The sequence below is a fragment of the Pseudomonas sp. NY15181 genome, from assembly GCF_048068055.1.
Taxonomy (GTDB): Bacteria; Pseudomonadota; Gammaproteobacteria; order Pseudomonadales; family Pseudomonadaceae; genus Pseudomonas.
This window is the reverse complement of the sequence record NZ_JBLUPT010000013.1, coordinates 56,197-112,385: the sequence shown is the minus strand read 5'-3', so window position 1 is coordinate 112,385 and position 56,189 is coordinate 56,197. Positions and strand designations below refer to the sequence as shown.

The window sequence follows — 56,189 nt, the reverse complement described above, 5'->3', positions numbered from 1 at the left end:
ACGAAGCTGGGGAACACCGCCGGCAGGTATACGCGCTTCCACTTCAGCCAGCCGCGCAGGCCGAGGTTGTCAGCGGCCAGGCGCAGTTCGTAGGGAATGCTGGCGGCGCCGGCGACCACGTTGAACAGGATGTACCACTGGGTGCCGAAGACCATCAGCGGGCTCAGCCAGATGTTCGGGTTGAGCTGGAAGTGCGCCAGCGCCATGACCACCAGCGGGAACAGCAGGTTGACCGGGAAGGCGGCGAGGAACTGGGCGAGCGCCTGGACCTTCTGCGAGTAGCGCGGGCGCAGGCCGATCCAGATCGACAGGGGCACCCACACCAGCGAAGCAAGGGCGATCAGCAGCATCACCCGGCACAGGGTGATCAGGCCCAGGCCGACCACGTGCAGCGCCTCGCCCCAGCCCACGTCCTGGTGCACGAACAGGCCCAGGCGGAAGAAGGCGAAGGCGCAGGCCAGCAGCAGGATGGCGTCCCAGGCGCGCGGCCACCAGGCGGGCAGGCGCAGCCAGGTGCGCGGGGCGTGGATGCCGTCGTGGCGCTGGGCGAACCAGCCCATAGCGCGCTGGAAGGCGTCTGCCAGGTGCTGCCCGAATGTGCTCAGCCAGCGACTGCGACGGGCCCGGTCGAGCAGCCAGGAGCGCTGCGCGGTGTCGCCCTGGGATTCCTCGAAGCGGAAGCGGTCGGCCCAGGCCAGCAGCGGGCGGAAGAACAGCTGGTCGTAGAGCAGGATGCCGGCGAGCATGGCGCCGATGGCCCAGGCGATGGCGCCGAGGTTGCGCTGGTCGATGGCCACCGCGATGTAGGACCCGATGCCGGGCAGCTTGATGTCCTGTCCGGCCACCGAGATGGCTTCGGCGGCGACCAGAAAGAACCAGCCGCCGGACATCGACATCATCATGTTCCACAGCAGCCCGGGCATGGCGAAGGGCAGCTCCAGGCGCCAGAAGCGCTGCCAGGCGGAGAGGCGGAAGATCCGCGCCGCCTCGTTGAGCTCCGGCGGTACGCTGCGGAACGACTGGTACAGGCTCAGCGCCATGTTCCACGCCTGGGAGGTGAAGATGGCGAACACCGCCGCGCACTCCACGCCCAGCAGGTTGCCGGGAAAAAGCGCGATGAAGGGCGCGATGGCGATGGCCTGGAAGCCGAGGATGGGCACCGACTGCAGCACGTCCAGCAACGGGATCATGGCCTTCTCGGCGGCGCGGTACTTGGCCGCCAGCGCGGCGAAGAGGAAGGCGAACAGCAGCGAGAAACCCAGCGCGGTGAACATCCGCAGGATGGTGCGCAGCAGGTAGTAGGGCAGGTACAGCGGGTCGAGGCTGATCGGCAGCGTCTGCCCGACCACGAACGGCCGGCTCATCTGCATGGCGCCATAGGCAGCGAGCACCAGCAGGACGAGCACCAGCGGCAGGAGTATCCAGTCCCAGCGGTTGGGCGCGGCATTGCGCAAGCCTGGCGACGGGGTGAAGAGGAGGGCCATGCTCAGGTCTCTATCGTCAGGACGGGGAAGGGGCGGGTACCGCGATTGAGCCAGTATGGTTCAGGTGGCTGGCGGGGCGATGACGCGGCCGGCCGGAAGCCTCTGGCATGGGGGCACCAGATGCCTTACGAGGATTAAGATTTCCTTAGCTGGCCCTTGGCCGAGGGGAAAATCGGAGGTTTGCGCTGCGGGGGCGGGGGATGGCTGTCGAAGGTTGGAGGGGCACCGGCGGCCGGGAGAGGCGCCGGTGCCACGACTCATTGCGGCTCGACGCTGACCGCGACGGCGGAGGTGATGCGCAGCACCACCTGGCGGCCGATGTACTCGTGCTTCATCTCCACGTCGGGGCGAACCTTGACGGTATGCAGGCCGCCATCGGCGAGTTGCAGGGTGGCGGTGCGCTGGGTGGTGTCGATGGACTTGACCAGGGCCGTGACCTCGATGGTGTCGGCCGAGACCATGGCCGGCTTCTCGCCCAGCTGCGAGGTGGCCAGCATGCCGGCGGCACCGTTCACGGCGGGTTCGCCGGGCTTGCGCAGGTAGACGACGCGCTCCATGACGACGACCGCCTTGACCCGGTCGCCGACCTTGAGCTGGTTGAAGTTGCGCATTTCCGGCGGTGCCTGGATGGTGCGGCTGTTGCCCTGGTCGTCCTTGAGGGTGAAGCTGCGCTTGCCTGCGTCAATGGCCGAAACGGTGGCCTGCAGCTGTTCCGTCTCGGTGATCGCGCCGCCCGGCACGCCCTTGGCGACGGCCTCGGTGCGCTCGTACTCGGTGTTCAGCGGCTGCTCGGCCTGGCTCTGGCAGCCGACCAGCACGGCCGCGGCGAGCGGCAGGAAAAGAAAACGGGATGCACTCATGGCGAGTCCTTGCTTCATGGTGTTTGAGGTTCGGTTTCACGGATCTCGTAGACGGCGTCGTCGGGACGCATGGGTGTCACGCGGATCAGGTAGCTGGGGCCGGGATTGCCGAGCATCATCTCGTTCAGGTTGAAGCGCACGTCGAGCTTCATGTACTTGATCTCGCCCGGAGCGATGCTGAAGGTCTGCTTGATGTCGCGGGGCTCCCAGCTCGCCTTGCGGGTCAGGCCGGTCACGCGCAGGTTGTGGTTGCCCGGCGCCAGCTCGATGCGGCGATAGGAGTTGAACTCGAGCGTGCCGACGCTCTGTTCGTCGATCAGGATGTCCGGATAGGAGAAGCGCAGGGGCTGCCTGCCCGGATTGTCGGCCTTGGGACGGAACAGGTAGAGGGTTGCGCGTTGCGGGGTGCTCGGGGGAATGGGTTCGAAATAGCCAGGGCCGCTGCAGCCCGTGAGCAAGAGCAGGAAGACGAGGAAAATGGGGCTCCGGCGCATGACGGTCCTTCGTGGCGGGCTGGATCGGCGCAGCGTAGCAGAGCCCCTGAGCCCCGTTCAATGCGCGCTGGCGCTATTGTTGCGCCCCCGGCTGAGCCGTCGGATTCAACGCGAGCGCCGAAGGCAGGCAGCAGCGCTGTCACGGCGCCTTCGAACGCTATCCAGCGACCCGCTCGGGCGTCCGGGTCGGCAAGCTTTCCCGGGATGGGCCCGCGCGGGCGGCTCAGTACTTGATATCCCTTGCCCGCTCCCGCCCTTGCTGCTTGGTCTGCCGTTTGTCCTGCCGGCATTGGTAATTGTTTTTCTGATCCGCCGCGCGGCAGTCCTGCTTCGTCTGCCGGGCATCCTGACGCGTTTCCTGGCGAACATCCCGCGCGTCACGGCGTTGTTGCGCCTGCACCGTGGCCCCCCAGGACGTACCGATGGAGGCTACGAGTAGGGTCGCAGTCAGCAACGTGGATAACAGAGACTTTGCCATGGCATCACGCCTCCAGCTGAGGTGTCGGGAATGTCAGTACAGCCGATTTCCCTGGCGCTTGCCGGGTGACGTCGCCGGCTCGACGAAAGGTCGGCCGTCCATCGACTTGAACGGGCGCGGGTGAACGACCGATTTCACCTCGAGAGTGCGAGATAGAGCGGTTGCCAATCCAGTGGGCGCGGGGGCGGGCGGCGCGAGCGTGGCGAACGAAGAATCTAGTCCGTTTGGACGAGGCAATGCGTCGCACCTTTTTCATAGTCTCGAACCACCCCTAGTTCTCCCTCAAGGGCGGTGAAGGCAATGAAAACAAAAAAAATCTGCCTGGCTGCGGTTCTCTGTGCACTCTGCGCGGCCTATGTTCTGTTGCTGGTCCAGCCCAAACCGGCTGCCGTGGCCAGTGCCGTCTATTGCAACGCCAGCTACCCCAGCTGCTACGTGCCGGTTCCTTCCATCAGCCGGTTGTTGCCCTGATCCCAGATGTCGGCCCGCTGCCCCCCCCAGGAGCACGGCTGCTTGCGCGGACCGTGCGGCGTCTGGCCGTGTGCGAGGCAGGACGCAGCCACGTCTGACTGAGGCCGTGCTCCGCCCGCTGGCGTATCGACGTCGAGCCGGACGCGGGCGATCGCCTGCTGTCCGCTGAACTGATTTCCTCGCCTCGGGTAATCGGAGCGCCTCTGCGTCCGGAGCCCGCTGTGTGCGGTGCTCGTTCGTCGCCCCGATCCGCATTTCCCCCTCCCAAGCGTGAGCGCAGTGACGCCAGGTGCCGGCGCCCACCTCGCCGTGCGCTCTCGCTTCCACTCAGTGTTCTCAAGCCCTGTAACCCCGGTGCCGTCGGCATGGGTGGATATTTGATTATTCACATTAACTAACAGTGTGGCGAGACGGGCTGGCAAGGTCTGCCTGTACCTGGGTTGAAGCCGTCTACAGCCATTTTGGCTTGATTTTCCAGGTTCCTGGCGACGTGCACGTGCCTTTCCGGGCCTGCATTCGAGTCAGTAAATCTGGAATATAGTTAATTGACATAACTAATATGGCAGGATAGCTTTCCCCTCACCAAGCAAAACAAGAGCAAAGGTGAGACATGAACACGTACGAAGGCCGCTGGCAGACCGTAACCGTCGAAGTGGAAGGCGGCATCGCCTGGGTCACCCTGAACCGTCCGGAGAAGCGCAACGCCATGAGCCCCACGCTCAACCGCGAGATGCGCGACGTGCTGGAAACCGTGGAGCAGGATGGCGACGCGCGCGTGCTGGTGCTGACCGGCGCCGGTACCGCCTGGACCGCCGGCATGGACCTGAAGGAATACTTCCGCGAAGTGGACGCAGGCCCGGAGATTCTCCAGGAGCGTATCCGCCGTGACGCTTCCGAATGGCAGTGGAAGCTGCTGCGCCTGTACTCCAAGCCGACCATCGCCATGGTCAACGGCTGGTGCTTCGGCGGCGGCTTCAGCCCGCTGGTGGCGTGCGACCTGGCCATCGCCGCGGACGAGGCGGTGTTCGGTCTGTCCGAGATCAACTGGGGCATCCCGCCGGGCAACCTGGTCAGCAAGGCCATGGCCGATACCGTGGGCCACCGTGAGGCGCTGTACTACATCATGAGCGGCAAGACCTTCGATGGCCGCAAGGCCGCCGAGATGGGCCTGGTCAACCGCAGCGTGCCGCTGGCGCAACTGCGAGAAGCGGTGCTGGAACTGGCCGGCGAGCTGCTGGACAAGAACCCGGTGGTGCTGCGCGCGGCGAAGAACGGCTTCAAGCGCTGCCGCGAGCTGACCTGGGAGCAGAACGAGGACTACCTCTACGCCAAGCTCGACCAGGCCCAGCTGCGCGACCCGGAGCACGGCCGCGAGCAGGGTCTGAAGCAATTCCTCGACGAAAAGAGCATCAAGCCGGGCCTCGAGGCCTACCGCCGCTGAGCCGCCGCCGCGGGGTTCCGTCCCCGTGGCCAGAACAATGACAAGAGGAATCGCTGCATGAACGAAGTCTCGCTGTTGATCGGCGGACGGGCCTTGCCTGCCAGCAACGGACGCACCTTCACCCGGCTCGACCCGCTGACGGGCACGCCGGCCAGCGTCGCCGCCGCCGCCACCCTCGAGGATGCCGATGCCGCCGTGGCTGCCGCCGCCGCGGCGTTTCCTGCCTGGTCGGCGCTGGGCCCCGGCGAGCGACGCCTGCGCCTGCTGGAAGCCGCCCGGCTGATGGAGGCGCGCGGCGCCGAGTTCATCGCCGCCGGCGCCCGCGAAACCGGCGCCATGGCCAACTGGTACGGCTTCAATGTGCACCTGGCCGCCGGCATCCTGCGCGAAGCGGCCGGCATGACCACCCAGGTACTGGGCGAAGTGATCCCCTCCGACGTGCCGGGCTCGCTGTCCATGGCCATGCGCCAACCGGTGGGCGTGGTGCTCGGCATCGCACCGTGGAACGCCCCGGTGATCCTCGCTACCCGCGCCCTGGCCATGGCCCTGGCGTGCGGCAACACGGTGGTGCTCAAGGCTTCCGAGCAGTGCCCGGCGGTGCACCGGCTGATCGGCCAGGTGCTGCACGACGCGGGCCTGGACGACGGCGTGGTCAACGTGCTGAGCAACGCCCCGGAAGACGCTGCCGGGCTGGTCGAACGGCTGATCGCCAACCCGGCGGTCAAACGCGTCAACTTCACCGGTTCGACCCGCGTCGGACGCATCATCGGCGAGCTCAGTGCGCGCCACCTCAAGCCGGCGCTGCTGGAGCTGGGCGGCAAGGCGCCGCTGCTGGTGCTGGACGACGCCGACCTGGATGCGGCGGTCGAGGCCGCCGCCTTCGGTGGCTACTTCAACCAGGGGCAGATCTGCATGTCCACCGAGCGCGTGATCGTCGATGCGCGGGTGGCCGATGCCTTCGTCGAACGCCTGGCGAAGAAGACCGCCAGCCTGCGTGCCGGTCATCCCGCCGCCCCGGACTCGGTGCTCGGCAGCCTGGTGGACGAGGCCTCCGCACGGCGTATTCGCGCACTGATCGACGACGCGGTGGAGAAGGGCGCGCGCCTGCTCTGCGGGGGTGAATGCGAGGGCGCCGTCATGCAGCCGGCGCTGCTCGACGGGGTGACGCCGGACATGCGCCTGTACGCCGAGGAGTCCTTCGGCCCGGTGCTCTGCGTGATCCGCGTGGACGGCGACGAGGAAGCCCTGCGGGTGGCCAACGACAGCGAATATGGCTTGTCGGCGGCGATCTTCAGCCGCGACCAGGCACGCGCGCTGAACCTGGCGCGACGCGTCGAATCGGGTATCTGCCACATCAACGGCCCGACCGTGCATGACGAGGCGCAGATACCTTTCGGTGGCGTCAAGGCCAGTGGCTACGGTAGCTTCGGCAGCCGCGCCGCACTCGATCACTTCACCCAGTTGCGCTGGATCACCCTGCAGACCACGCCGCGCCACTATCCGATCTGAGCCGCCGATCCGCGCCCCCGATCCGAGTGCCCGGCAGGACGCCGGGCAGAACAAGAACAAGATCTTCGCCGCCGCGCCGCAAGGTGCGGCGGCGCGTCTCGATGGAAGACACTCCATGACTGTCGAATCCAATTCCCCCCCACGCTACCGGCGGGTCGCCATCGGCCATCCCGAGGTAGAGGTCCGTCGCGAGGCAGACGGCACCCTCTACCTGCGAGCCCGCGAAGCGCTGGAGCCGCTGCCCGGGCGCCTGCTGGAGCGCCTGCAGCTGTGGGCCGGCGAGCGGCCGCAGCAGACCTTCGTCGCCGCCCGTGACGAGTCCGGCCAGTGGTGCCGCATCAGCTACGCGCAGATGCTCGACAACACCCGGCGCATCGCGCAGAACCTGTTGGCCTACGGGCTCGGCCCGGAACGCCCATTGCTGATTCTCTCGGGCAACGACCTGGAACACCTGCAACTAGCGTTCGGCGCGATGTACGCGGGGATTCCCTATTGCCCGCTGTCGCCGGCCTATTCGTTGGTCTCCCAGGACCTGGCCAAGCTGCGCCATATCGTCGACCTGTTGCAGCCGGGGCTGGTCTTCGCCGCCGACGCAGGGCCGTTCCGCCGCGCCATCGAAACGGTGATCGATGCCCAGGTTCCGCTGCTGTTCCAGCGTGGCGAGCTGGCGGGCCGGCGCTGCCGCGCCTTTGCCGAACTGTTGCAGGCCGAGGATTGCGCCGAGGCGGATGCCGCCTTCGCCGACACGGACGGCGACACCATCGCCAAGTTCCTCTTCACCTCCGGCTCGACCAAGCTGCCCAAGGCGGTGCCCACCACCCAGCGCATGCTCTGCGCCAACCAGCAGATGCTGCTGCAGACCTTCCCCGAGTTCGCCAAGGAGCCGCCGGTGCTGGTGGACTGGCTGCCGTGGAACCACACCTTCGGCGGCAGCCACAACCTCGGCATTGCGCTCTACAACGGCGGCAGCTTCTACATCGACGGCGGCCGCCCGACGCCCCAGGGCTTCGCCGAAACCCTGCGCAACCTCAAGGAAGTCTCGCCCACCGCCTACCTCACGGTGCCGCGCGGCTGGGAGGAGCTGGCCGGGGCGCTGGAGAGCGACCCGCAACTGCGGGAGCGCTTCTTCGCCCGCATCCGCCTGTTCTTTTTCGCTGCCGCCGGGCTGTCCCAGGATGTCTGGGATCGCCTCGACCGCCTGGCCGAAGCCCATTGCGGCGAACGCATCCGCATGATGGCAGGCCTGGGCATGACCGAGGCGGCGCCGTCCTGCACCTTCACCACCGGCCCGCTCTCCGTGGCGGGCTACGTGGGGCTGCCCGCGCCGGGCTGCGAGGTCAAGCTGGTGCCGCTGGAAGGCAAGCTGGAAGCGCGCTACCGGGGGCCGAACCTGATGCGTGGCTACTGGCGCAGCCCCGAGCAGAACGCCGAGGTCTTCGACGAGGAGGGCTTCTACTGCTCCGGCGATGCGCTGCGCCTGGCGGACGACGCCGATCCGCAGCTGGGCCTGATGTTCGATGGCCGCCTGGCCGAGGACTTCAAGCTGTCCTCCGGGGTGTTCGTCAATGTCGGCCCGCTGCGCACTCGGGCGGTGCTCGCCGGGGCGCGCTACGTGCAGGATGTGGTGGTGCTGGCGCCCGACCGCCCGAGCCTTGGGCTGCTGGTGTTCCCGCGCATGGCGGAGTGCCGCGTGTTGGCCGGGCTTGGAATGGACGCCAGCGATGCCCAGGTGCTGGGCAGTGCGCAGGTCAGGGCCTGGTTCCGCGACTGGCTGGGGCAACTCAACCGGCAGGCGACCGGCAATGCGAACTTCTTCGGCTGGGCAGCGTTGCTCGATGAGGCGCCGTCCATCGATCGGGGCGAGATCACCGACAAGGGTTCGCTGAACCAGCGCGCCATCCTGGCCTCGCGTGCCGAGCTGATCGAGGGTTTGTACCGGGGTGGAGACGTCCGGGCGATTGCCGCGCCCTGAGCGTGACTGAACGAAACGGGCCGCCTTGCGCGAGTGAGGCGGCTCGTTTTTTTATGCGGGACATTCGGATGGATGAGGCGCGGCGCCGGGAGGGCGCCGCGAGATCGAGACTCAGTTGAACGTGGCGGGGTGCGGGTTTTCCAGCAGCACCGCCATGCCCTGGCCGCCGCCGATGCAGGCGGAGGCGATGCCATAGCGGCGGCCGCTGGCGGCCATCTGCCGGGCGAGGGTGTGGGCCAGACGCAGCCCGGTGGCGGCCAGCGGGTGACCCAGCGCGATGGCGCCGCCGTGGATATTCAGGCGCTCGTCGTCCAGTTCCAGCTCGCGTTGCACGGCGAGCACCTGGGCGGCCTGGGCTTCGTTGATCTCGAAGTGGCCGATCTGCTCCAGCCGCAGCCCGCTGCCGTCGAGCAGGCGACGGATCGCCGGAACCGGGCCGATGCCCATGTACGCCGGGTCGACGCCCACTACGGCAGCGGCCCGCAGGTGCGCCAGCACCGGCATGCCGGCGGCTTCGGCGCTGGACATCAGCAGCGCGGCGGCGGCGCCATCGACCACGGCGCAGCTGTTGCCGGCGGTCTGCACGCCGTCGGGGTAGAGCGCGTTCAGGCGCGCCAGGGCCTCGGCGGAAGTCTCGCGGATATGGCTGTCCTGGGCGGCGCGCGCCTGGCGTCCGGCCAGTTTCAGCCGGCGTGGCTGGAGGCCGGGCTGCTCGAAGGTCTGTTCGATCACTTCGTGGATTTCCCCGGCGAACCAGCCCCCGGCCTGGGCGCGCAAGGCGCGCTCGAAGCTGCGCAGGGCATAGGCGTCCACTTCGTCGCGGCGCAGGCCGTGGCGGCGCGCGAGGTTCTCGGCGGTCTGCATCATGCTCAGGCCCACGGCCGGGTCGAGCAGCGCCTCCCAGAGGAAGTCCTTGAACTCCACCGGCTGGCCCAGGGCGAAACCGTTGCGATGGCCGTAGCTGGCGATGGGGTTGCGCGACATGGACTCGCTGGCCACGCACAGCACGCTGCGGGCCTGGCCCTGCTGGAGTTGCTCGGCGCCCTGGCGCAGCAGCTCAAGGCCGGTGCCGCAGATGCGCTGCACGCCCAGGGCCGGGACGTGCTGGGGGACGCCGCAGTACAGGCCGATGTGGCGCGGCAGCATGTAGGCATCGAAGCTGGCCTGGGCCATGTTGCCGGCCAGCACGCTGTCGATGCCGGCCGGGTCCACGCCGCTGCGTTGCAGCACGGCGCGGCCGGCGCAGATGCCCAGGTCGGTTGGCGAGACGGGGGCGAGGGCGCCGCGGTAGTCGATCCAGGGCGTGCGAACGGCCTCGACGAGCAGGGCGTCGTCGAAGGCGCTGAAAAGTCCGGGTAGGGCCATGCGGGGCTCCTGATGGGGGCGTGAACTGAGCGCTGGCGCAGCGCAATGCTGTGCAGCGGGACTGGATGAGGTCAGTGGTGCTCGCTGGCCGGTCGGTGCCGCAGCAGGAGGATGATCCCGGTGGCGGCGACCAGGATGCCGGGCGCGGCCACGGCCATCAGGCCTGCCGTACCGGCGCCGGAAGCGAGCATCTGGCCGGCCAGCAGGGGCCCGCCGATGGAGCCCAGGCGGCCCACGGCGACCGCCGAGCCGACCCCGGTGGCGCGGATGCCGGCCGGGTAGAACTGCGGCGCCAGGGCATAGAGCACCAACTGCGCGGCGAGCACGAAGAAGCCGGCGGCGAAGCCCACCAGCAGCATGCTGGCGAAGCCTTCCAGCGAGCCCAGGCCGGCGAGGGCGAGCAGGATGCCGGCGTAGATCAACGCCACCAGCAGCGTCGGCCGCCAGCGGTCGAGCAGCACGCCGGCCAGGACCGAGCCCAGCGTCATGCCCAGGTTCAGCAGCAACTGCACGCTGCCGGCCTGGATGCGGCTGAAGCCCTGGCCCATGAGCAGCGAGGGCAGCCAGTTGAGCAGCATGTACACCACCATGAGGGTGAAGAAGCAGCTCAGCCACAGCAGCAGGGTCGGCAATGCCTGGCCCGCGCGGAACAGCCCCTGGTACACGCCGATGCGCTGGCGCTCTTCGGACGGCTGCTGGTAGGCCGGGGACTCCGGCAGGCGCAGGTACAGCAGTGGCGCGACCAGCAGCGGCGCCCAGCCGCCGATGTGGAACACCAGTTGCCAATGATCCGCGCCGGCCGACATCCCGGCCAGGGACGCCAGCGCACCGCCCAGCGGCACCCCGCAGTACATCAGGCTGACCGCGGTGGCACGCCGGGCGCTGCCGGCGGCTTCGGAGGTCAGGGCGATCAGGTTGGGCAGCGCCGCGCCCAGCCCCAGGCCGGTCATGAAGCGCGCTGCCAGCAGGCTGTCGAGGCTCCCGCTCTGGGTGGTGAGCAGGGAGAACAGGCCGAACAGCGCCACCGCGACGGTCAGCACGCGTTTGCGCCCGATGCGGTCCGCCAGCCAGCCGCCGACGAAGGCGCCAGGCAGCAGGCCGAGGATGCTGGCGCTGAACACCCAGCCGAGCTGGACCTTGTCCAGGCCGAAATGCGCGGCGATGCCCGGCCCGGCAATACCCGAGGACTGGATGTCGACACCTTCGAGCAGGGCGACGATGAAGCACAGCAGGATGGTGAGGCGAGTGGCGGTGGTCTGCCGCGCCGCGGGGGCGGAAGAGGTGTCGTTCATGCCGATGGCGCTCTTGTAGTTGTTTTAGGCTTAAACAAGTTAACTAAATTAACGTGTTTGCGATGCTAGGAGGCCCGGACGGATTCGTCAACGCCACGGCCGCCCACCGCAGGAGGCGGTGGGCGGGGCGCGATGAGGAAGCGGGAGGCTGAACGAAGGAGGGGTTAGGCGGGGGTATGGATCTTCTGCAGCAGGCCGAGCAGTTGTTCGCGTTCGCCGTCGGAGAGGCCGGCGGTGGCTTCGAGGTCGCTCTGCAGGGCGACTTCCTTGAGCTGCTTGAGCAGGGCTTCGCCCGCCTTGCTGAGGAAGATCCCGTAGGAGCGCTTGTCCGGCTTGCAGCGTACCCGCACCGCGAGGGCGCGGGTTTCCAGCTTGTTCAGCAGCGGCACCAGTTGCGGCGGCTCGACGCTCAGGGCGCGGGCCAGGTCGGCCTGCATCAGCCCGGGATTGCTCTCGATGATCGCCAGGGCGGTGAACTGCGCCGGACGCAGGTCGAAGTGCGCCAGCTCGTTCACCAGGTGCTGGAAGACCGACAGCTGGGCGCGGCGCAGGGCGTAGCCGACGTAGTTGTCCAGGGGCGAGCTCAGGGCCGTGCTGGCGGCCTCTTGGGCGTCGTCGTCGAGGGGCGGGGCGGATGCGCTTTTCTTGGCCATGCGAGCACTGTTACTCGTGTTAACGATTTTGGGCGATCTTCGCACCTTTTCCGCTTGCCTGACCAGCCGGGGCGGATTTTTCACGCTGAGGGGCTGCCATGGCGCGCGCGGGCAGCTTGCGCATCGGTCGCGCTCGGACTCAGGATCTGGGCGGCTCGTCCTTGAAGAACTGGCGCATGAGCTCGAGGTAGCGCCTTGCGCCCAGGCCGAGTGGGCGGGACTTCATCCAGATGACGTCGACCCAGAGGCGCAGCCGGCTGGCCATGTTGTCGAAGCGGACTTCCGTGACCGCGCCCGAAGCGAGCAGGGGTTGGACCAGGGGCTGCGGCAGGTAGGCCCAGCCCAGCCCGGACTGGATGAACTCCAGGGTGGCCAGGTAGCTGTCGGTCAACCAGATGCGCCGCGACAGCACCATGCGCGGGTCCGACCCGGTGGGCGTGCCCGAGGCGACGATGATCTGCCGCTGCTCCGCGAGCATTTCCTCGCGCAGTGGCCTGTCGTTCTGCCGCGCGACGGGGTGCTGCGGAGAGGCGACCGCGACGAGCAGCTGGCTGCCCGCTTCGAGGAACGACTCCCGCTCATTGATGCCGGGGCGCTCGAATACCAGGGCCAATTGCACGGCGCCTTCGTGGAGCATGCGGACGGCTTCGGCCTGCGTGGCCGAGCGCACTTCGATCTCCAGCGCGGGGAACTCCTCGGCCAGGGTCGCCAGCGGCTGGCCCCAGCGGCCGGTCTGCAGCTCCGGGGCAATGGCGATGCTCAGCCGTTGTTCGAGCCCCTTGTGCAACTGCAATGCCTGGGCATCCAGCAGGTTCAACTGGCAGATCACCTGCCGGGCCTGGGGCTCCAGGGCCAGCGCGGCGGCGGTGGGCAGGGCCTTGCGCGTGCTGCGGTCGAACAGCGTGAGATCCAGCTCCGCCTCCAGTTGGGCGACGGCCATGCTGACGGCCGACGGCACGCGGCCGAGCTTGCGCGCCGCGGCGGAGAATGAGCCGCTGTCCAGCACGGCGAGGAAGATCGACAGGGAGTCGCTGGAGAAAGCCATGGTTTTCAGAAATCCTGATGACGGTGTTCGCCAATCCAGGGATCAAAGGCTTGGTTACGCTCTAAAGGCTCTGAAATCCCGGTGCGGGTCCGGAGGGTTGTCAGAATAGCTGATGGTAATTGTCTTTTTCGACTGCCAGGACGCGCCTAATCTGGCTCGCACTATCGCAATCGAAGGAGACTGAAATGCCGAATGCACAGTGGCAGGGCCAGGTCGCGCTGATCAGCGGCGCCGGCAGCGAGCAAGGGATTGGAATGGCGATCGCGCGTCGGCTCGGTCAATGCGGCGTGAAACTCATCGTCACCGCCAGCAGCCCGCGCCTGTTCGACCGTGTGGCGCAACTGCGCGCCGAAGGCTTCGAGGCCGAAGGACGCACGGCGGACCTCACCGATGAGGCGCAGGTGAGTGCCCTGGTAGAGTGGGCCGAATCCTTGTGGGGGCGGATCGACATCCTGGTCAATAACGCCGGCATGGCCATGCAGGGCAGCCCGGAGCCCTTCGCCGACGTGGTCGATACCGACCTGGCCGCGTGGAACCTGGCGCTGTCGCGGAACCTGACCACCGCCTTCCTGCTGACCCGTGGCGTACTGCGGGGCATGCGGGAGCGGGGCTATGGACGGGTCGTCCAGATCAGCTCCACCACCGGCACCCGCGGCAGCAACCCCGGCGAGGCGGCCTACAGCGCGGCCAAGGCCGGGATGGTGGGCATGAACATGGGGCTGGCGCTGGAAGTGGCCCGCTACGGCATCACCGTGAACAGCGTGGCGCCCGGCTGGATCGCCACCGAGTCCTCCACCGAGGAGGAAGCCATTGCCGGGCGCCATACACCCGTCGGCAGGGCCGGGCGCCCGGCGGAAGTCGCCGCCGCAGTGGCCTTCCTGGCATCGCCGGAAGCGAGCTATGTGACCGGTGAAGTGCTGGTCGTCGATGGCGGCAACTGCCTGGTTGAAAACAAGGCGCCCTGAGCGTCCGGGGCGCGCCCGGCCTGCCGAGGCGCGGAGCCCCGAGTCCATGAAGGAAGACAACAATGAGCAAGCCAGTGGTTGTGATAACCGGCGCGTGCGGCGGGGTGGGGCAGGCGTTGGTCCAACGATTTAGTGCGGCGGGGTGGCGGGTGTTCCCCACCGACCTGGACAGCGAGGCGTTGCGGCGCCTGGCCGACGCGGCGGGCCTGGCCGGCTACTGCGCAGGGGACATACGCCAGCCCGCCGAGTGCAGGCGGATAGTGGCCGATGCGATGCAGGCGGCCGGACGCATCGATGCGCTGGTCAATGCCGCCGGTGTATGGCGCGAGGGACCGGTCGAAGCGTGCAGTGAAGAGGACTTCGACATTGTGCTGGACGTCAACCTCAAGGGCACCTTCTTCATGTGTTCGGCGGCGATTCCGCACCTCAAGGACAGCGAAGGGGCGATCGTGAATATCTCCAGCGACGCCGGCCGTCAGGGCAACCGCAACGCCGCCGCGTACTGCGCGAGCAAGGGCGGCGTGACCCTGATGAGCAAGACCCTGGCGCTGGACCTGGCGCCCTTCGGGGTGCGCTGCAACACGGTCTCGCCGGGCGACATCGAAACGCCCATGCTGCGCTTCCAGGCCGAGCGCTACGGCGCCGGAGACCCCCAGGGCTACTATCGCGAACTGCTCGCCAAGTACCCCCAGGGCGACCGGGCGGCCTTCATCCAGCCCGGCGAAGTGGCTGAACTGGTGTTCTTCCTCTGCCAGCCCTCCGCGCGATCGATCACGGGTGCGGACCTGGCGATCGATCGCGGCGTGTCCGCGGGCAATTGAGTGGCCCGCCCGGCCATGGAAAACCGCAACACAAGGAAGGTCCTGCCATGAGGAATCTGCGTCAAAAACAGGCGTCACTCGTGCATCGCCCCATCGCCTGGCACGTCACCCACTGGAGCCACGACGTCTATTCCCAGGGTGCCTACAGCACGCTTCTGCCCGGAGGGTCCCCGGCGCATCGCGCGGCGCTGGGCGATTGCCTGGACGGTCGCCTGGTGATCGCCGGCGAGGCCTGCAATCCCAAGGCGCCGGCCATGGTCCACGGCGCCTGGGACGACGGGATTCGCGCGGCGAACCTGGCGGTGCGCGCCGGGGCCCGGCGAGTCATAGTGATCGGTGCGGGATGCGCGGGCCTGGGGGCGGCTCGCCACCTGAGCGCGCAGGGCATCGACTGCGTCGTGCTCGAAGCCCGGGAGCGTATCGGCGGCCGCACCCACAGCCTGCAACTGGGGCCGGTGACCGTGGACGTCGGCGCCGCCTGGCTGCAGCAGTTCGGCGACAACGCCGTGGCCCGCGAGGCGGAGCGCCTCGGGGTGCGGCTGGTCGGGACCGACTTCAGCCAGCCGCTGGCGGCCGCCAGCGACGGCCCGGTCGACGGCATCGAGGCCGCCTGGGAAGCGCTTCGCCGGGGAATCGATCGGCGTCTTCCCCTGACCGAAGGCGTGGCGCGCTACCTGGCCGGGCTGGCGCCGGCCGAGGCGCGCGCGACGCGCTATGCCATCGAGGGCAACCTGATCATCGAAGCCTGCCTGCCGCTCGCTGAGTTGTCAGTGGACTCGCTCGACGAGGAAGGCGTCGGCAACGACGATCATTTCCTCCCCGGCGGCTACCGCCAGGTCATCGACCACCTGGCGGCCGGGCTCGACATCCGGCTCGGGCAACCCGTCGCCCGGATCGACTGGCAGGGCAGCGACGTGCGGGTGAATGACGCGCTTGGCGATTTCTGCATCTGCACCGTACCGCTTGGTGTGCTCAAGACCCTGCAGTTCGTCCCCGAGCTGCCGCAGCCCCAGCGGGATGCGTTGGCCCACCTGGGCATGGGGCGGCTGGAAAAGGTCGTGCTGCAGTTCGACCGGCGCTGGTGGCCGCGCTCCCCGACCGGTTACCTGCGCTGGTACGACACGCCGGCGAGCTGGGTCGAATGGCTGGACCTGACCGATGCAGTCGGAACGCCGACCGTGGCCGGGCTCATTGCCGCGGACGCCGTGGAGCGGCAATTCAGCGGACGCAGCGATGAGGAAATCGCCCTGGCCGCGCGGGATGCCCTGCAGGCCTGGGCCTGCGCGGTCGAGGCGGTGCGGTGAGGCGCGACCGTCCGACGCTCCCGCCTGATCCGGCATCAGGGCTTGAGCCGGCCGCTTCGCGGTCTTGCCGCCACGTCCGGTAATCAGGGTGATAATGCCGGTTCCCGAGGCCCGACGGGCTTCCTCGTAGACAGCCCTGACACTCGATGTCAGCGGAGGTGCAACATGGAACGATTCACCGGCGGTTGCCTGTGCGGCAACGTCCGTCTCGTGGCCTCAGGGCGCCCTTATCGGGTCGGCCTGTGCCACTGCCTCGACTGCCGCAAGCATCACGGCGCGCTGTTCCATGCGTCGGCGATCTTCCCCCAGGACGCGGTGACGATCGAAGGCGAAACCCATGACTACAACGGGCGCTATTTCTGCCCCCGTTGCGGCTCGTCGGTGTTCGGGCGCAGTGGCGATGAGGTCGAGGTGAACCTGGGCTCCCTGGATGCTCCGGACCAGTTCCGGCCCACCTACGAACTCTGGACCATTCGCCGCGAGGCCTGGCTGCCGCCGTTCCCGCTGGCGCGGCGATACGAGCGTGACCGCGACGCCACGGGGCGTTCCGAGGAGTAGGCGGGCCGTGGCCCCTAGAACCGGGCGAAGCGTTGCCGGTACTGCGCCGGAGTGAAGTCGGTCAGCTCCTTGAACATTCGCCGCAGGTTCGATTCGCTGCTGAAGCCGAGTTCTTCGCTGATCGCGCTGATGGAAGCGGAAGTCAGCGTGAGGCGCTCGCCCACCTGGCTGAGCTTGATGCGCCGGGCGTAGGTGGCCACGGCGGTCCCGGTTTCGCTCCTGACCCGGCGTGCCAGCGTGCGCTCGGACAGCCCCAGTCCATCCGCCAGTTTCTGCACGGTGAGCTGTTCCGCCGGCAGGCTCTCCACCAGCAGGTGGAGCCGCCGCAACAGGTCGCTGGATTGGCCGATCAGGCTGATGGCCTGGAAGGCGTCGTGGGACTGCGCCGGGCGCGGCAGCACCATCAGCCGGATGAGATCGCGCAATACCTCGGCGCTGACGTGCCGCTCGATCAGCGCCTGGGCGATCGGCAGGTAGCCATTGACCCCACTGGCGGTGGCGTTGCGCGGGTTGACTATGCAGTTCTTCTCGCTCTGCCATTGCACCTTCGGGTAGCGCTTCGGCAGGGCGTCCGCCAGCCACCAGGTGGCCGTCGCCGGTTGACCGTCGAGGCGGCCGCTGGCGGCGGCTAGGCAGACGCCCACGCAGTAGCTCCACAACTGGCAACGCTTGTCGAACCTGGCCAGGATGCCCAGCAGCTCGGTGCTGCTGGTTAGGGTGGCCTCGACGTGCTGCGCGGACTCGGCCCAGAAACCGGGGATCAGCAGCGCATCGAGCGGACGCTCGGCGAGGCCGTGGGCCGCTTGCAGGACCAGGCCGTGGGCGCACTCCACCGGCCCGCCGCGCACGCCGACGTAATGCGTGGCGAAGAGTTCGATGCCGGTTCGCCGGTTGGCGGCATGCAGCAGGTCGGCGAAGGCGAGCAGACCTGCCGGCATGCAGCCGGGAAAGAGGAGGAGGCCGACCTGAAGGGGCTTGGGCATGGCTGGAAATGAATGAATTGTGTCTGGTCCTGCCATTATGGCCGCTGTTTCGGATCGGCACCATGGAGCCCTACCTGAAGAGGGCTCCACGATGAAGATTCAGCAGATCCGCAACGCGACGATCATTCTCGAACTGGGCGGGCAGCGCGTCCTGGTCGACCCGATGCTGGCGCGCAAGGGCGCGTTGCCGCCGCTGCGGGTGCTGTCCGCGCGACAGAGAAACCCCCTGGTCGAACTGCCGGATTCGGCGGAACAGGCGCTCGAGTCGGTAACCCACTGCCTGATCACGCATTGCCAGAAAGGCCACTTCGATCATCTGGACCGGGCCGGCACGCGCTGGCTGCGGGAGCGACAGATTCCGGTGATCTGCACGCCCCACGACGCTCCGCACCTGGCGCGGCGCGGTCTGAACGTGCAGCCGCTGCCGGACGATCACGAGCAGCCGTGCCCGTTCCTCGGCGGGTGGATTCGCACGGTCCGCTGCACCCATGGAGAGGGCTTCATCGGCAGGTTGATGGAGCACGGTGTCGGCTACCTGATCGAGATGCCCGGGGAGCCCAGCCTCTACCTGGCGGGCGATACCCTGCTGACCGCCACCGTCCGCGACTTCGTGCTGCGGCATCAGCCGGGTGTCAGCGTCATCCCGGCCGGTGGGGCGCGCTTCGACATCGGCGCGGACATCATCATGGGCGTGGACGACGTGCTGGAGTTCCTGCGCATCAGCCAGGGCTCGGTCATCGCGAATCACCTGGAAGCGATCAGCCACTGTCCCGTGACCCGCGACGAACTGGCGACGCTGTCGACCGGCGCCGGTTTCGCCGCGCGGTTGCTCATCCCCGCAGACGGGCAGACGTTGAGCCTGTAGTTCCGGGCGGGGCAGGGTGGTATCAGGCGGAGTCGTCTTCCGCCTTTTTGCGCAGGTGGAAGCGGCAGACCTGCCCGTCACGGTGCATGCATTCGAGGTGTTCGACGGGGTGGCCGCCGAGGGTGCCGATCAGCGCCAGGTCCAGTTCGCAGACTTCGGGGTAGAGATCGGCCAGGTGGTGGAACACGCAGTTGTGCGCGACGATCTCCAGCTCGCCGGAGCTGCGGGCGATGATCTGCGCTTCGTAGCCGGTGGCGTTCAGATGCTCGGCTATGCGCGGCTCCGCCACCGGTTCGGACTCCAGTTCGGCCGCCAGGCGCGTGCCGAGCTTGCGCATCATCCCGACCAGGGCGTCATGCCCGATGAGCTGGGCGATCTCGCCGATCAGCAGGTCGCCGAGCAGTTGGTACTGCCGGGGAAACAGTTCGCGGCCTTGTGCCGTCAGCAGGTACAGCTGCTCCGGACGGCGCCCGGTCGGGCGGGTGGGGCCGCGCACCACCAGGGCGTCGCGCTCCAGCGCGGCCAGGTGTTGGCGCACGGCAGTACGGGTGACCGCCAGTTGCTCGGCCAACTCGTCGATGCTCATGCCGCCCGCCTGGTAGAGCAGGGCGGCGAGCAGATCCTGCTGGGTGCGGCCCATTCCTTGAAGCATTCGGCCCATTCCTTGAAGCATTCGCTTACCTCGCGCTCAGAACTTGTCCGGGAACTGCTTGACCAGGGCGCCGTTCAAGGCGTCGGCGAGCATCAGGATGTGATGCCGCATGGCCTGCCAGGTCTTGGCTTCGCCGGCGTAGTCATGGGCGCCGAGCTGGTCGATCTGGGCGATGTGCTGGGCGCCATGGGTGCTGAGCATGGCCACCAGGTCCTGCTCGGGCAAGTTGGGGTTGGCCGAGGCGAGGAATTTGGCGATGGCGCCGGCATTGCTGGTCAGGTCGCCAACGGCGGCTTTGCGCCCGCCGGCGTCCTTGGCGACGCTGGCGTCGCTGTAGTGCTTCACGGCCATCCAGTGGCCGGCCAGCAGCTTGAGCAACTGGTCGGCGGCGGGTTGGCCATAGAGCGGCGCGATGGCGTTGGCGATGGTCGTGGCGTTGCTGACCACCTGGTCCGCGGCGACCTTGGCCTGGGCCTTGTCGCCGGCCTGGTTGGCCTGTACGTAGTCGCGAATCCAGAAGATGTGTTCCTGCCACAGGTCGCGCAGCGCCAGGCGGTTGTCCAGGGCTGCGGCGGAGGCCGTTGGCGCACTGGAGCTGGCATAGCTGGCGGCGAAGGTGGGGGCGCAGAACAGGGTGACGAGCGCGAGAAGTATCGATGATCCAAGTTTCATGGCGGTGGCCTCTGGTGGTCGGTGATACTGCAAAATCTATTTAGGCATATAAAAATGCCGTAATTGATTTATCCGACAAAAGGCTTGTCATTGAGCGTAAAAAAGCCAGACCGCCTGCCGGCGGATCGTGGAGAAGCTCCGCTCCTACGAAAAGCGGTTTCCAGAAGAGTCTCCGCACGCACCGGAGCGCCCCTTCAGGAGGCCGAGTGGAGTCGGAGTTTAAGGGGTTGAGCGGCATGGATGCCGCGAGAGCGTCGTCGGGCCAGGGATGGCCCGTCGACGCGTGCCCCTGAAACTGCGATGGAGCGAGGGCATTTTTCGCCTAAGCGAAAAACCGGATGCAGGGGCAAGACCTTTTGGTTCCTTTTGGCGCCCCAAAAGGGACTCGCCCGAGGGGGCGAAACAAAAAGTCCCAGCACATGCCGAAGCGGCGCAGAAACACAGAACAAGACGGTGGATAACGCCTGAGCGTTATCCACCCTACAAAGAGCATCGCGGACAAAGTTCCGCTCCTACGAGATAGACCTGCGCTCGGGTCGGCCCTCACCCTAACCCTCTCCCAGGGGGAGAGGGGACCGTTCGGTGTAGGGTGAAACCTTCGCGCCAGTCGGCTCGGACTGCCCCCTCTCCCTGAGGGAGAGGGTTGGGGTGAGGGGATGCATCGGCACGGACTTCCCAGAAGAAGACAGTTGCTCCTACAGAATCAAGAGACCTTCTCCTGCTCGCGAGGCGGTGTTGCAAGGCTCCTTCGCTGTCAGGCGCTTTGCGCCGCGATTACTCCGGCTGGAAAGGCAGGCGGGCGGGGACGCCCCAGAAGCGGCCATGCCGCACGATGGCCCGCTCCTGCGGGACGGCGGCCACGGCTGCCGCCGCGTTGGGCGCCTTGATGACGACGAAGCCGGCTTCGTTGCCCACCTTCAGCCCGTAGTCGGCCTTGCCGATCACGCCGGCTGCGGCATCGGTGGCCATGTCCAGGGCGACCCGCAGGTCCTCGTCGGTGTAGAAGCCGGAGCGATAGCCGACCAGCATGGCGCGCTGCAGCATGTCGCCGTTACCGTAGGGCCACCAGGCGTCCTGGATGTTGTCGTTGCCGGTGAACACCCGCACGCCGCCTTTGCGCAGGCGCAGCACGGGCGGGAAATTACAGTCGCCCGGTGCGTTGGTCATGATCGAAATGCCGGCGACGGCCAGGACTTCGGCGATACGGTCGAGTTCGGCGGCCGAGATGTCGCCCAGGCCATAGGCATGGCTGACCGCGACCCGCCCTTGCAGACCGAGGGCGCGGGTGCGCGTGGCGATGCGTTCGAGCTGGGCGGTGCAGATATCGCCCGGTTCGTGCAGGTGGATGTCGACCTTGACGCCGTGCTGGTCGGCGATGCCGAAGACAATGTCGAGTTGCTCGTCGGCGGCACCGTCCAGGGTCGTCGGGTCGATGCCGCCGACCACTTCCACTCCCTCACGCACGGCGGCTTCGAGCACCTCGGCGGTGCCGGGGCAGGAGACCACGCCGGCCTGCGGGAAGGCCACCAGCTCGATATCGACCAGGTCCTTCCACTTGTCGCGGGCTTCCATGATCGCGTGCAGGTTGGTCAGCCCGGTGGTGGCGTCCACGTCGACGTGGCAGCGCATGGCGAGGGTGCCGAACGAGGCGGCCTGGCGGATCAGCGCATCGGCGCGCCCGACGATGGGCGGCGCGCTGGCCAGCTCGCGCTTCTCGATCGCCAGGCGCTCGCGCAGGCTGTCGGTGTGCTGGTGAGGGCGCCAGCGGTCGCCGACGAAGCTCTTGTCCAGGTGGATATGGCCGTCGACGAAACCCGGCAGGACCAGGTGGCCCTGCAGGTCGATGATCTCGGCGTTGGGCAGCGCGGGGCGGTCCTGGCCGATCTGGGCGATGCGCCCGTCCTTCACGGCGATGTTCAGCGGCTGGCCATCGGCGTCGATGGCGTTGATGAATAGGCGGTCGTTCATGGCAGGCCCTTGGCGGCGGGACCACGGCGTGAAGCCGGGCTCGGGATGGCGGCGCGTGGCCCCGCAAGTGAAAGCGGCGCACACGATAGGAGAGGTATCCTGTCATTAACAAATTAAATATAAAAATCAATTCAATCCATTTTAAGAATGGTTTCGCCAGGGATCGTCGCTGGGAAACTATTAAGATGGCAACTGGATGTGATTTGGATATTTAACTTTTAAATACATTGCCCCTGAACCTAGGATGCGCCCCGAGAACGGCCTGGCGCTCACCCGGCCAGGCCGTTCCGCGTTTCGGTCGTCGGACGAAGCCGGGGAAGGGCGATGCGCCGCCCCCAGGGTCGTCCAGAAAATAACAACAAGTTCCGCGCACAGGGTAGCCCTGGCGGTGGGAAGCCGCATGCGTTCGTGAGGTGTCCGGAGCAGGGCAGGTTCACGAACGAGGCGGGCGAGCCCTCCGTGCCGGAACAGAGCGTCAGGGTCCCCGTAATGAACAACAATTCCAAGCTACTGCGTGCCTCCCTCATCTTCATCGCCTGTACGTCGTTCATCGTCTGCGGCGTCCAACCCATCTTCATGGGCCTGCTCACCGAGCGGCTGGGCCTGTCCTTCGACCAGCAGGGCTGGGTCGTCTCGATCGAAATGGTGGGGATGACGCTCGGCACGCTGATCTGCCCGATGCTGATGAAGCGCTATAGCGGGCGCAGCCTGTGCCTGTACGTCGGCCTGCTGTGCGTGGTCTTCAGCCTGGCCACCGCGTGGGTCGCGAGCAACGGCCTGCTGCTGTTGGTGCGCCTGGTCGCCGGAACCGCCGCCGGGCTGATCTATTCCTACGCCGTCTCAAGCCTGGGCCGGTTGCCCGACCAGGACCGTTCCTTCGGACTGATGCTGCTGTTGCAGACGCCGGAGTACACCTTCTTCTCGGCGGCACTGCCGTTGCTCGCCGCCCAGAGCGGCAGCGTCGTCGCGCTGTGCTCGGTGGCCGGCTGGTACCTGCTGATCTGCCTCGCCGCCCTGGTGCTGCCGCGCGTTGCCACGCGCAATGGCGTCCCGGCCGAGCACATGGCCAGCGACGGCGGCTCCGCCCGCACGGGACGCAACGCGCTGGTGGGGATGCTGTTCATGCAGATCGCCATCTATTGCGTCTGGGGCTTCATCGACCAGCTCGCCCGTGACCAGGGCATCTCCGCCGTGGACATCGGCTGGGCCTTTGGTCTTGCCAATATCGCCGGCCTGCCGGGCGCCGGTCTGCCCGCGCTGCTGGGCGCCCGCGTCAGCCGCCAGGCGATGATCGCCCTGGGCCTGGTGTCGATCTTCGTCTCCATCGGCATGCTCACCGGCCACACCGATACCCCGACGAAGCTCTTCGCCGCGCTGTTCCTGCTCACCTTCGGCTGGGTGCTGGCGCTTTCCTACTACATGGCGCTGATCACCACCAACGACCCGCGTGGCAACCTGACCCCGCTGGTCAGCGTGATTCTGATGGCCGCGGCGGCCTTCACCCCGGCGCTGATCGCGATGCTGGTGGAAGGCTCCAACCATCAGTTGATCTTCCTGCTGGGCAGCGGCGCGCTGGCGATTGCCTTCGCCGTTACCTGCATGAGTGGCCGGGTCCGCCGCGCGGGCCTGCAGCAGCCGGTTTCGGGCTGAGGTTTCCGGGAGCCTTCAGCGAGACTGCTGCGGGCTTTCTTTCTCCGGCGGACGAAGGGGCTGGCCTGCGGCCCCCTCACCCTAACCCTCTCCCGGAAGGAGAGGGGACTGTTTGGGTGCAGGTTGAAACCCTGGCGTGAGCCGGCACGGCCTGCCCCAGAGGGCTGGGGTGAGGGGAAACGACCAGCACGGCGCTCCCAAACGAGCGCAATTGCCCTTGCATCGTTCCTGGGCTTCATTCGTCAGATGCAAGTTAACTTGCATTGTTTGACAATATGACAGAAATCCACCATTGTTCCTTCCACCTCGAAGGAGCACCCATGGACAGTTCGATCAAGCAGCGCCTGAAGGACAACCTGACCGCTACGGCCGCCTCATCTCGGGCGATCGCCCATTACATGCTGGCGAACCTGACCGAACTGCCGTTCGAGACTTCTGCCTCCGTCGCCGACAAGCTGGGCGTCAGCGAGTCCACCGTGGGCCGCTTCTGCCGCTCCCTCGGCTATGCCCACTTCAAGGCCCTGAAGGCCGACCTGAAGGATGATCTGGGCGACAGCCCCTGGCTGATCGGCGACCGCCTGGAGGAGTTCCGCCGGCAGGGCGACGAGGCCCCGCTGGCCGCCTCCAAGAGCCTGGAGCTGGAGATGGCCGCCCTGGTGCGGGTCTACGAGTACTCCCGCACCGAACAATGGCAGGCGCTGTGCGAGCGCCTGGCGAGCCGCACCTGGCTGTTCGCCGCGGGCTTCCAGACCGAGCGCGGTATCGCCATGTCCTTAGTCCATCTGATGCAGTACCTGCGCGAAGGCGTACGCCTGGTGGACGGCGCCGCCGGCAACTTCAGCGATGTCCTGCTCAGCGACCCCACCCAGAGCGCCTTGCTGGTCTTCGACACGCGGCGCTATTCCCGCCACGCGATGCTGCTCTGCCAGCGGGCCACCGAGGCGGGTATCCCGGTCACGCTGATCACCGACGAATACTGCGACTGGGCCGAGCCCTGCGTGAGCGAGGTGTTCCGGGTGCCGACGGAGCTGAACCTGTTCTGGAGCTCCGACGCGCCGATGCTGTCGCTGGTCAACCTGCTGGTCAACGATGTGTTCAAGCGCATGGGGCCGGAGGTGGAGAAGCGCCTGGAATCCATCGCCGAGCTGCACAACGAGTTCGTCGGCTACACCGCCCCCTTCAACCCATCCCGATAGCGGATACGCGGGAGTTTCCATGAAGCACTTGGGTATCTGGCGCGTCGGCTGATCGCGCCTCGGGCAATACGCCAGCCTGACCGGTTCAGGCATTCCAACTGATTTCATCTTTGCGCCGGGACAGCTCCTGCGGGCCGGCCTGCGCGCGCCACAACAATCTGCATGCCCACGGGCAGGCGCGGACAGGGCGGAGCTTTGCCCATCGCGCGGAGCCTGGGGTTGATACGAGGAAGGTTCATGGATTGCGATGTCATTGTGCTGGGAGCCGGAATCGTCGGCGTGTGTACTGCGCTCCACCTGCAGGAGCGCGGTCGCAGCGTCTGCCTGGTGGATAAGGCGGCGCCGGGGAGCGGGACTAGCCACGGCAACGCCGGGTTGATCGAGCGCTCCAGCGTGGTGCCCTACGCCTTTCCCCGCGATCCGCTGGCGCTACTGCGCTATGGCCTGAACCGCGAACCGGACGTGCGCTACAACCCGCTGTACCTGCCGAAGATCGCCGGCTGGCTGCTCAGCTACTGGCGTAATTCTTCGCCGCGCCGGCTGCAGGAGGCGGCCCGCGACATGCTGCCCCTGGTGGAGCGCAGCGTGGAGGAGCATGACCGGCTGGTGGCCGAGGCCCAGCTGGAGTCGCTGATCCGCTCACGCGGCTGGCTGGACCTGTACCGCACCCCCGAAGCGCTGGAGCGCGCGGCCGCCGAGGCCACCGCGCTGGAGCGCTACGGGCTGCGTTCCAGCCTGCTGGACCGGACGGCGCTGGAGCGGCAGCAATCGGCCCTGGGCAGTGCGGCCATCGGCGCCATCCACTGGCACGACCCGAAGACGGTCCGCGACCCCGGCGCCCTGGTGCGCGGCTATGCGGCGCTGTTCGTCAATCGCGGCGGGGTGCTGCTGCGCGGCGACGCCGACAGCCTGAACAGGAGAGGGAGCCTGTGGCGGGTCGGCAGCAGCGACGGCGAGGTGGCCGCCACGGACCTGGTGGTGGCCCTGGGCGCCGATTCGGCCGAGCTGTGCCGGCGCCTGGGCTATCGCATCCCGCTGGCGGTCAAGCGCGGTTACCACATGCACTACGCCGCCGACGCGGCCGAGCTGCAGCACACCCTCTGCGACAGCCAGCGTGGCTACGTGCTGGCGCCGATGAGCCGGGGCATCCGCCTCACCACCGGCATCGAGTTCGCCGACCCCGCGGCCGGGCCGAACGAAATCCAGCTGCGGCGGGTGGAAAAGCTCGCCCGTGAACTCTTCCCCCTCGGCCGTCGCCTCGACGCCGAAGCCTGGCTGGGCCGCCGGCCCTGCCTGCCGGACATGCGCCCGGTGATCGGCCCCGCGCCGCGTCATCCGGGCCTCTGGTTCAACTTCGGCCACGCGCACCACGGATTGACGCTGGGACCCGTCAGCGGACGCCTGCTGGCCGAGCTCATGTGTGGAGAACCCACCTTCACATCCCCTGAACCCTTCGCCGCACAGCGCTTTGCCTGAAGGCGCTGAGCGGCACCCCAGGCGATTCGCCGAAAACCACTGCCGATACGCAATAAAGAGGACAACAAGATGTTATCGAGCATGACCCATGAGGTGGTTTCACTGATCTGCCCGCCGTACCGCGGCCACGCCTTGCCGGCGCTCGCTCTGCCCGAGCAGGAGGCCCGCCATGACTAAGTCACGGGATGGCGCACAACTCACACGCGCCCTGAAGCGGCGCCACGTTTTCATGCTCTCGCTCGGGGGCGTGATCGGCACCGGCCTGTTCATGGGCTCGGGCGTGATCATCAACCAGGGCGGGCCGATGGGCGCGATCCTCGCCTACCTGGTCGCGGGCCTGTTGATGTACCTGGTGATGGCCTGCCTGGGCGAGCTGTCGGTGGAGATGCCGGTGTCCGGATCGTTCCAGGTCCACGCCACGCGCTACATCGGCCCGGCCACCGGCTTCATGATCGGCTGGGTGTACTGGATGAGCTGGGTGTCCACCGTGGGACTGGAATTCACCGCTACCGGCATGCTGATGGAACGCTGGTTCCCCGACGTGCCGATCTGGGTCTGGTCGGCCATCTTCGTAGTGCTGCTGTTCTCCCTCAACGCGTTGGCCACCCGTGCCTTCGGTGAAGCGGAGTACTGGTTCGCCGGGGTCAAGGTGACGGCCATCCTGGCATTCATCGTGATCGGCGTGCTGGTGATCTTCGGCGGCATCCACCTGGGCAACGGCGAGCCCGCGCCCATGCTGAACAACCTGCTGGGCGACAGCCTGTTCCCCAACGGCTTGTCCGCGGTGTTCGCGGTGATGATGACGGTGGTCTACGCCTTCCAGGGTTGTGAAGTGCTCGGGATCGCGGCGGGGGAGGCGGAGCAGCCGGAGAAGAGCATTCCGCGCGCCGTGCGCAACGTGGTGCTGCGCATCCTGATCTTCTACGTCCTCGCCATCGTGGTGCTGTCGGCGATCATCCCGTGGCAGAAGGCCGGCCTGGTGGAGAGCCCGTTCGTGCAGGTGTTCGACATGGTCGGCATCCCCTACGCCGGGGACCTGATGAACTTCGTCATCCTCACCGCGATCCTCTCGGTGGCCAACTCGGGCCTGTACGCCTCCACGCGGATTCTCTGGTCCATGTCCAAGAGCGGGATGGCGCCCAAGATCCTGACCAAGCTGAGCAAGCGCGGCGTACCGCTCTATGCGCTGCTCATCACCCTGGGTTGCTCGCTGCTTTCGCTGCTGACCAGCGTGGTCGCCGCCGACACCCTGTTCATGGTACTGACGGCGGTGAGCGGCATGGCCGGCACCGTGACCTGGATCGTCATCGCCTACGCGCAGTACCGCTTCCGCCGCGAGCACATGGCCAAGGGTGGCACCGTGGCCGACCTGAAGTACGCCGCACCCTGGTTCCCGCTGTTGCCGGTGGCGTGCATCCTGATCTGCTGCTCGCTGTTCGTCTTCCTGGCGATGGACCCGACCCAGCGACCCTCCCTGTACTGGGGCTTCGGCTTCATGGCGGTGTGCTACCTGGCCTTCCACCTGATCAAGCGCAAGCGCCCGGAGCACGCCACGCACGTGGCACTGGGGCAGGAGGGCTGACATAGCCTCGCCAGGGCCCTCGGGTACTTGCCCGAGGGCCCTGGCGCGATCACTCAGGCGCCTACGGCGCTCCTCAGCCGGGGGTAGTCGGTGTAGCCCCGCGCATCGCCGCCAAAGAAGGTCTCGCGCTGGGCATCGTTCAGCGGCGCGTCGGTCTTCAGCCGCTCGATGAAGTCGGGGTTGGCCAGCACCATCTGCCCGTAGGCTTCCAGGTCGGCCAGGCCGGCGGCGAGATCATTGCCGATCTCGGCACGCGGTCGGCTCGGTCGGTTGAGGATCAACGTGCCGCGCCACAGATTGCGCAAATCGGCCAGCACTGCCTCGTCGCCCAGGTGCATGAGGTGCAGGTAGGCCAGCCCGAGCGTGTCCAGTTCCGCCACCAGATAGCGATACAGCGCGGGGCCCTCGGGGCCTTCGTCGATGCCCCACATCTGCATGCCGGGCGAAAGACGAATGGCCGTGCGATCCGCGCCGATCTCCTCGGCGATGGCCTTGGCTACCTCGATGGCGAAGCGCGCGCGGTTCGCCAGCGAGCCGCCGTACTCATCGGTACGGGTGTTGGCGCTCGGGGCGAAGAACTGCTGGATCAGGTAGGCGTTGGCACCGTGGATTTCCACGCCGTCGGCGCCGGCTTCGATGGCGCGGCGTGCCGCATGGCGGAAGTCGGCGACGGTCTGGCGCACTTCTTCGGTGGACAGGGCACGTGGCGCCGGGATGTCCTGCATTCCGGTCAGGGTGAACATCGGAGTGCCGGGGGCGATGGCCGAAGGCGCCACGCCCTGGCGATGGTGCGGGGTGTTGTCCGGGTGGGACATGCGCCCGGCGTGCATCAGCTGGATGAACAGGCGGCCACCCTCGGCATGCACGGCGGACGCGACCTTCGCCCAGCCGGCGACATGGGCGTCGGTATGGATGCCCGGCGTGGTGAGATAGCCCTGGCCGTCTTCCGAGGGTTGGGTGCCTTCGCTGACGATCAGGCCGAGGCCGGCGCGCTGGGCGTAGTAGTCGGCGGCCAGTTCGCCCGGTGTGCCGTCGAACTGTGCGCGGCTGCGGGTCATGGGGGCCATGACCAGGCGGTTGGGCAGGGTGTAGCCTCCGACGCGGATGGGGGTGAACAGCTCAGTCATGATGCATTCCTCAAGGGTGGTGCGAACTCGGCGTTCGCTTGAGGCAAATCATCTTCTCCATTGGATTTGGGATAAATACGGTATTTTGGAAATCATTGACCCATTGATGGAGCAATACCGTGGAGCTGTTGAACGACATGGCGCTGTTCGTGGAGGTAGTGAAAGCCAAGGGCTTCCGCGGCGCCGCCGAGGTGACCGGGGTGCCTAACTCGACCTTGTCCCGGCGCATCAGCGCCTTGGAGAAGGCCATCGGCTTGCGCCTGCTGCACCGCACCACGCGGCGCATCGAGCTGACCGAGGCCGGGCAGATCTACTTCGAGCGCTGCAAGCGCATCGTCGATGAAGCCCGTCTGGCGCACGATCAGCTCGGCGAAATGCTCGCCCAGCCGCGCGGCACGCTGCGGGTGTCGTTCCCGGTGGATTTCGCGGTCACCTACCTCGCGCCGCTGATCACCGAGTTCGCCGAGCTGTACCCCGGCATCAGCTTCGACTTCGACCTCACCCCGCGCCGGGTCGACCTGATCGGCGAGCCGTTCGACGTCGCCATCCGCATCGGCGAGTCGGAGAACTCGCAACTCATCGCCCGGCCCCTGGCATCCTTCCCCCCCGGCCTGTACGCCTCGCCACGCTACGTTGAACGCGCCGGCGAGCCGCGGGCGCCCGGCGACCTTGCACGGCATCAGTGCCTGAGCATGCTGAAGGCGGACAGCTGGACGCTGCAGGACGGAACTCGCACGGAAAGCGTCGCCGTCGGCGGCCGCTACAGTCTCAACAGCGTGGGCATGGCCCGGCGGCTGGCCGCGCTGGACCAGGGCATCGTGCTGATGGTGGAGGAGATAGTCGCCGATGAACTGCAGCAGGGCCGGCTGGTGCGCATCATGCCGGAATGGCAGGGCGCGCCGATCCCGGTCTACGCCGTGACCGAGACGCGCCTGCTGCCGGCCAAGACCCAGCGTTTCATCGAGTTCCTGAAGGAGCGGATTTGAGGCGGAGCGGGGCAGTGCTGAGGCCTTGAAGGTAGTATTCCTGGGCACCCTGCGTGGCCTGTTGGCGGGCTTGTCGCGAGCTCTTAGGTTCGTCTCGTTCCGGCTCGATGAATTCGACACTTTCTAGACCCGTTGGCCGGCAGCTTTCGGCCAGGAGCGGACGCTTGGAGTAGAGAAAATAAATCTGCCCCTTTTTCTATTGGTGTAGGTCCGGGGTTCGAGATCCTCTGCGAGGGCATTGGAGCTAACGGCAATCAGCGATGCGGACACCAGACGGACGAGCGCGATGACATGGCGTTAGCTCCAGAAACTTCCCTTCAGTTTGATCACGTACAGTCGCCCTATCACGCTCCCTGACCATTAAATTAATAGCACTGTGCCGACACAGGAATGGGCCGTCCGGCCAACACCTGTGCAGACCGACGAAGGCACGCGGTATTTTCAATGACCGAGGCTTCTTTGAGGGGAATTCGATTGAGCTGTTTTTATAAAAGCCGATTGGAATGGAGCAGTTCATCGATGCCATGAAATCTGGCATGTCCAGATTGAGGAAAGGTGCCCCGGATTGACTGCACGCGAACAGCGGAATTCGCCGGATGAAATCCAACTAATCCGGAAACGAAAAAGCCCCGCATTGGCGGGGCTTTTTATTTTGGTTCAGCCGTTATAAGGCTTGCACCTGATCGGCCTGAGGGCCTTTTGCGCCGTTGGTCACATAAAAGCTGACGCGCTGACCTTCATCCAATGTCTTATAACCGGTGCTCTCGATCGCACGGAAATGAACAAAGACGTCCGCACCGCTTTCCGGGGTGATGAAACCAAAGCCTTTTTCAGGGTTGAACCACTTTACGGTTCCAGTTTGACGAGTAGTCATGATGAATCTCCAAAAAGTTCATGCCGTGCAACATGCGAGGCATGACTGGATGCGAAGTGAAGAGGGGCCGCAAAGATGGAGAATCTCGAAGACAAAACATCGATCGGTGCCGCTAAACCGAGCAGGCAGAGGGTCACCATACAGACTTTGCAGGAATTAGATAGGGAAATTTCAAGAAATTGCGGGTATCGGTCGAACGGTCGGGGATGAGCTCTATATGTGCGTATAGTGGACAGCTAGCCGCCAACGTGGTGGCTCATCACCTCAGGTGAACTGATGTCCAATTCAGAGATCAAGACCGAGCGTTCGGAGCTGGATAAGAAAATCTCAGCATTTCTTTCTAAAGGCGGAGAGATTCAGGAAATCCCCGCCGGCAGGTGCGGCCGCAAGGAGCCGTTCAAGCGATCCGAGTGGACCATAGGCAAGAAGAAGCCGGAGGCTTGATCCTCCAGCAATGGAAAAGGCCGCACCTGTCGATGCGGCCTTTTTATTATATAAGCCAACACTCCTGGCCGACCCGGTCTGGTCAATCAACAGGAACGAGGCAGAAAGGGGACAGGCAGAAAGGGGACAGATTTATTTAAGCACTCCAGTCCTGATCTCCAAGACAGTTTTAGAGTAGAAAAATAAATCTGTCCCCTTTTCGCTTTCTTTTCGCTTTCTACCATTCTTGAACGTCCGCTAAGGGTATCCGCCGATCCGGTGCGAGCCATCGGAGCGTAGTCGAGAACTGCGGTTGCCAGACCGTTTCAATCCGATCAGCAATCATCGATCAGCGGAAGGACAAGCAGCTGAGCGTCCGGGCCGGAGGCTGTCGCTGAGGGAGGGCAGTCATCTGCAAGAACCGTATACTCTTGCTAGCAGGCCACAACCCTGTTTCGCCCGCTCTGCTTAGCCAGGTAAAGCCTTTCATCGGACAGTTTCAACAAGGCTTCCGAGGACGACGTTTCCTCATTCTGGCAGGCCACGCCGACGGAAAGCGTCAGCTTACCTACGACCGGCACTTCGCTGCTCGCCACATGCTCTCTGATCCGCTCGGCGATGGTTTGCGCAATGGTCATCGATGTATTGGGCATTACCAGTGAGAACTCCTCTCCCCCCGTTCTGCAGGCCAGATCGCTTGCTCTCGAGTTGTCCTTGATGATCTGGGCGACGTGCCTGAGCGCTGCATCGCCTGCGTCATGGCCGAAGGTGTCATTCACCCTCTTGAAGTGATCGATGTCCAAAGCCAGCACCGAGTAAGGCTGTTCGCTCTGCGTCAACATATCGAGAAAGGCCGCCAGCGCCCTTCGATTAGCGAGACCGGTCAAAGGATCGCTCTGCGCTTCCTGGCTAAGGCGGCCAAGCTTTCGCTGGATGAGCCTGACGCCGCTGAGAAGCGCTCGGCGAATCGCAGAGGCATCACGATACCAAGCGTGCACCCTCAGCAATTGAGCCTCGGTTTCCGGAGCTGTCAATTGCGTTGCGGCGTTCGATAACTGGCGCAGAGGCCGCGCAATCATGGCAACTGCGGCCAGGATCAACCCAAACCCCACGATGCCCGCCGGAATCATGCCGATGACCATCTGGCCCATCAACGGCGCCAAAGGGCTGAGCGTTCGCTCCAGAGGCTGAAGTGCTACCACGGCCCATTGCGCGTCAGGTACCTGCGCGTAACCAACCAACACCTGCATACCCGCATCATCCGATGCCTCCATTGCCCCACGCTCACCGCGCAACGCTGCGTCCACCGGCTTGCTTTGATCAAGGATTTCGCCAATTCGCTTCTGCTCAGCGTGATACAGCAGACGCCGGCTCCCGTCGGTGACAAATACGAAGGTGCCTTCATGATGGAAATGGCTGCTTATCACCGTGTGCAAGGCGCTGCGCTGTTTGAGGTAGACGGAGCCACCAATCACGCCGAGAAATTGGCCTGAAGCGCTGACGACAGGCTGGGAAATGAAAACAACCAAATGGCCGGAGACTGATGTATAGGCCGAACTGACCAAGGGCCGGTGCTCTCTGAGAGCTTGCTGCATACTCGCCGAGTCCAACGTGGCGCCGTTGGTCTTCAAGGCCTCCGGCGCCGTCTGCAGAACCTTGCCGCTGGCATCGGCTATGGCAATTGCATTGAAGTCCGCATCCTGCTGCTGCAGACGGCTTGCCTCGGCACGGATAGCCTCGGGGTCATCCCAATGCGTCGCAAGGACGCCCGCACTGAACTTCATGCGGCCCTGCGCCGAACGAAGAAACGCTCCGATGCTCGAAGCAACCTTGGCGGCGTAAGCGCTATTGGACTCAAGCGCCGAATGAGTCAGCGCATCGCGCTGAACCCGGTAAGCGACGATAAGGCTATTGCACAGGGTGGCGACCACCGACAGCAGCACACAAAAGAGAATTATTGCGCGCAGATCGAGCTGTAGAGACCGTAAGCGCTTCATGTCACTTCCTTGAAAGGTCGCCAGAATCCTGCTCTACAGGCTAGTTCGGATTACGCGGGAATGGCATGGACCGTCTGCAACCCAGCTAAAGCGGTAAGTCCGCGTAAAGAAGCAGGCTTGCAGATAGGCCATCACGTACGGTTTGTCTCCGCGACAGTCCGCTTCGGGTGGAAAACGGCCCTTTCATACATAGAGAATCGCCCCCTGAATTTTCCGGCTGCCCGGAAAAGGTCCTTGGCAAAGCCCCTCATTAGCCTATAGTTAGCCACATGGCTAACTATGAAGCAGCAATCAGCGACGTGTTCCATGCGCTGGCGGACCCCACCCGCTGCGCCATCATCGGCGCGCTCGGATTCGGTGCGCAGCCGGTGTCGACGCTGGCGGCGCCGTTTGATATGGCGCTGCCGTCCTTCATGAAGCACCTGACGGTGCTCGAACGCAGCGGACTCATCCGCAGCCAAAAGAACGGTCGGACCCGCACCTGCGAGCTGGTGCCGCAACGGCTTGCCCAAGCCGAGCAATGGATCGCCGAGCAGCGCGCCCTGTGGGAAGCCCGCTCGGATCGCATGGCCGAATTCGTCGAACAACTCCACCAGGAGGAGCAGGACCATGACCCGGAATGCTGAACGCGCCGACTCGCGCGACCTGATCATCACCCGCGTGCTCAACGCGCCGCGCAGCGCCCTGTGGCGCGCCTGGTCGGACCCCGAGCTGCTTAAAGAATGGTGGTGCCCCAAGCCCTGGACCACCGAGGTGCTGGCCTTCGAACTGAAGCCCGGCGGCGCCTTCCACACCCTGATGAAGGGCCCGGACGGCGGTGTGAGCGACAACCCCGGCAGTTTCCTCGAAGTCGTGCCGGGCGAGCGTCTGGTGTTCACCTCGATGCTCACCGGGGGCTGGCGGCCGAACACGCCCTGGATGGGCTTCACCGCGATTATCACGATGACCGACGAAGGCAGCGGCTGCCGCTATACCGCCCATGTCATGCATCCCGACGACGCATCGCGCGAAAAGCATGAAGAAATGGGCTTCTTCGACGGCTGGGGCACGGTCATCACCCAACTCGAAGCCTTCGCTGCCACGCTGGGTTGATCAGTTTTTGCGCTGCGATCACATTCGCGAAGGTTACTCATGATTTGAAGTCAAAAGACTTTGCCGTGCCGGCGCCTTAATCGCTGACAGCGAAGCCGGCAGACTGGGCTCCATTGGAACCGATCAACCTTCCTGGAGCCTCAACATGAGCATTCCTTCCTTCGGCCTCGGCACCTTCCGCCTGACCGGCCAGGCCGTCATCGACTCGGTACGCACCGCGCTCGAACTGGGCTACCGCACCATCGATACCGCGCAGATCTACGGCAACGAGGCCGACATCGGCCAGGCCATCGCCGAGAGCGGCGTGCCGCGCTCCGAGCTGTTCCTCACCACCAAGATCTGGGTGGAGAACTACGCCGCCGACAAGCTGGTTCCCAGCCTGCGCGACAGCCTCGCCAAGCTGCGCACCGACCACGTCGACCTGACCCTGATCCACTGGCCGGCGCCGGGCAATGGCGTCGAACTGACCGAGTACATGGCCGCGCTGGCCGAGGCCAAGACACTGGGCCTGACCCGCCAGATCGGCATCTCCAACTTCAATATCGAGCTGACCCGCCAGGCCATCGCCGCCGTGGGCAAGGGCGAGATCGCCACCAACCAGATCGAGCTCAGCCCCTACCTGCAGAACCCGGCACTGACGGCGTTCCTGAAAGAGCAGGGGATCAAGGTCACCTCCTACATGACCCTGGCCTACGGCAAGGTGCTCAAGGACCCGCTGCTGGCCGAGATCGCCGCCAAGCACAACGCCACCGTCGCGCAGATCGCGCTGGCCTGGGCGCTGCAGCTGGGCTATGCGGTGATCCCGTCCTCGACCCGCCGCGAGAACCTCGCCAGCAACCTGCTCGCCCAGGAACTGCGCCTGGATGCCGACGATATGGCGAAGATCGCCACGCTGGAACGCAATGGCCGTGAAGTCAGCCCGGAAGGCCTGGCTCCGATCTGGGATTGATCGCCATGTCCGCCCCCCTTGAACGGTTGACTGCCGGCGGCTTCAGCGTCGGCCTCGAAGCTCCGCTGGACAACGACTGGACGCCCGCCGGCGAACTGGCGCGGCAGCAGGCCGGACGCCGCCACGGCGAGCCGGACCTGGCGCAGCACGCGAAGCTGGCACAGCTTGCCGACCGCCTCGACTTCCGTGCCTTGTGGGTGCGCGACGTCCCGCTCTACGACCCGTCGTTCGGCGATGCCGCCCAGGTTTTCGAGGTGTTTTCCTACCTCGGCTATCTGGCCGGCGTCACCCGCGACATCCTGCTCGGCACCGCCGCCGTGGTGCTGCCGATCCGCGAGCCGCTGCTGACCCTGAAGTCGGCAACCACCGTGCAGCGTCTGAGCGGCGACCGCCTGCTGCTGGGCGTGGCCAGTGGCGACCGGCCGGTGGAATACCCGCTGTTCGGCCGCGACTTCGAAGGCCGCGGCGGCAACTTCCGCGAACAGATCGCGCTGCTGCGTGACGCCGCGCGGTCGAGCCTGCCCGAAGGCATGGCCGTGCTGCCGGCGCCGACTTCGCCGCTGCCGTTGCTGGTGGCAGGCCTGGCGCAGCAGAGCCCGGCCTGGATCGGTTCGAACCTCGACGGCTGCCTGGCCTATCCCGGCACGCCGGAGGACCACCAGCGCCGCGTTGCCAACTGGCGTGCGGTGGCCGGAGCCAAACCCTATTCGAGCTTCATCCACCTGGACCTGGCCGAGCGCGCCGACGAACCCATGCGGCGCTGGCGCTTCGGCTTCCGTGGCGGCCGTGACGCGCTGGCTGCCGAATTGCGTGCGCTGCGAGCCGCCGGCGTCGACCACGTCGGCCTGCAACTGCGCCGCAACCTGCGGCCCCTCGACGAGACCCTGCACGAGATCGCCGAGTACGTGTTGCCCGAATTCCATGCCCAATCGACCACGGCGGCCGCGCCGCTGGAGGAGATTTGCAATGTCTGAGAATGCATCCCCGCTGTTCCAACCCCATTCCCTGGGCGCTCTTGAACTGCCCAACCGCATCGTCATGCCGCCGATGACCCGCTCCCGCGCCAGCCAGCCGGGCGACGTGCCCAACGAGCTGATGGCCGAGTACTACGCCCAGCGCGCCAGCGCCGGTCTGATAGTCAGTGAGGGCACCTGGATTTCCCCGCTGGGCAAGGGCTACGCCTGGACCCCGGGCATCCATTCGCCGGCCCAGGTCGCCGGCTGGCGCAAGGTCACCCAGGCGGTGCACACCGCTGGCGGGCGCATCTTCGCCCAGCTCTGGCACGTCGGCCGGCTGAGCCACATCAGCCTGCTCGATGGCCAGGCGCCGGTGTCGTCGTCGGCGATCCAGGCCGAGGGCGTCAACGTCTTCGTTGCCGAGAACGACGGCACTCCTGGCTTCGTCCAGGCCTCGAAACCCCGCGCGCTGAAGACCGAGGAAATCCAGGGCATCATCGATGAGTACCGCCAGGCCGCGCGCAACGCCATGGCGGCCGGTTTCGACGGTGTCGAGCTGCACGCCGCCAACGGCTACCTGGTCAACCAGTTCATCGACTCCAACGCCAACGACCGCACCGACCGGTACGGCGGCTCGCTGGAGAACCGCCTGCGCTTCCTCGGCGAAGTGGCCCAGGCGCTGGTTGAAGGCACCGGCGACAAGAGCCGCGTCGGCATCCGTCTGGCGCCGCTGACCACCCTCAACGGTTGCGTCGACGCCGATCCGGAAACCACCTACCTCGCCGCCGCGCACCTGCTGGGCGAGATCGGCGTGGGCTACATCCATATCGCCGAAGCCGACTGGGACGATGCCCCGCACATGCCGCTGGCATTCAAGCAGCGCCTGCGCGAGGTCTTCCCCGGCACCCTGATCTATGCCGGCAAGTACACCGCCGAGCGCGCCAATGCGGCGCTGAACGAAGGCTGGGCGGACCTGATCGCCTTTGGCCGGCCCTTCGTCGCCAATCCCGACCTGCCCGAGCGCCTGCGCCAGGGCGCGCCGCTCAACCCGCACCAGCGCGAAACCCTGTTCGGCGGCGGCGCCCGTGGCCTTACCGATTACCCCAGCCTGGCTGTCGCAGCGACCGCCTGACCCCACCCAGGAGTTCGCAGATGGAAGCGCTTGCACCATTGCCTGGGAATTCCTCTTCGTCCTCGGTCAGCCGCTGTACGTCGGCTCGACCCAGGTCAACATCAACCCGATGGCGATCAAATGAGCAAACCTGACCAGACCTCCCCGCCGGTATTCGCCGGTCGTGGCTTCCGTGTCGACTACGACGGCCTGTCCGCCCACAACGTCTATTCGGCGGACGGCAACAGCATCCGTTACGCCATCGTCTCCGGCCCATATGCCGGTGCCCGTGGCGAGGCGGCCTGCCAGTGGCAGGAAATCGCCGAGCGCGTCTACGTGATCTCCTGGCAGGAAGCCGACGGCGCAACCGTGGTGCACGTCGACGATTTCGCCAATGGCCGCTCGCAGGCGTTCTTCACCGCCACTGACCTCAGCTTCTACCGAATGCAGGGGCCGCTGACGGAGATCGAGGTGTAATCGCTCGAAGCATGCTCGGCAAAAGGCCGTCTCTTGATGAGACGGCCTATTGCATTCCCGCCGTTTTTCCATCGCTCAAAACAAAGCCCCGGCCGGTGGGCCGGGGCTTGAGGCGAAGCGGGTTGATTCAGATCGCCAGACTGTCCACCACGCCGCCGTCCACGCGCAGGGCGGCGCCGGTGGTGGCGGAGGAGTAGGGCGAGGCCACGTAGGTGACCAGGGCGGCCACTTCGTCGACTTCGGCGACGCGCTGGATGATCGAGCTGGGACGTTCGCGACGGACGAAGGCGTTGGCTTCCTCGCGCGGAGTGCGGCCGGACTCGCGCACGGCGTCGGCCACCAGGTTGGCCACGCCTTCGGTGAAGGTCGGGCCGGGGAGGATGGCGTTGACGGTCACGCCGGTGCCCGCCAGGCGCTTGGCCAGGCCGTGGGAGACGGCCAGGTTGGCGGCCTTGGTGACGCCGTAATTGATCATCTGCGCGGGAATGGCGACGCCCGACTCCGAGGACAGGAAGATCACCCGGCCCCAGCCGCGCTCGACCATGCCGGGGGTGTAGTGGCGGGCCAGGCGTACGCCGGAGAGCACGTTGATTTCGTAGAAGTCGAGCCAGTCCTGGTCGTCGGTGTCGTAGAAGTCGACATCGTTATAGATGCCCAGGTTGTTCACCAGGATATCGGCGTGAGGCTCGGCGGCGAACAGCACTTCTGTGCCGGCGGCGTTGCCCAGGTCGGCGACCACGCCACGGGCCTTGCCCTTGGCTTCGCGGATGCCGGACACGGCCTGGTCGACGGAAGCCGCGTTGCGGCCAACGATGACCACCTCGGCGCCGGAGGCGGCCAGCTGGCGGGCGATGCCCAGGCCGATGCCGCCGGTGGAGCCACTGATGATGGCGGTCTTGCCGCCGAGATCGATCTGCATGTCGGGGTCCTCTTTCGGGGGCACGGGATGTGCCGGTATTCGACTGGATCTGGTTTCATCCTAGATTCGGCCTGTAAGATCGTACATAACTTAATTCGACACACTTGAGTCCTTGAAGGTCATATGCTGGATCTCAGACAACTCCGTTATTTCGTCGCCGTGGCCGAAGTCGAGCACGTGGGCAAGGCGGCGGAGCAATTGCACATTTCCCAGTCGCCGCTGAGCCGGCAGATCGCCCAGCTGGAGGAACGCCTCGGCCTGCAACTGTTCGAGCGTAGCCAACAGCGACTGCGCCTGACGTCCGACGGACGTACCTTCCTGCACGAGACCAAGGCACTGCTCAAGCACGCCGAGCGCCTGGAATCCCTGGGGCGTCGCCTGGGCCGGGGCGAGACCGGCGGGCTGTGCGTCGGCTACGTGAGCCACGCCATCCACGCCGGGGTGTTGCCCGATGCCTTGCGCCGGGTGCGCGAGGAGCGGCCGGGCATCCATATCGCCCTCTACAACCTTTCGGCCCAGGAGCAGTTCGAGGGCCTGCGCCAGCGCAGCCTGGACATCGCCCTGGTCTGCGAGCCGCCGGCGGCCGATGACCCGGACCTGCTCGCCTCGCCGGTGTTCAACGACCCGCTGCACCTGGCCTTGCCGCTGGGACATCCCCTGGCCGACAAGGCCGTCATCGAACCGGGCGATCTGCACGAGCAGGACTGGATCATGGTCGAGGGCCACTTGCAGCAGAGCCGTCGCGAGCGCTTCCTGGCCAGTTGCGTGGAAGCCGGGTTCACCCCGCAGATTCGCCTAGAAGCCGCCGAGCCGCTGAGCGCCCTCGGACTGGTGTCCGCCGGCCTGGGACTGGCGCTGATCCAGCAGAGCATCGGCGGCGAGCGCAATCCCAACGTGGTGCTGCGCGAGTTGCCCTGGCTGGGGCAGAGCACCGGCCTGTGGGCGGCCTGGCACAAGGTTGACCTGCGGCCGATCGTGAGCGAGTTCCGCGAGATGGTACTGGCCTGCTCGGAAGTCTGAACGGCGCTTCCCGGCAAATCGCTGTGGCGGGGCAGGGTGAGGGCAATGACATGGAGGGTCTCAAGTCTGTCGAATTATGACTTGGACGGTCTAGGTTGGGCGGGCATAGGATTGCCGCCACTGGAGTTCACAAGCGACTCCCCCCTACATGGAGAACCCCGTCATGAGTCTCAAGTCCCTGATCCCCACCCGCCTTGGTTTCGGCACCGCGCCGCTGGGCAACATGTTCCGCGCCGTGCCCGCCGAGGAAGTGCAGGCCACCGTCGACGCCGCCTGGAACAACGGCGTGCGCTACTTCGATACCGCTCCCTTCTACGGTGCCGGCCTTTCCGAAACCCGCCTGGGTGCCGCCCTGGCCAATCGTCCGCGTGACGAGTACGTACTGAGCACCAAGGTCGGCCGCATCATCCTCGACGAACTGGAAGATCCGGCCGCCCGCGAACTGGGCGAGAAGAGCGGCCTGTTCGAACACGGCAACCGCAACCGCATCGTCAACGACTACAGCGCCGACGCCACCCTGCGCTCCATCGAGGACAGCCTGAAGCGCCTGGGCACCGACCGCCTGGACATCGTCTGGATCCATGACATCGCCCAGGACTTCTACGGTGACGAATGGCTGACCCAGTTCGAGATCGCCCGCACCGGCGCGTTCCGTGTCCTCACCCGCCTGCGTGAAGAAGGCGTGATCAAGGCCTGGGGCCTGGGCGTGAACCGCGTCGAGCCGATCGAGCTGACCCTCGACCTGGACGAGCCGCGCCCGGATGGCTTCCTGCTCGCCGGCCGCTACTCGCTGCTGGACCATGAACGTGCCCTGCAGCGCGTGATGCCGCAGGCGGTGGAGCAGGGCGTCGGCATCGTCGTTGGCGGCCCGTACAGCTCCGGTGTGACCGCAGGCGGTGCGCACTTCGAGTACCAGAAGGCAAGTCCGGCCGTGTTGGCCAAGCTCGAACGCATCCGCGCGGTGGCCCGTGCCCATGGCGTGGACGTGAAAGCCGCCGCCCTGCAGTTCGCCCTGGCCCACCCGGCCGTGGTGGCCGCGATCCCCGGCTCGACCCGTCCGCTGCACGCCAACGAGGACCATGCCGCGCTCAGCGCCGTCATCCCGGCCGCGTTCTGGAACGACCTGCGCGAACAGGGCCTGATCAGCGCCGTCGCACCGGCTCCCACCGTTTGACCGCTGCGCCACCGGGCACGAGGCCCGGCGGCTAGCCTCAAATCATCAGCTCACCGAATCATCGAATCATTGGGGCCAGAGCCCCGGGAGAAACATCATGGCCAAGGCCACTGCATTCATCGATCTGAAAACCGACGCCGACAAGGTCTGGCAACTGATCGGCGGCTTCGGCTCGCTGCCCGACTGGCTGCCCTTCATCCCGCAGAGCGCGCTCAGCGAAGGTGGCCGGGTGCGCACCCTGAAGAGCGTCGCCGGCGACACCATCATCGAGCGCCTGCTGGAGTTCAACGAAGCCGGGCGCAGCTACAGCTACACCATCCTCCAGGGGCCGGGGCTGGTGCGTGACTACCAGTCGACCCTGCGCGTGGTGGCTGGCAGCGATGGCAAGGGCGCGCGCGTGGAGTGGTTCGGCTCGTTCACTCCCGATGGCATCAGCGACGCGGACGCCATCGCGCTGTTCACCGGCATCTATGTCGATGGCCTGGCGGCGCTGAAGCAAAGCCTGGAAGGCTGATCGGTCTCGAAGAAAAGCCCCTTGCCCAGCCCGGGCAAGGGGCTTTCTTCGTTTTGCCGGGCCGGATGACGCGCCGTTGTCCGCCAGGGCAGTGGCTATACTCTCGCCTGCGCCAGGGGTGGATCTGCCACGGGCGCGTCCACTTCGGCGGAGGAAGGTCAATGAATGCACCTGGTCCCGTTGTCAGGCCGACGATCCTGATCGTCGACGATACGCCCGAGAATCTGACGCTGCTGACGGAGCTGCTCAAGCTGCCTTACCGGGTCAAGGCTGCCCGGAACGGTGAGAAAGCCTTGCAGATCGCCAGCTCCGACGAGCCGCCGGATCTCATCCTGCTGGATGTGATGATGCCGGGCATGAGTGGCTTCGAGGTGTGTCGGCGCCTGCGGGAGCAGCCGGGCACGCGGCATATCCCGGTGATCTTCATCACCTCCCAGGGTGCCACCGACGACGAGGTGCGCGGCCTGGAACTGGGCGCGGTGGACTACCTCACCAAGCCGATCAACCCGCCGACCGTGCTGATGCGCGTAGACAACCAGCTGCGCATCAAGGCCGCCAACGATTTCCTGCGGGATCAGAACGAATTCCTCGAGCAGGAAGTGCAGCGGCGAACCCGCGAGGTGGCGGCCATCCAGGACGTCACCATCCTGGCCATGGCGTCGCTGGCCGAGACCCGCGACAACGAAACCGGCAACCACATCCGCCGCACGCAGCACTACGTCAGTGCGCTGGCCGAGCACCTGCAGCGGCATCCGCGTTTCGCCGCCGAACTGGATGAGGAGACCCGGCACCTGCTGTTCAAGTCGGCGCCGCTGCACGACATCGGCAAGGTCGGCATCCCGGATCACATCCTGCTCAAGCCCGGCCGTCTCACGGTCGAGGAATTCGAGTTGATGAAGACGCACACCACACTGGGGCTCGAAGCCTTGCAGACGGCGGAAGAGCGGCTGGGCATGGATGTTCCCTTCCTCCGGCTGGCCAAGCAGATCGCCTATGGACATCACGAGAAGTGGGACGGCTCGGGCTATCCCCAGGGCCTGGCTGGCGATGCGATTCCGTTGGCGGCGCGGCTGATGGCGGTTGCCGACGTCTACGATGCGTTGATCAGTCGTCGCGTCTACAAGGCCGGGATGCCCCACGAAGGCGCCGTGGAGTTCATCCGCTCCCAGCGCGGCATGCATTTCGATCCGGACGTCGTCGATGCCTTCATCACCTTGCAGGACGAGTTCCGCGGCATCGCCGAGCGCTTCTGCGACCGTGACAGCGACCTGGCCGGGAGGACCTGACCCGGCCGAAACACGCCAGCCCTGCCAGGAGGCGGCACGATGGTGACACCGCTCGGCTATCTTCAGCGTCTGCGGCTGCGTACCCGGTTGGTGCTGGGGTTCGGCGGCATCCTGCTGCTCGCGCTGTTCCTCGGCCTGTACAGCCTGAACGTACAGCGCAAGCAGAACGATCAGATCAACCAGATCTACGAGCAGGAAATGCTCGGCCTCTCGCACATCGAGGCGGCCCGCGTAGCGTTGGCGGGGATGGGGCGGAACGTCAGGCAGATCGTGCTGGCCACCGACGAGAGCGGCAGAGCGCAGGCGATCAAGGATTTCAACGAAGGCAAGGCGACCCTGCGCGAGGAAATCGAACAGGCCCGTCCGCTCATCTATCGGACCCGGGCCCAGCAGGAGCTGATTCGCTTCGAGGCCGCCTATGAGGAATACCAGACGCAGGTGGAGCGGGTGGTTGAACTGAACGACCAGCCTTCCGTTCCGGGGAAATCCACGGACGTCGCGGCCATTGCCCTGTTGTCGTCAACCGCGTTGCAGCGGCCAGCGGAGGTAGCCAACCAGGCGCTGGCCGAGGTGGCGCAGATCAAGCGCGCGGGCGCGGATCTGGAGGTCAATCTGGCCTCGGAGCGTTTTCGCCACAGCGTCCAGCTGACCTTCTGGCTGCTGGCCCTGGGCGTGGGCGGCGGCGTGTTGTTCGGCATCCTGATCAGTTGGTCGATCCGCCGCCCGGCCGATCAGCTGCGCTACTCGGTGGATGCCCTGAGCAAGGGGGAACTGGGCGTCGAGGTTCCCTTCCAGGACTACCCCAACGAAGTCGGCGAGATGGCGCGAGCGATCACCGCCTTGCAGTCCGAGGCCCGGCAAATGGCCAACCAGCGCTGGGTGAAGACCCAGGTGGCGACCTTGAGCAGCGAGATGCAATCCGTCGCCGGCTCCGCTGAGCTGGGGGACCGGGTCCTGGCTGCACTGGCGCCATCGCTGGCGCTGCGGCGGGCCTCGGTGCATGTCCACGAAGAGGAAAGCGATGAACTGGTGCTGCTGGGCAGCTATGCGGCGCCACCCGCGCTGCCCCGGCGTTTGCCGATGGGCCAGGGGTTGATCGGACAGTGTGCGAAGCAGCGGCGGCCAATCCAGTTGCGCGATCCCGAGCCCGCGCTCGAAGGCGAGTACGCGCCACCGCAGTTCCTCGAAGTGCTGCCGCTGATACACGGCGAGCGCCTGGTGGGCGTGCTCGCGCTGGAGGTGCTGGAAGGTTTCAGCCCGAGCCGGCGGACACTGCTCGACGAATTCATGCCGTTGCTTGCGATGAACCTGGAAATCCTCGAGCGCAACTCGCGTACCCAGCAGTTGCTGGCGGAAACCCTCACCCAGGCCGAGCTGATGGAACGCCAGGCCGCCGACCTTCAGGCGCAAAAGCAGGCGCTGGAATCCCAGCAGCAGGAAATCCAGGCCACCAAGGCCTGGTACCAGGGCATCCTCGAATCGGCGCCCGATGGCATGCTGGTGGTGGAGCAGAGCGGGCGGATCATCCTGGCCAACCCCAAGCTGGAGGTCCTGTTCGGCTATGCCCAGGGCGAACTGCTCGGGCGCTCGGTGGACGAACTGGTGCCCGAGGTGCATCGCGAGCATCACGCGCAGCAGCGCCAGAGCTTCATCGCGGAGCAGGGCAGCCGGCAGATGGGGCGTGCCATCGCCGACCTGCATGGCCTGCGCAAGGACGGCAGCCGGTTCTCCGTGGAGATCGCCCTGGCGCCGCTGCCGGACCTGCTCGGCCACGGCGTCTGCGTGTGTGCTTCGGTGCGCGACATCAGCGAGCGGCGCGCCATGGAGGCCGCCCTGCAAGAGAGTGAAAAACGCCTGCAATACATCCTCGATTGCAGCCCGGTCAGCGTCGCCATCTCGACCCAGGAGCATCTGCACCTGGTCAATCCGGCCTTCCAAGAGAACTTCGGGCTCAAGGCCGGCGACGAGGCGCGCGGACTCTATGTCGACCCGGCCGAGCGCGAGGCGATCTGGAACCACATGCGTGCCGGCGAGCGGATGCTGGAGCGCGAGGTGCGCCTGTACGACCGCAAGGGCGGCGAACGGGACATCCTGGCGACCTACTTGCCCATCCGCCACCACGGCGAATTCGCCATGCTCGGCTGGTTGTACGACATCACCGAGCGCAAGCTGGCCGAACAGCAGATGCGCCGCGCCAAGGAACTGGCCGAGGAAGCGACGCGGGCCAAGAGCGAGTTCCTGGCCAACATGAGCCATGAAATCCGCACGCCGATGAACGTGATCATCGGCATGAGCAGCCTCGCCTTAAAGAGCGGGCTCGATGCACGGCAGCACAACTATGTGCAGAAGGTGCATCGCTCCGCCGAGGGGCTGCTCGGCATCATCAACGACATTCTCGATTTCTCGAAGATCGAGGCCGGGATGATGTCGGTGGAGCACGTCGAGTTCCGCCTGGAGGACGTGCTCGAGCAATTCTCCGGCCTGGTCGGCTTCAAGGCCGAGGAGAAGTCGCTGGAGCTGCTGTTCCAGCTCAGCCACGATCTGCCAACCGCGCTGGTGGGCGATCCGCTGCGTCTGGGCCAGGTCCTGCTCAACCTGGGCAACAACGCGGTGAAGTTCACCGAGCACGGGGAGATCGTTCTCGGCATCGAGCCGGTCGCGCTCGACGAGGACGAGACGGAGCTGCACTTCTGGGTCCGCGACACCGGTATCGGCATGACCGCCGAGCAGTGCGGGCGCATGTTCCAGTCCTTCATCCAGGCCGACTCCTCGACCTCGCGCCGCTATGGGGGCACCGGCCTGGGGCTGTCGATCAGCAAGAGCCTGGTCGAACTCATGGGCGGACGCATCTGGGTCGACAGCGAGCCGGGCAAGGGTTCGGTCTTCCATTTCCATGCACGCTTCGGCGCCCATCCGGCAGCCTTGCCCCGGCGCATGCTGCGGGCCGATGAGCTGCTCGGCGTGCGGGCCCTGGTGGTCGACGACAACGCCTCGGCCCGGGAGATCCTGTCGGGCATGGCGCTGAGCTACGGACTGGAAGTGGATATCGCGCGCAGCGGCATCGAGGCGCTGGAGTGGATCAGCGAAGCCGAGCAACAGCACCTTCCATATCAGCTGGTGCTGGTCGACTGGCAGATGCCGGGCATGGATGGCATCGAGGTCGTTGCGCGCCTGCGGGAGGGCCATTGCCAGAGCGTCCCGGCGGTGATCATGGTGACCGCCTTCGGCCGTGAAGAAGCCATGGATGCTGCGCAGGGGCGTGGTGTCGAGCTGGGCACGGTGCTGACCAAACCGGTCACGCCCTCGACGCTGCTCGAAGCGATCAACGTCGCCCTGGGCAAAGAAAGTACCGCCGAGCCGCGCAGCCGCGAACGGGAAAGCGCCACGGCGGAGGCCCTGGCCGATGTCGCCGGCAGCCGGGTGCTGCTGGTGGAAGACAACGAGCTGAACCAGGAGCTGGCACTGGAGCTGCTGGGGGACGCCGGCATCGAAGTCGTGCTGGCCTGCAATGGCCAGGAGGCGCTCGATCGACTGGCGGTCGACCAGGACTTCGACGGCGTGCTCATGGATTGCCAGATGCCGGTACTCGACGGTTACTCGGCAACCCGCGCGCTGCGCCAGCGCCCGGAGCTGAAGGCGCTGCCGATCATCGCCATGACCGCCAACAACATGGCCGGCGACCGCGAAGAAGCGCTGCTGTCAGGCATGAACGATCACATCGCCAAGCCGATCGACCCGCCGGCGATGTTCCTCACCCTGTCGCGCTGGCTATCCCCTTACCGCACGGCGAGGGCGAAGACGGTGGAGGTGCCAAGGGAAGCGGAGCCGCAGGAAGCCAGCCTGCCGGGCATAGACGTGCAAGCCGGCCTGGCGACCTGCTCCGGCAAGCAGTCGCTCTACGAACGCTTGCTGCGCCGCTTCCATGCCGGCTACGGCGACTTCATCGCGCAGTTCCAGGCCATCGATGGGCAGAGCGACCCGACGGCGGAACGCCGGGCCGCCCACTCCTTGCGTGGGGCCGCCGCCAACATCGGCGCTGTTGCTCTGGCGGGAGCCGCGGCGGCACTGGAGGAGGGTTGCCGCACGCAGGCGCCGGCAGAACGCATCGCCGGGTTGCTGGGGGCGGTGCGGACGGAGTTGGACCGCGTGCAGAACGGCCTCGCGGGCTTCCTCGCCAGCACCGAGGCCGAGTCGGTGGCGGGTGCTGCCGGGCCGGGCCAGGCTGCGGCCCTGATGCGCCAGTTGCAGGAATTGCTGACGCATAGCGATACCCGCGCCGAGGAGGTCATTGGCCAGCTCTGCAACCTCTACCGGGGCAAGGACGAGTTGATTGCCCTGCGAGAGCTGGCCAGGGCAATCGAGGAATTCGATTACGACCTGGCGCTGGAGCGACTCGGGGAGATTCCGCAGGCAGCCTGGTAGCCCGTGGGAGCAACGTCACCGGGCCGGCGGTGCCAGCCGCCTCAGGGGGCCTCCTGCGAAACGACCAGCGGCGGCTGATCCAGGTCGATGGCGCTCTGGGTGGTGGCGGCGACGCGGGCCTTGAGCCATTCGCTGAAGGCCTTCACCACCGCGCGTTCGGCCTTCACCGGGTCGGTCACCAGGTAGTAGTTGCGGTTGGACTGGATGGTGATGTCGAAGGGACGAACCAGCAGGCCGCGGCTCAGGGCGTCGCCGCTGAGCAGGTTGTCGCCGATGGCCACGCCATGGCCGGCGATGCAGGCGGCGATGGTGCTGGTGGCGTCGGCGAACAGCACGCCGGAGGTGAACTCGATGTCCCGTGCGCCCACGGCGCCCAGCCAGAGGCGCCAGTCGGCGAAGTCGTTCATGTGCAGCAGGGTATGGCCGGCCAGGTCGCCCGGGGACTTCAGGCCGTTGCGGGCGTTGAGCAGCCGTGGGCTGCAGACCGGGAAGAAGTGCAGGGCGACGATGGGCTCGACGATCTGGTTGGGCCAGTCGCCAGCTCCGTAGGCGATGAACAGGTCGGCCTCCGCCGCGCTGGTGTCCTGCGGCGCGCGGGGCGTGACCACGTGCAGTTGCACCTGCGGGTACTGCGCGAGGAAGTCGCCCAGGTGCTGGCACAGCCAGTAGGTGGCGAACCCCGGATTGCAACTGACGCACAGGCGGCCGATGACCTGTTCCTCGTCGAAGCTGCTGCCGGCCAGTTGCACCTCGGCGAGGATGCGCCGCACGTCGCGGGCGTAGCGCTCGCCCCGGTAGGTGAGGCGGATGCCGCGCCCGGTGCGTTCGGTGAGGGCGAAGCCCAGGCGTTCCTCCAGGGTCGCGATGCGGTGGCTCACCGCGCTGCGGGTGAGGTTCAGCTCCGCGGCGGCGGCGGACACGCTGCCCAGCCGGGCCACGGCGTCCAGCGCGCGCAGGGCGGTCATCGAGGGAAAGTGCATGGGGATCCCTGGCGGTTGTCGTATCGGTGAATGGTGAAACTATCTGGACAAATTGGCCAAATTGTTTCGCTTGTTGTGAGTTTGGCTTCACCAATACTAGGCCACACGACAACAACAACAGGCAACGATGAGGAAGCCCGCCATGTCGAAATTCAAGGCCTACGTCCAGCAGTGGATCGACGCGCACCGCCAGCAGCTGTCCGACTGGCACCAGGTGATCTGGCATTTCGCCGAGCCGGCCTTCCGCGAGTACAAGTCCTGCGCCTGGTACGTGGAGTTGCTGCGCAAGGAAGGCTTCACCGTGGAGGAGGGCAGCGGCGGCATGCCCACCGCCTTCGTCGCCACCTTCAGCAATGGCGAAGGCCCGGTGCTCGCCACCTACGCCGAGTACGACGCGGTGCCCGGCAACTGCCAGGCGGCGGCGACCCGGCAGATGCCGCGCGAGGGCCTGTCGAAGTACGCGCCGGGCCACACCGACCCGCACTCCGCGCTGGGCATGAGCGCCCTGGGCGGCGTGCTGGCGGCCAAGGCGGCGATGCTCGAATTCGGCATCAAGGGCACCCTCAAGTTCTTCGGCGAGCCGGCGGAAAAGCTCCGCGCCTCCAAGCCGGTACACGCCGCCAAGGGTTACTACGACGACATCGACGCGGCCGTCAGCTTCCACCCCACCTACATGCTGCCGCTGAACAACACCACCACCTGGGACACCCACTGCGGCATCGCCTACTCCTACATCTACACCTTCACCTGCGAAGACCCGCAGAACTGGATCGCCGCCGACCGCTACAGCCCGATCCCGCAGAACCACCTGGCGGCCCGTGCGCCGGGCGCCAACGACGCACTGGTGCACTTCTACACCCTGAACGAGAGCCTGCGCCGCTCGACGCTGCCGTTCACCGGTCTGTGGAGCTTCAACGAAGCCATCCTCACCGCCGGCCAGGCCACCGCCGACAACCTGCCGCCGCACATCTCGCAGATCCAGTACCTGCTGCGCTGCGACTCCATCGAGCAGGCCGAGACCATCTCCACGGTGATGGACAACAACGCCGCGGCCGCCGCGCTGGCCACCGGCTGCAAATGGAAGAAGACCTGGGTCTGCAAGTCCCGTGGCGGCCTGGCCAACCACGCCCTGGCCCAGGCCTGCTACGACAACCTGGCCGAAATCGGCGCGCCGACCTGGGGAGATGCGGCGATCGCGGTCGCCCGCGAGATTCAGGTGAACCTCGGCCTCGAACCGATGGATGAGCCTTTCCTGCCGGCTACCGAAGCTCTCATCGAGCCGCAGGAGTGCGAGCGCCAGCTGCGTCTGCAGATGCCGGCCTGGCAGAAGTACCTGACCTCGGACGACTACCCCGAGTACACCTGGCATTGCCCGACTGTGCGTCTCTACGTGGCGCGGCCGATGCTCAGCGCGCCGGCCGGCTACACCTATCCGGACTGGGTCGCCAATGCCCTGGGTGGCATCCGCGAGACCATCGACCCGATGATCGAGGTGGCGTCGAAAACCATCGGCAGTACGCTGATCGACCTGTTCACCGAGCCCGACCTGCTGGCCGAGGCCACCCGTGAGTTCGACCAGCGCACCGGCGGCGGAATTGGCGGCACGCAGTGGCAGGCGCCGCTGCTGCCGAAGGACTTCCAGGTGCCGCACCGCTTCCGCTGGCCGGAGTACATCCGCACGGTGCGGGGCGAGGAGTGGTGGATTCCCGCGCGCGACGATGAGTGACGGGAAAGCTGGCGCCAGGCGATGGGCCTGGCGCCAGCAGCATCACGGGCTCGGCTTTTGAGTTTGCTGCGCCCAGCGTATCCGTGCCCGTCCCGGCTCCTCGGCGGGCAACGGCTGTGTGGCTACGAGCCCTTCCAGGCAGCGCTTCGCCAACTCCTGATAGATGCCGGTGCCTCGGGTCTTCCAGCCGATTTCTTCCTCCGACAGCTCGCGGACCAGACGCGCCGGCTGGCCGGCGAACAGGGTATTGGCGGGAACCGCCTGGCCGCTCTTGACGAACGACAGGGCGCCCACGAAGGCGTTCGGCCCCACCTCGACACCGTCCATCAGCACCGAGTGCATGCCGACCAGGGCGTTGGCGCCGACCTGGCAGCCATGCAGGATCGCGCCATGCCCGATATGCCCGCCCGGTCCCACCCGCACCTCCGCGTCGGGGAAGGTGTGGAGCACGCAGTTGTCCTGGATGTTCGCCCCGCGTTCGATCCGGATGCGTCCGAAATCCCCGCGCAGTGCGGCGCCGGGGCCGATATAGCAAGCGGCTTCGATGATCACGTCGCCGATCAGCACCGCATCCGGGTGCACGAAGGCGGTCGGGTCGATCACCGGAATCACGCCTTCGAAGCCATACACTTTCGCCACGGGAACACTCCTCTGTTGTCGATGCCTTGGTTCGCTCGGACCTCTCGAACAAGGCGTCGCCAGCGGCGCGGCGGTCCCTGGCTACCTGGTCGCCGGCGCTCGATAAGGAGCGCGAGCGCCATGGGCCCGTCTTGCTGTCATTCTTCGAGCGAGCGCCCGGAGAATGACGCGTTGCGGGAGCCGGCAAATCGTCTGGACAGACGACACCGGCCCCTCAACCACGGGGCGTGCCCGGCGGGGACGCCGCCAGCGGCGCCTTCTGGGCCTGCGCAATCACGATGAGCAGATTGTTCTCGCGATAGACCTCCGCACCCCGGGGGATCCACGACGGCACGGTACCGCCCGGTTTTCCGGACAAGCTCAGCACGATGCCGACCGGCCCTTGCGCGGTGTGTAGCGCGAGCCAGCGCTCCATGTTCTCGGAGGTGACTTGGCGATCCGCCGCGTCGGGGTAAGCGAGGCCGTATTGCAACTCTCCCTGGACGTCGAGCAGGGTCACGTCGCTGCGGTCCAGCCGCCATGCCAGTGCCGATGCGGCGCCCAGTTCATTGCTGAGCAGGCTCTTCGATGCCTTCAGGGCGTCCAGGTGCCGGGAGATGAATTGGTCCGGCATCTTGTTATCGACCACGGACAAGGGCATCGCGGCGGGAAGGAGCGCGACCAGCACCCACAGGCCGAGCGCCGGGGCGAACCAGTAGTGCGCCGGGCGCTTCCACTGGATGCAGCCGCAGACCATCCAGGCCAGGCACACCACCAACGCCAATCCAATCTGCAAGGGTTGGTTGGTATAGATCGGGTGCGCGACCTGGATGACGACCAGGCCGAGCAGGGCGACGCTGCCCATTCCCAGGTTGAGCAGCCCGTTGCGGGTGATTGCGAGCAGGTCGCCCTGGCGCAGCTTGTCCACCAGGGTGTTGGCCATCAGCAACGCCAGCGGCACGAAGCACGGCAGGATGTAGGTCGGCAGCTTGCCCTTGCTCAGGCTGAAGAACAGGAACGGCATGGCGAACCAGAGGGAAAGGAAGGCGATGCGCGGCTCCGTGCGCTCGCGCCAGGCCCGTCGCAGGCTGGGCACGACCAGCAGCGCCCAGGGCAGGGCGCCGGCGAACAGCAGGGGGACGAAGAACCAGAAGGGCGCGGCGTGTTGCGCGTGGGTGCCGGCGAAGCGCCGGATATGTTCGTTCCAGAAGAAGAACTGCCAGAAGTCCGCTTCGCGCTGATGGACCATGATGGCCCAGGGAAGGCTCAGCAGCACGGCCAGCACTATCGCCAACGGTCCGCCCTTGAGCAGTTCGCGCCAGCGCTTGTGCAGCAAGGCGTAGGGGCCGACCACGATCACCGGCAGCAGCCAGGCGAGGAAGCCCTTGGTCATGAAGCCCATGGCGCACGCCACGCCGAGCAGCGCCCAGCCTGCCCAGCGCTCGCGGGGCGTTTCGCCCTCCATGGCGAACCAGCAGGCAACCAGGCCTAAGGTGATCCACAGCGTGAGTTGCGGGTCGATGTTGGCGTAGCCGGCTTGCCCGGCGGCCAGCCCGAAGCTCATGTACAGCAGGCTGGCGGTCCAGGTCTTCCAGGCGTCGTTCCACAGCCGGCGGCCCAGCAGCCAGATCAGTCCGACCGTGGCGGCGGAGGTCAGCGCGGACGCGATACGGGCACCGAACAGATTGTCGCCGAACAGCGCCTGGCCGATCGCGATCAGCCAGTAGCCGCCGATGGGTTTCTCGAAATAGCGCAGCCCCAGGAAGTGCGGGGCCGCCCAGTTACCGCTTTGCAGGAGTTCCTGGGCCGCCTGCGCGTAGCGGGTTTCGTCGGGTATCCAGAGGCCATGAGCACCCAGCGGGGCCAGGAAAAACACCACGAAGGCGATCAGCAGCGCCGGATAGGCAGCCGTCGGCAGTGCGCTCTGGATGGATGGGGTATGCGATTTCAGGGCCCGCTGCGAATTGAGCGTGATGTCCTTCATCGGGTCGGTTCCTCGATGGTCTGGTGCGCCTCCGTCGGCGTGGGGAGGGAGATTACGAGGCGAAACTTAGCTGGAGATGAGGGCGAGCTTTTCAGCGAGCGTGCCGCGCTCGCCACGGTGCGTCGCCGATGCCGGGGCGGGCATCAGGCTCGCTCGTTTCATCCGGGCGATCTCTTCCTGTCGTTCGTCGAAAGCGCGCTGAAGGACATACCGCTCAGAATGTTCATTTCCACGCGCTGCATACGTCAGGTAAAGCGTGCTTGACAGCGTCGTATTGGTCATACTCTTGCGGCGTGCATCGAGTGCCGTCTGACGATGCCAGTCCCTGGACCGGAGCTGTTTTCAGGCTGGACGATGGGGTGGCGTTCGAGTTACTGATCTCTGGCGCTCAAGGGTGTTTGGCGCGGCCTGTGTTGAATGCGGGCGACACCCATTGGTAGTCTAATAATTAATAATATTAATAAATATCCGGGTGTGTGATGGCGATCAAGGTGATGGAGGCTCGCGAGGTTGACGAGCCGCGTGCGGTGCTGCCGGGCTGGGAAGAGCAGTACACGCAGATGTCAGCTGGTCGCTTTTGCGGTCGACTCGTACATGCGGAGACGGGGGCGGTCCAGCTCTACGAAGAACGCATGAACCTGCGGGTGGAGCAGGAGTTCCATGCACCGGCCGATACCCTGGTGTTCAGCTTCGACATGAACGACAGCGCCCTCTACCTGCTGGATGGGCACACGCACAACGCCTGGGTTACTCCTGAGAATTACCGTGAAGTCGCCGTGGTCCTGAACGACGTCTCCGCCTGGGGCCGTTCCGCCGCGGATTTCGAGGGCCTGGTGCTGCAACCCCTGCGCTCGGAGAGCTGCAGCGCCTTTGCCAGCTCCTTGAGCCATCTGCTGGCCGGCGCTGTTGAAGGTCGCGTCAACGTGGATGCGCCCGGATTCGCCCAGCAAGTGGCCGATGGCTGCTTCTCGCTGCTGGAGGCGGCCGTCGATGTGGGCCAGCGTCGTCGCTCCGACCGTAATGCCAAGCGGGTCGTCGAGCGGGTGAAAGAGGTGGTCAACGACTGTCCGCAGGACAGCTTCGGGGTTCCGGAGCTGGCGGAAATCGCCGGGGTCTCGGTGCGGCAGTTGCAGCAGTCCTTCGTCCAGTACGCCGGCATGCCGCCCACCGTGTGGCTGCGCAATCGCCGTCTGAACGCGGCCCGGCGTGACCTGCTGGCCGCCGGTGGCGCCGGGGTCAATGTGGCCGAGATCGCGATGCGCTGGTCGTTCTGGCACCTGGGGCGATTCTCCCAGGCCTACCAGGCACTCTTTGGCGAGTATCCGAAGGCGACGCTCAAGCGCGGAACCGAGCGCTGCGTCGTGAGCATGCTGCCGAGCTGAAAAAAAGCGGAGCTCCCTCGGCGAGATGCTCCGCCTGGCTTATTCAGCCAATTGCCTCTCGAATCCTGTACCAGAGCATGCCCAGCGCCAGCAGGGGCGAGCGCATCAGCTTGCCGCCCGGGAAGGTCAGGTGCGGCACCGAACTGAACACATCCAGCCCCTGGCTCTGGCCTGCTGAAATGGCTTCGGCCAGCAGTTTGGCGGTCCAGTGGGTCACGTTCAGGCCATGCCCCGAATAGCCCTGGGCGAAGTACACGTTCGGGTGCTGGGCCAGGCGGCCCACCTGGGGGAAGCGGTTGGCCGTGATGCCGATCATGCCGCCCCACTGGAAGTCGATGCGCACATCGGCCAGCTGCGGGAAGACCTTCAGCATCTTCGGTCGCATGTAGGCACCGATGTCCGCAGGGTCGCGCCCGGAGTAGTGGCAGGCGCCACCGAACAGCAGGCGGCGGTCGGCGGTGAGCCGGTAGTAGTCCAGGCCCACCTTCTGGTCGCACAGCGCCATGTTCTGCGGAATCAGCTTCGCTGCAACCTCTTCGGCGAGCGGTTCGGTGACGATGACGTAGCTGCCCGCCGGCAGGACCTTGCCGGTCAGGCGCGGCTCCAGCTCTTCCAGGTGCGCGTTGCAGCCGAGTACCAGCTTGTCCGCCCGCACGCGGCCGTTGGCGCAGTGCACCGTGACCGAGCTGCCGTGGCTGATGCGCAGGACCGGGCTCTGTTCGAAGATCTTCACTCCCAGATTGCTGGCTGCCCGCGCTTCACCGGTCACCAGGTCCAGCGGATGCAGATGGCCCGAGCCCATGTCGATCAGCCCGCCGGCGTAGCAGTCGCTGGCCACCACCTCATGCATCTGGCCGGCGCCCACCAGCTTGATCTGATGCCCATAGCCCATCGACTGCAGCTCGCGCTGTTCCTCCGCCATGGCGGTGAACTGCGCGGGGGTGTTGGCCAGCTCGCAGAAGCCCCAGCGCAGGTCGCAGGCGATGTCGAACTGGCGGATGCGTTCCGCCACCAGCGCCACCGAGTCGAAACCTGCCTGGTTCAGGTAGCGCACGCCATCCTCGCCGACATACTTGGCGAAGCCGCTGACGTCGTGACCGATGCCGCGGATCAGCTGGCCACCGTTGCGGCCGCTGGCTCCCCAACCGATGCGGTGGGCTTCCAGCAGCACCACGGAGTGGCCCCGAAGGGCCAGCTCCAGTGCCGTGTTGACGCCGGTCAGGCCGCCGCCGATGACGCAGACCTCTGCCTGAACCTCGCCCTCCAGGGCAGGGTACGTCTGCTTGTCGCGCGCAGTGGCCGCGTAATAGGAGGCGGTGTGTTCGCCGGCATGAATCATGGGACGTTCTCGAGTCATTGGTTGAACTTGATCTTGCTCCAGCTGCGGGTCATCAGGCGCATGATCTTGGGCGGCGGGGCGTTGGAGATGTAGAGCTTGTCGAGCACGGCCTGGGACGGATAGACCTCGGGGTTGTTCAGCGTCTCCTGGTCCAGGAAGGCCTTGGAGTCGGCGTTGGCGTTGGGGTAGCCGACGTACTCGCTGACGCCGGCGATCACCTTGGGCTCCAGCAGGTAGTTGATGAACGCCAGGGCCTGGTCCGGGTTCTTCGCGTCCGACGGAATGGCCATCAGATCGAACCAGAGGTTGGCGCCTTCCTTGGGGATGCTGTAGGCGATCTGGATGCCGTTCTTGGCTTCCTTGGCCCGCGCGGCCGCCTGGAACACGTCGCCGGAATAGCCGAAGGCCACGCAGATGTTGCCGTTGGCGAGGTCGGAGATGTACTTCGAAGAATGGAAGTAGGTGACGTAAGGGCGCAGCTCCATCAGCTTGGCCTCGGCCTTCGCGTAGTCCGCCGGGTTGCTGCTGTTGGGGTTCATCCCCATGTAGTTGAGCACCGAGGGGATCAGCTCGTCGGCGGAGTCCATGAAGGCGACGCCGCAGGCATTGAGCTTCTTCAGGTTCTCCGGCTCGAACAGCACCGACCAGGAGTCGATCTTGTCGACGCCCAGCACCTGCTTGACCTTCTCGACGTTGTAGCCGATGCCGTTGGTGCCCCACAGGTAGGGCACCGAATGGCGGTTGCCCGGGTCATTCTGTTCCAGCAGCTTGAGCAGCGTCGGGTCCAGGTGCTTCCAGTTCGGCAGCTTGTTGCGGTCCAGTTCCAGGAAGACTCCGGCCTGCACCTGGCGGGTGAGGAAGTGGTTGGAGGGCACCACCACGTCGTAGCCCGAGCGGCCCGCCAGCAGCTTGCCTTCCAGGGTCTCGTTGGAATCGAAGACGTCGTAGACCGGCTTGATCCCGGTGGTCTTCTGGAAACCGGCGAGGGTGTCGGGGGCGATGTAGTCGGTCCAGTTGTAGATACTGACGGTCGGCTCAGCGAGGGCGTTCTGGGCCAGTGCGGCAAAAGCCAAGGCC

50 protein-coding genes (2 of these 50 only partly in view) are annotated in these 56,189 nt (G+C 66.2%); 28 read left to right on the top strand and 22 right to left on the bottom strand.

What is annotated here, in order from left to right; translation table 11 throughout:
* The 4 genes from ACNFBT_RS24690 to ACNFBT_RS24675 all read right to left on the bottom strand — a co-directional run.
* A protein-coding gene (locus ACNFBT_RS24690; RefSeq protein WP_416753340.1) for an ABC transporter permease crosses the window boundary here: on the bottom strand, nt 1-1,484 show its 5' portion. The gene continues 238 nt to the left of window position 1, outside the view; 1,484 of the gene's 1,722 nt are visible here — the first part of the coding sequence; its start codon is at nt 1,482-1,484; its stop codon lies off the left edge, out of view.
* 257 nt (nt 1,485-1,741) lie between these two features.
* Nucleotides 1,742-2,344: a hypothetical protein gene (locus ACNFBT_RS24685; RefSeq protein ID WP_416753339.1), complete on the bottom strand. Its 603-nt coding sequence runs from the start codon at nt 2,342-2,344 to the stop codon at nt 1,742-1,744.
* Nucleotides 2,345-2,358: 14 nt separating this feature from the next.
* Nucleotides 2,359-2,838, bottom strand: a complete 480-nt coding sequence (locus ACNFBT_RS24680; RefSeq protein ID WP_416753338.1) for a hypothetical protein — start codon at nt 2,836-2,838, stop codon at nt 2,359-2,361.
* 223 nt (nt 2,839-3,061) lie between these two features.
* Nucleotides 3,062-3,316, bottom strand: coding sequence for a hypothetical protein (locus ACNFBT_RS24675; RefSeq protein WP_416753337.1), 255 nt, complete (start codon nt 3,314-3,316; stop codon nt 3,062-3,064).
* Between the two features lie 300 nt (nt 3,317-3,616).
* Between ACNFBT_RS24675 and ACNFBT_RS24670 the strand changes: the two genes are divergently transcribed.
* From ACNFBT_RS24670 to ACNFBT_RS24655, 4 genes are all read left to right on the top strand, one after another.
* Entirely contained in the window at nt 3,617-3,787 is a 171-nt protein-coding gene (locus ACNFBT_RS24670; protein ID WP_416753336.1) for a hypothetical protein, read from the top strand.
* Between the two features lie 610 nt (nt 3,788-4,397).
* Nucleotides 4,398-5,228, top strand: a complete 831-nt coding sequence (locus ACNFBT_RS24665; protein WP_416753335.1) for a p-hydroxycinnamoyl CoA hydratase/lyase — start codon at nt 4,398-4,400, stop codon at nt 5,226-5,228.
* 57 nt (nt 5,229-5,285) lie between these two features.
* Entirely contained in the window at nt 5,286-6,737 is a 1,452-nt protein-coding gene (locus ACNFBT_RS24660; protein ID WP_416753334.1) for an aldehyde dehydrogenase, read from the top strand.
* Nucleotides 6,738-6,852: 115 nt separating this feature from the next.
* A complete protein-coding gene (locus tag ACNFBT_RS24655) occupies nt 6,853-8,709 on the top strand; it encodes a feruloyl-CoA synthase (RefSeq protein WP_416753333.1) in 1,857 nt (618 codons plus the stop codon).
* Between the two features lie 111 nt (nt 8,710-8,820).
* Here ACNFBT_RS24655 and ACNFBT_RS24650 read toward each other — a convergent pair whose 3' ends face one another.
* From ACNFBT_RS24650 to ACNFBT_RS24635, 4 genes are all read right to left on the bottom strand, one after another.
* On the bottom strand, nt 8,821-10,074 hold the full coding sequence (locus ACNFBT_RS24650) for a thiolase family protein (protein WP_416753332.1): 1,254 nt from the start codon (nt 10,072-10,074) through the stop codon (nt 8,821-8,823).
* 71 nt (nt 10,075-10,145) lie between these two features.
* Nucleotides 10,146-11,366: a 3-(3-hydroxy-phenyl)propionate transporter MhpT gene (gene mhpT / locus ACNFBT_RS24645; RefSeq protein WP_416753331.1), complete on the bottom strand. Its 1,221-nt coding sequence runs from the start codon at nt 11,364-11,366 to the stop codon at nt 10,146-10,148.
* A 164-nt stretch (nt 11,367-11,530) separates the two neighbouring features.
* A complete protein-coding gene (locus tag ACNFBT_RS24640) occupies nt 11,531-12,019 on the bottom strand; it encodes a MarR family winged helix-turn-helix transcriptional regulator (protein WP_416753330.1) in 489 nt (162 codons plus the stop codon).
* Between the two features lie 139 nt (nt 12,020-12,158).
* Nucleotides 12,159-13,064 (bottom strand): LysR family transcriptional regulator, encoded by a 906-nt coding sequence (locus ACNFBT_RS24635; RefSeq protein WP_416753329.1) that lies wholly within the window; start codon nt 13,062-13,064, stop codon nt 12,159-12,161.
* 185 nt (nt 13,065-13,249) lie between these two features.
* Here ACNFBT_RS24635 and ACNFBT_RS24630 point away from each other — a divergent pair, with 185 nt between their 5' ends.
* The 4 genes from ACNFBT_RS24630 (at nt 13,250) to ACNFBT_RS24615 (ending at nt 16,712) form a co-directional block, all read left to right on the top strand.
* Nucleotides 13,250-14,029: an SDR family NAD(P)-dependent oxidoreductase gene (locus ACNFBT_RS24630; protein WP_416753328.1), complete on the top strand. Its 780-nt coding sequence runs from the start codon at nt 13,250-13,252 to the stop codon at nt 14,027-14,029.
* A 62-nt stretch (nt 14,030-14,091) separates the two neighbouring features.
* On the top strand, nt 14,092-14,850 hold the full coding sequence (locus tag ACNFBT_RS24625; protein ID WP_416753327.1) for an SDR family NAD(P)-dependent oxidoreductase: 759 nt from the start codon (nt 14,092-14,094) through the stop codon (nt 14,848-14,850).
* A 47-nt stretch (nt 14,851-14,897) separates the two neighbouring features.
* Nucleotides 14,898-16,154 carry an FAD-dependent oxidoreductase gene (locus ACNFBT_RS24620; protein ID WP_416753326.1) on the top strand — a complete coding sequence of 419 codons (1,257 nt, stop codon included), beginning with the start codon at nt 14,898-14,900 and terminating at the stop codon, nt 16,152-16,154.
* Between the two features lie 165 nt (nt 16,155-16,319).
* A complete protein-coding gene (locus tag ACNFBT_RS24615; protein ID WP_416753325.1) occupies nt 16,320-16,712 on the top strand; it encodes a GFA family protein in 393 nt (130 codons plus the stop codon).
* A 14-nt stretch (nt 16,713-16,726) separates the two neighbouring features.
* Here the strand turns inward: ACNFBT_RS24615 and ACNFBT_RS24610 are convergent, their stop codons facing one another.
* A complete protein-coding gene (locus ACNFBT_RS24610) occupies nt 16,727-17,695 on the bottom strand; it encodes a GlxA family transcriptional regulator (protein WP_416753324.1) in 969 nt (322 codons plus the stop codon).
* 91 nt (nt 17,696-17,786) lie between these two features.
* Between ACNFBT_RS24610 and ACNFBT_RS24605 the strand changes: the two genes are divergently transcribed.
* Entirely contained in the window at nt 17,787-18,560 is a 774-nt protein-coding gene (locus ACNFBT_RS24605; RefSeq protein WP_416753323.1) for an MBL fold metallo-hydrolase, read from the top strand.
* 22 nt (nt 18,561-18,582) lie between these two features.
* Here ACNFBT_RS24605 and ACNFBT_RS24600 read toward each other — a convergent pair whose 3' ends face one another.
* The 3 genes from ACNFBT_RS24600 to ACNFBT_RS24590 form a co-directional block, all read right to left on the bottom strand.
* Entirely contained in the window at nt 18,583-19,212 is a 630-nt protein-coding gene (locus ACNFBT_RS24600; RefSeq protein ID WP_416753322.1) for a helix-turn-helix transcriptional regulator, read from the bottom strand.
* Between the two features lie 36 nt (nt 19,213-19,248).
* Entirely contained in the window at nt 19,249-19,884 is a 636-nt protein-coding gene (locus ACNFBT_RS24595) for a hypothetical protein (protein WP_416753321.1), read from the bottom strand.
* Nucleotides 19,885-20,658: 774 nt separating this feature from the next.
* Nucleotides 20,659-21,852 carry an amidohydrolase family protein gene (locus tag ACNFBT_RS24590; protein ID WP_416753320.1) on the bottom strand — a complete coding sequence of 398 codons (1,194 nt, stop codon included), beginning with the start codon at nt 21,850-21,852 and terminating at the stop codon, nt 20,659-20,661.
* A gap of 489 nt (nt 21,853-22,341) precedes the next feature.
* On the opposite strand from ACNFBT_RS24590, the gene ACNFBT_RS24585 reads away from it, so the two are divergent.
* From ACNFBT_RS24585 to ACNFBT_RS24570, 4 genes are all read left to right on the top strand, one after another.
* Entirely contained in the window at nt 22,342-23,502 is a 1,161-nt protein-coding gene (locus ACNFBT_RS24585; RefSeq protein WP_416753319.1) for an MFS transporter, read from the top strand.
* Between the two features lie 320 nt (nt 23,503-23,822).
* Nucleotides 23,823-24,698, top strand: a complete 876-nt coding sequence (locus ACNFBT_RS24580; RefSeq protein ID WP_416753318.1) for a MurR/RpiR family transcriptional regulator — start codon at nt 23,823-23,825, stop codon at nt 24,696-24,698.
* 237 nt (nt 24,699-24,935) lie between these two features.
* Nucleotides 24,936-26,174 carry an NAD(P)/FAD-dependent oxidoreductase gene (locus ACNFBT_RS24575; RefSeq protein WP_416753317.1) on the top strand — a complete coding sequence of 413 codons (1,239 nt, stop codon included), beginning with the start codon at nt 24,936-24,938 and terminating at the stop codon, nt 26,172-26,174.
* Between the two features lie 169 nt (nt 26,175-26,343).
* Nucleotides 26,344-27,756: an amino acid permease gene (locus tag ACNFBT_RS24570; RefSeq protein WP_416753316.1), complete on the top strand. Its 1,413-nt coding sequence runs from the start codon at nt 26,344-26,346 to the stop codon at nt 27,754-27,756.
* Nucleotides 27,757-27,809: 53 nt separating this feature from the next.
* Here ACNFBT_RS24570 and ACNFBT_RS24565 read toward each other — a convergent pair whose 3' ends face one another.
* A complete protein-coding gene (locus ACNFBT_RS24565) occupies nt 27,810-28,883 on the bottom strand; it encodes an alkene reductase (RefSeq protein WP_416753315.1) in 1,074 nt (357 codons plus the stop codon).
* A gap of 119 nt (nt 28,884-29,002) precedes the next feature.
* Between ACNFBT_RS24565 and ACNFBT_RS24560 the strand changes: the two genes are divergently transcribed.
* Nucleotides 29,003-29,869: a LysR family transcriptional regulator gene (locus ACNFBT_RS24560; protein ID WP_416753314.1), complete on the top strand. Its 867-nt coding sequence runs from the start codon at nt 29,003-29,005 to the stop codon at nt 29,867-29,869.
* A 664-nt stretch (nt 29,870-30,533) separates the two neighbouring features.
* On the opposite strand, the gene ACNFBT_RS24555 is transcribed toward ACNFBT_RS24560, so the two are convergent.
* Complete coding sequence (locus ACNFBT_RS24555; protein WP_207887261.1) at nt 30,534-30,743, bottom strand: cold-shock protein; 210 nt, start codon at nt 30,741-30,743, stop codon at nt 30,534-30,536.
* A 276-nt stretch (nt 30,744-31,019) separates the two neighbouring features.
* Between ACNFBT_RS24555 and ACNFBT_RS24550 the strand changes: the two genes are divergently transcribed.
* Complete coding sequence (locus ACNFBT_RS24550; RefSeq protein ID WP_416753313.1) at nt 31,020-31,187, top strand: hypothetical protein; 168 nt, start codon at nt 31,020-31,022, stop codon at nt 31,185-31,187.
* 413 nt (nt 31,188-31,600) lie between these two features.
* Here the strand turns inward: ACNFBT_RS24550 and ACNFBT_RS24545 are convergent, their stop codons facing one another.
* Nucleotides 31,601-33,163, bottom strand: a complete 1,563-nt coding sequence (locus ACNFBT_RS24545; protein ID WP_416753312.1) for a diguanylate cyclase — start codon at nt 33,161-33,163, stop codon at nt 31,601-31,603.
* Nucleotides 33,164-33,432: 269 nt separating this feature from the next.
* Here ACNFBT_RS24545 and ACNFBT_RS24540 point away from each other — a divergent pair, with 269 nt between their 5' ends.
* From ACNFBT_RS24540 to ACNFBT_RS24515, 6 genes are all read left to right on the top strand, one after another.
* Nucleotides 33,433-33,789, top strand: a complete 357-nt coding sequence (locus ACNFBT_RS24540) for an ArsR/SmtB family transcription factor (protein ID WP_416753311.1) — start codon at nt 33,433-33,435, stop codon at nt 33,787-33,789.
* Nucleotides 33,773-34,255 (top strand): SRPBCC family protein, encoded by a 483-nt coding sequence (locus tag ACNFBT_RS24535; RefSeq protein WP_416753310.1) that lies wholly within the window; start codon nt 33,773-33,775, stop codon nt 34,253-34,255. Before ACNFBT_RS24540 ends, ACNFBT_RS24535 begins: the two co-directional genes overlap by 17 nt.
* A gap of 145 nt (nt 34,256-34,400) precedes the next feature.
* A complete protein-coding gene (gene dkgB / locus ACNFBT_RS24530) occupies nt 34,401-35,204 on the top strand; it encodes a 2,5-didehydrogluconate reductase DkgB (RefSeq protein ID WP_416753308.1) in 804 nt (267 codons plus the stop codon).
* Between the two features lie 5 nt (nt 35,205-35,209).
* Nucleotides 35,210-36,178, top strand: coding sequence for a TIGR03571 family LLM class oxidoreductase (locus tag ACNFBT_RS24525; protein WP_416753307.1), 969 nt, complete (start codon nt 35,210-35,212; stop codon nt 36,176-36,178).
* Nucleotides 36,171-37,292 carry an alkene reductase gene (locus tag ACNFBT_RS24520; protein WP_416753306.1) on the top strand — a complete coding sequence of 374 codons (1,122 nt, stop codon included), beginning with the start codon at nt 36,171-36,173 and terminating at the stop codon, nt 37,290-37,292. The genes ACNFBT_RS24525 and ACNFBT_RS24520 overlap by 8 nt, the downstream gene beginning before the upstream one ends.
* A 120-nt stretch (nt 37,293-37,412) precedes the next feature.
* Nucleotides 37,413-37,748, top strand: a complete 336-nt coding sequence (locus tag ACNFBT_RS24515) for a MoaF-related domain-containing protein (RefSeq protein WP_416753305.1) — start codon at nt 37,413-37,415, stop codon at nt 37,746-37,748.
* Nucleotides 37,749-37,875: 127 nt separating this feature from the next.
* Here ACNFBT_RS24515 and ACNFBT_RS24510 read toward each other — a convergent pair whose 3' ends face one another.
* Entirely contained in the window at nt 37,876-38,667 is a 792-nt protein-coding gene (locus ACNFBT_RS24510) for an SDR family NAD(P)-dependent oxidoreductase (protein ID WP_416753304.1), read from the bottom strand.
* A gap of 123 nt (nt 38,668-38,790) precedes the next feature.
* Here ACNFBT_RS24510 and ACNFBT_RS24505 point away from each other — a divergent pair, with 123 nt between their 5' ends.
* From ACNFBT_RS24505 to ACNFBT_RS24485, 5 genes are all read left to right on the top strand, one after another.
* Nucleotides 38,791-39,687 (top strand): LysR substrate-binding domain-containing protein, encoded by an 897-nt coding sequence (locus ACNFBT_RS24505; RefSeq protein WP_416753303.1) that lies wholly within the window; start codon nt 38,791-38,793, stop codon nt 39,685-39,687.
* A gap of 163 nt (nt 39,688-39,850) precedes the next feature.
* A complete protein-coding gene (locus ACNFBT_RS24500) occupies nt 39,851-40,861 on the top strand; it encodes an aldo/keto reductase (RefSeq protein WP_416753302.1) in 1,011 nt (336 codons plus the stop codon).
* A 97-nt stretch (nt 40,862-40,958) separates the two neighbouring features.
* A complete protein-coding gene (locus tag ACNFBT_RS24495; protein WP_416753301.1) occupies nt 40,959-41,375 on the top strand; it encodes an SRPBCC family protein in 417 nt (138 codons plus the stop codon).
* A 161-nt stretch (nt 41,376-41,536) separates the two neighbouring features.
* Nucleotides 41,537-42,661 (top strand): HD-GYP domain-containing protein, encoded by a 1,125-nt coding sequence (locus ACNFBT_RS24490; protein WP_416753300.1) that lies wholly within the window; start codon nt 41,537-41,539, stop codon nt 42,659-42,661.
* A 39-nt stretch (nt 42,662-42,700) separates the two neighbouring features.
* The gene (locus tag ACNFBT_RS24485; RefSeq protein WP_416753299.1) at nt 42,701-47,083 is read left to right on the top strand and encodes a response regulator; all 4,383 of its coding nucleotides are present in this window, start codon (nt 42,701-42,703) and stop codon (nt 47,081-47,083) included.
* Between the two features lie 41 nt (nt 47,084-47,124).
* On the opposite strand, the gene ACNFBT_RS24480 is transcribed toward ACNFBT_RS24485, so the two are convergent.
* Nucleotides 47,125-48,063, bottom strand: a complete 939-nt coding sequence (locus ACNFBT_RS24480; protein ID WP_416753298.1) for a LysR substrate-binding domain-containing protein — start codon at nt 48,061-48,063, stop codon at nt 47,125-47,127.
* Between the two features lie 142 nt (nt 48,064-48,205).
* Here ACNFBT_RS24480 and ACNFBT_RS24475 point away from each other — a divergent pair, with 142 nt between their 5' ends.
* Nucleotides 48,206-49,789 (top strand): amidohydrolase, encoded by a 1,584-nt coding sequence (locus tag ACNFBT_RS24475; protein WP_416753297.1) that lies wholly within the window; start codon nt 48,206-48,208, stop codon nt 49,787-49,789.
* 42 nt (nt 49,790-49,831) lie between these two features.
* Here ACNFBT_RS24475 and ACNFBT_RS24470 read toward each other — a convergent pair whose 3' ends face one another.
* The 3 genes from ACNFBT_RS24470 to ACNFBT_RS24460 all read right to left on the bottom strand — a co-directional run bounded on the left by ACNFBT_RS24470 (nt 49,832) and on the right by ACNFBT_RS24460 (nt 52,673).
* Nucleotides 49,832-50,428: a transferase hexapeptide repeat family protein gene (locus ACNFBT_RS24470; RefSeq protein ID WP_416753296.1), complete on the bottom strand. Its 597-nt coding sequence runs from the start codon at nt 50,426-50,428 to the stop codon at nt 49,832-49,834.
* 214 nt (nt 50,429-50,642) lie between these two features.
* Complete coding sequence (gene arnT / locus ACNFBT_RS24465) at nt 50,643-52,391, bottom strand: lipid IV(A) 4-amino-4-deoxy-L-arabinosyltransferase (RefSeq protein ID WP_416753295.1); 1,749 nt, start codon at nt 52,389-52,391, stop codon at nt 50,643-50,645.
* A 66-nt stretch (nt 52,392-52,457) separates the two neighbouring features.
* Nucleotides 52,458-52,673 carry a hypothetical protein gene (locus ACNFBT_RS24460; RefSeq protein ID WP_416753294.1) on the bottom strand — a complete coding sequence of 72 codons (216 nt, stop codon included), beginning with the start codon at nt 52,671-52,673 and terminating at the stop codon, nt 52,458-52,460.
* Nucleotides 52,674-52,870: 197 nt separating this feature from the next.
* On the opposite strand from ACNFBT_RS24460, the gene ACNFBT_RS24455 reads away from it, so the two are divergent.
* Nucleotides 52,871-53,773 (top strand): helix-turn-helix domain-containing protein, encoded by a 903-nt coding sequence (locus ACNFBT_RS24455; RefSeq protein WP_416753293.1) that lies wholly within the window; start codon nt 52,871-52,873, stop codon nt 53,771-53,773.
* Nucleotides 53,774-53,816: 43 nt separating this feature from the next.
* Here ACNFBT_RS24455 and ACNFBT_RS24450 read toward each other — a convergent pair whose 3' ends face one another.
* Together ACNFBT_RS24450 and ACNFBT_RS24445 are read right to left on the bottom strand one after the other, a co-directional pair.
* On the bottom strand, nt 53,817-55,112 hold the full coding sequence (locus ACNFBT_RS24450; RefSeq protein ID WP_416753292.1) for an NAD(P)/FAD-dependent oxidoreductase: 1,296 nt from the start codon (nt 55,110-55,112) through the stop codon (nt 53,817-53,819).
* Nucleotides 55,113-55,126: 14 nt separating this feature from the next.
* On the bottom strand, nt 55,127-56,189 hold the 3' portion of the coding sequence (locus ACNFBT_RS24445) for a polyamine ABC transporter substrate-binding protein (protein ID WP_416753291.1). It continues 23 nt past the right edge of the window; only the last 1,063 of its 1,086 coding nucleotides appear in the window; the start codon falls outside the window, past its right edge; its stop codon occupies nt 55,127-55,129.

Coding starts and splice junctions, on each gene's coding strand:
- ACNFBT_RS24685 (WP_416753339.1), bottom strand. CDS start 2,344: ATGAGTGCATCCCGTTTTCTTTTCCTGCCGCTCGCCGCGGCCGTGCTG.
- ACNFBT_RS24680 (WP_416753338.1), bottom strand. CDS start 2,838: ATGCGCCGGAGCCCCATTTTCCTCGTCTTCCTGCTCTTGCTCACGGGC.
- ACNFBT_RS24675 (WP_416753337.1), bottom strand. CDS start 3,316: ATGGCAAAGTCTCTGTTATCCACGTTGCTGACTGCGACCCTACTCGTA.
- ACNFBT_RS24670 (WP_416753336.1), top strand. CDS start 3,617: ATGAAAACAAAAAAAATCTGCCTGGCTGCGGTTCTCTGTGCACTCTGC.
- ACNFBT_RS24665 (WP_416753335.1), top strand. CDS start 4,398: ATGAACACGTACGAAGGCCGCTGGCAGACCGTAACCGTCGAAGTGGAA.
- ACNFBT_RS24660 (WP_416753334.1), top strand. CDS start 5,286: ATGAACGAAGTCTCGCTGTTGATCGGCGGACGGGCCTTGCCTGCCAGC.
- ACNFBT_RS24655 (WP_416753333.1), top strand. CDS start 6,853: ATGACTGTCGAATCCAATTCCCCCCCACGCTACCGGCGGGTCGCCATC.
- ACNFBT_RS24650 (WP_416753332.1), bottom strand. CDS start 10,074: ATGGCCCTACCCGGACTTTTCAGCGCCTTCGACGACGCCCTGCTCGTC.
- mhpT (WP_416753331.1), bottom strand. CDS start 11,366: ATGAACGACACCTCTTCCGCCCCCGCGGCGCGGCAGACCACCGCCACT.
- ACNFBT_RS24640 (WP_416753330.1), bottom strand. CDS start 12,019: ATGGCCAAGAAAAGCGCATCCGCCCCGCCCCTCGACGACGACGCCCAA.
- ACNFBT_RS24635 (WP_416753329.1), bottom strand. CDS start 13,064: ATGGCTTTCTCCAGCGACTCCCTGTCGATCTTCCTCGCCGTGCTGGAC.
- ACNFBT_RS24630 (WP_416753328.1), top strand. CDS start 13,250: ATGCCGAATGCACAGTGGCAGGGCCAGGTCGCGCTGATCAGCGGCGCC.
- ACNFBT_RS24625 (WP_416753327.1), top strand. CDS start 14,092: ATGAGCAAGCCAGTGGTTGTGATAACCGGCGCGTGCGGCGGGGTGGGG.
- ACNFBT_RS24620 (WP_416753326.1), top strand. CDS start 14,898: ATGAGGAATCTGCGTCAAAAACAGGCGTCACTCGTGCATCGCCCCATC.
- ACNFBT_RS24615 (WP_416753325.1), top strand. CDS start 16,320: ATGGAACGATTCACCGGCGGTTGCCTGTGCGGCAACGTCCGTCTCGTG.
- ACNFBT_RS24610 (WP_416753324.1), bottom strand. CDS start 17,695: ATGCCCAAGCCCCTTCAGGTCGGCCTCCTCCTCTTTCCCGGCTGCATG.
- ACNFBT_RS24605 (WP_416753323.1), top strand. CDS start 17,787: ATGAAGATTCAGCAGATCCGCAACGCGACGATCATTCTCGAACTGGGC.
- ACNFBT_RS24600 (WP_416753322.1), bottom strand. CDS start 19,212: ATGCTTCAAGGAATGGGCCGCACCCAGCAGGATCTGCTCGCCGCCCTG.
- ACNFBT_RS24595 (WP_416753321.1), bottom strand. CDS start 19,884: ATGAAACTTGGATCATCGATACTTCTCGCGCTCGTCACCCTGTTCTGC.
- ACNFBT_RS24590 (WP_416753320.1), bottom strand. CDS start 21,852: ATGAACGACCGCCTATTCATCAACGCCATCGACGCCGATGGCCAGCCG.
- ACNFBT_RS24585 (WP_416753319.1), top strand. CDS start 22,342: ATGAACAACAATTCCAAGCTACTGCGTGCCTCCCTCATCTTCATCGCC.
- ACNFBT_RS24580 (WP_416753318.1), top strand. CDS start 23,823: ATGGACAGTTCGATCAAGCAGCGCCTGAAGGACAACCTGACCGCTACG.
- ACNFBT_RS24575 (WP_416753317.1), top strand. CDS start 24,936: ATGGATTGCGATGTCATTGTGCTGGGAGCCGGAATCGTCGGCGTGTGT.
- ACNFBT_RS24570 (WP_416753316.1), top strand. CDS start 26,344: ATGACTAAGTCACGGGATGGCGCACAACTCACACGCGCCCTGAAGCGG.
- ACNFBT_RS24565 (WP_416753315.1), bottom strand. CDS start 28,883: ATGACTGAGCTGTTCACCCCCATCCGCGTCGGAGGCTACACCCTGCCC.
- ACNFBT_RS24555 (WP_207887261.1), bottom strand. CDS start 30,743: ATGACTACTCGTCAAACTGGAACCGTAAAGTGGTTCAACCCTGAAAAA.
- ACNFBT_RS24550 (WP_416753313.1), top strand. CDS start 31,020: ATGTCCAATTCAGAGATCAAGACCGAGCGTTCGGAGCTGGATAAGAAA.
- ACNFBT_RS24545 (WP_416753312.1), bottom strand. CDS start 33,163: ATGAAGCGCTTACGGTCTCTACAGCTCGATCTGCGCGCAATAATTCTC.
- ACNFBT_RS24540 (WP_416753311.1), top strand. CDS start 33,433: ATGGCTAACTATGAAGCAGCAATCAGCGACGTGTTCCATGCGCTGGCG.
- ACNFBT_RS24535 (WP_416753310.1), top strand. CDS start 33,773: ATGACCCGGAATGCTGAACGCGCCGACTCGCGCGACCTGATCATCACC.
- dkgB (WP_416753308.1), top strand. CDS start 34,401: ATGAGCATTCCTTCCTTCGGCCTCGGCACCTTCCGCCTGACCGGCCAG.
- ACNFBT_RS24525 (WP_416753307.1), top strand. CDS start 35,210: ATGTCCGCCCCCCTTGAACGGTTGACTGCCGGCGGCTTCAGCGTCGGC.
- ACNFBT_RS24520 (WP_416753306.1), top strand. CDS start 36,171: ATGTCTGAGAATGCATCCCCGCTGTTCCAACCCCATTCCCTGGGCGCT.
- ACNFBT_RS24515 (WP_416753305.1), top strand. CDS start 37,413: ATGAGCAAACCTGACCAGACCTCCCCGCCGGTATTCGCCGGTCGTGGC.
- ACNFBT_RS24510 (WP_416753304.1), bottom strand. CDS start 38,667: ATGCAGATCGATCTCGGCGGCAAGACCGCCATCATCAGTGGCTCCACC.
- ACNFBT_RS24505 (WP_416753303.1), top strand. CDS start 38,791: ATGCTGGATCTCAGACAACTCCGTTATTTCGTCGCCGTGGCCGAAGTC.
- ACNFBT_RS24500 (WP_416753302.1), top strand. CDS start 39,851: ATGAGTCTCAAGTCCCTGATCCCCACCCGCCTTGGTTTCGGCACCGCG.
- ACNFBT_RS24495 (WP_416753301.1), top strand. CDS start 40,959: ATGGCCAAGGCCACTGCATTCATCGATCTGAAAACCGACGCCGACAAG.
- ACNFBT_RS24490 (WP_416753300.1), top strand. CDS start 41,537: ATGAATGCACCTGGTCCCGTTGTCAGGCCGACGATCCTGATCGTCGAC.
- ACNFBT_RS24485 (WP_416753299.1), top strand. CDS start 42,701: ATGGTGACACCGCTCGGCTATCTTCAGCGTCTGCGGCTGCGTACCCGG.
- ACNFBT_RS24480 (WP_416753298.1), bottom strand. CDS start 48,063: ATGCACTTTCCCTCGATGACCGCCCTGCGCGCGCTGGACGCCGTGGCC.
- ACNFBT_RS24475 (WP_416753297.1), top strand. CDS start 48,206: ATGTCGAAATTCAAGGCCTACGTCCAGCAGTGGATCGACGCGCACCGC.
- arnT (WP_416753295.1), bottom strand. CDS start 52,391: ATGAAGGACATCACGCTCAATTCGCAGCGGGCCCTGAAATCGCATACC.
- ACNFBT_RS24460 (WP_416753294.1), bottom strand. CDS start 52,673: ATGACCAATACGACGCTGTCAAGCACGCTTTACCTGACGTATGCAGCG.
- ACNFBT_RS24455 (WP_416753293.1), top strand. CDS start 52,871: ATGGCGATCAAGGTGATGGAGGCTCGCGAGGTTGACGAGCCGCGTGCG.
- ACNFBT_RS24450 (WP_416753292.1), bottom strand. CDS start 55,112: ATGATTCATGCCGGCGAACACACCGCCTCCTATTACGCGGCCACTGCG.